The sequence below is a fragment of the Syntrophales bacterium genome, from assembly GCA_023229765.1.
Classification (GTDB): domain Bacteria; phylum Desulfobacterota; class Syntrophia; order Syntrophales; family UBA5619; genus DYTH01.
On record JALNYO010000011.1, the window covers coordinates 1 to 57,671 of the forward strand.

General features: G+C 53.5%; 53 protein-coding genes and 2 tRNA genes (1 of these 55 running past the window's edge). 20 read left to right on the top strand and 35 right to left on the bottom strand.

Features of this window, described 5'->3' with window-relative positions; genetic code table 11:
* The 9 genes from M0P74_07775 to M0P74_07815 form a co-directional block, all read right to left on the bottom strand.
* Positions 1-607, bottom strand: a 607-nt coding sequence (locus M0P74_07775) for a hypothetical protein (protein ID MCK9363481.1), incomplete at its 3' end; no start/stop codon positions are given.
* Between the two features lie 140 nt (positions 608-747).
* A complete protein-coding gene (locus M0P74_07780; protein MCK9363482.1) occupies positions 748-1,461 on the bottom strand; it encodes a DUF799 domain-containing protein in 714 nt (237 codons plus the stop codon).
* A complete protein-coding gene (locus M0P74_07785) occupies positions 1,461-1,892 on the bottom strand; it encodes a DUF4810 domain-containing protein (GenBank protein MCK9363483.1) in 432 nt (143 codons plus the stop codon). The genes M0P74_07780 and M0P74_07785 overlap by 1 nt, the downstream gene beginning before the upstream one ends.
* Positions 1,889-2,209, bottom strand: coding sequence for a hypothetical protein (locus tag M0P74_07790; protein ID MCK9363484.1), 321 nt, complete (start codon positions 2,207-2,209; stop codon positions 1,889-1,891). Before M0P74_07790 ends, M0P74_07785 begins: the two co-directional genes overlap by 4 nt.
* Positions 2,210-2,211: 2 nt before the next feature.
* Positions 2,212-3,201 carry a CsgG/HfaB family protein gene (locus tag M0P74_07795; protein MCK9363485.1) on the bottom strand — a complete coding sequence of 330 codons (990 nt, stop codon included), beginning with the start codon at positions 3,199-3,201 and terminating at the stop codon, positions 2,212-2,214.
* Positions 3,202-3,386: 185 nt separating this feature from the next.
* Positions 3,387-4,868 carry a fibronectin type III domain-containing protein gene (locus tag M0P74_07800; protein ID MCK9363486.1) on the bottom strand — a complete coding sequence of 494 codons (1,482 nt, stop codon included), beginning with the start codon at positions 4,866-4,868 and terminating at the stop codon, positions 3,387-3,389.
* Positions 4,869-4,982: 114 nt separating this feature from the next.
* Positions 4,983-6,311, bottom strand: coding sequence for a fibronectin type III domain-containing protein (locus M0P74_07805; protein MCK9363487.1), 1,329 nt, complete (start codon positions 6,309-6,311; stop codon positions 4,983-4,985).
* Positions 6,312-6,335: 24 nt separating this feature from the next.
* Positions 6,336-7,115 carry a carbon-nitrogen family hydrolase gene (locus M0P74_07810; protein MCK9363488.1) on the bottom strand — a complete coding sequence of 260 codons (780 nt, stop codon included), beginning with the start codon at positions 7,113-7,115 and terminating at the stop codon, positions 6,336-6,338.
* 123 nt (positions 7,116-7,238) lie between these two features.
* Positions 7,239-7,427, bottom strand: coding sequence for a DUF2892 domain-containing protein (locus tag M0P74_07815; GenBank protein MCK9363489.1), 189 nt, complete (start codon positions 7,425-7,427; stop codon positions 7,239-7,241).
* Positions 7,428-8,011: 584 nt separating this feature from the next.
* Between M0P74_07815 and M0P74_07820 the strand changes: the two genes are divergently transcribed.
* The 4 genes from M0P74_07820 (at position 8,012) to M0P74_07835 (ending at position 12,900) form a co-directional block, all read left to right on the top strand.
* Entirely contained in the window at positions 8,012-9,988 is a 1,977-nt protein-coding gene (locus M0P74_07820) for a cation:proton antiporter (GenBank protein ID MCK9363490.1), read from the top strand.
* Positions 9,989-10,123: 135 nt separating this feature from the next.
* On the top strand, positions 10,124-11,095 hold the full coding sequence (locus M0P74_07825; protein MCK9363491.1) for a TRAP transporter substrate-binding protein: 972 nt from the start codon (positions 10,124-10,126) through the stop codon (positions 11,093-11,095).
* Between the two features lie 18 nt (positions 11,096-11,113).
* The gene (locus M0P74_07830; protein MCK9363492.1) at positions 11,114-11,599 is read left to right on the top strand and encodes a TRAP transporter small permease subunit; all 486 of its coding nucleotides are present in this window, start codon (positions 11,114-11,116) and stop codon (positions 11,597-11,599) included.
* Positions 11,596-12,900, top strand: coding sequence for a TRAP transporter large permease (locus M0P74_07835; protein MCK9363493.1), 1,305 nt, complete (start codon positions 11,596-11,598; stop codon positions 12,898-12,900). Before M0P74_07830 ends, M0P74_07835 begins: the two co-directional genes overlap by 4 nt.
* A 9-nt stretch (positions 12,901-12,909) precedes the next feature.
* On the opposite strand, the gene M0P74_07840 is transcribed toward M0P74_07835, so the two are convergent.
* The 3 genes from M0P74_07840 to map form a co-directional block, all read right to left on the bottom strand.
* A complete protein-coding gene (locus tag M0P74_07840) occupies positions 12,910-14,142 on the bottom strand; it encodes a 2-hydroxyacyl-CoA dehydratase (GenBank protein MCK9363494.1) in 1,233 nt (410 codons plus the stop codon).
* A gap of 13 nt (positions 14,143-14,155) precedes the next feature.
* Positions 14,156-15,283 carry a 2-hydroxyacyl-CoA dehydratase family protein gene (locus tag M0P74_07845; GenBank protein ID MCK9363495.1) on the bottom strand — a complete coding sequence of 376 codons (1,128 nt, stop codon included), beginning with the start codon at positions 15,281-15,283 and terminating at the stop codon, positions 14,156-14,158.
* A gap of 79 nt (positions 15,284-15,362) precedes the next feature.
* Positions 15,363-16,118: a type I methionyl aminopeptidase gene (map, locus tag M0P74_07850; protein MCK9363496.1), complete on the bottom strand. Its 756-nt coding sequence runs from the start codon at positions 16,116-16,118 to the stop codon at positions 15,363-15,365.
* 195 nt (positions 16,119-16,313) lie between these two features.
* On the opposite strand from map, the gene M0P74_07855 reads away from it, so the two are divergent.
* The 6 genes from M0P74_07855 to M0P74_07880 all read left to right on the top strand — a co-directional run bounded on the left by M0P74_07855 (position 16,314) and on the right by M0P74_07880 (position 22,325).
* Complete coding sequence (locus tag M0P74_07855) at positions 16,314-17,555, top strand: ABC transporter permease (GenBank protein ID MCK9363497.1); 1,242 nt, start codon at positions 16,314-16,316, stop codon at positions 17,553-17,555.
* Positions 17,556-17,576: 21 nt separating this feature from the next.
* Complete coding sequence (locus M0P74_07860) at positions 17,577-18,371, top strand: ATP-binding cassette domain-containing protein (GenBank protein MCK9363498.1); 795 nt, start codon at positions 17,577-17,579, stop codon at positions 18,369-18,371.
* Positions 18,361-19,347: an MlaD family protein gene (locus tag M0P74_07865; protein MCK9363499.1), complete on the top strand. Its 987-nt coding sequence runs from the start codon at positions 18,361-18,363 to the stop codon at positions 19,345-19,347. Before M0P74_07860 ends, M0P74_07865 begins: the two co-directional genes overlap by 11 nt.
* 13 nt (positions 19,348-19,360) lie before the next feature.
* Complete coding sequence (locus tag M0P74_07870; GenBank protein ID MCK9363500.1) at positions 19,361-20,071, top strand: PqiC family protein; 711 nt, start codon at positions 19,361-19,363, stop codon at positions 20,069-20,071.
* Between the two features lie 287 nt (positions 20,072-20,358).
* On the top strand, positions 20,359-21,459 hold the full coding sequence (locus M0P74_07875) for an NADH:flavin oxidoreductase (GenBank protein MCK9363501.1): 1,101 nt from the start codon (positions 20,359-20,361) through the stop codon (positions 21,457-21,459).
* Positions 21,460-21,533: 74 nt separating this feature from the next.
* On the top strand, positions 21,534-22,325 hold the full coding sequence (locus M0P74_07880; GenBank protein ID MCK9363502.1) for a thioesterase family protein: 792 nt from the start codon (positions 21,534-21,536) through the stop codon (positions 22,323-22,325).
* 259 nt (positions 22,326-22,584) lie between these two features.
* Here M0P74_07880 and M0P74_07885 read toward each other — a convergent pair whose 3' ends face one another.
* From M0P74_07885 to pstC, 9 genes are all read right to left on the bottom strand, one after another.
* Positions 22,585-25,122, bottom strand: a complete 2,538-nt coding sequence (locus M0P74_07885; GenBank protein MCK9363503.1) for an RNA-binding transcriptional accessory protein — start codon at positions 25,120-25,122, stop codon at positions 22,585-22,587.
* Between the two features lie 200 nt (positions 25,123-25,322).
* Positions 25,323-26,147, bottom strand: a complete 825-nt coding sequence (locus M0P74_07890; GenBank protein MCK9363504.1) for a phosphate ABC transporter substrate-binding protein — start codon at positions 26,145-26,147, stop codon at positions 25,323-25,325.
* A gap of 142 nt (positions 26,148-26,289) precedes the next feature.
* Positions 26,290-26,973 carry a Crp/Fnr family transcriptional regulator gene (locus M0P74_07895; protein MCK9363505.1) on the bottom strand — a complete coding sequence of 228 codons (684 nt, stop codon included), beginning with the start codon at positions 26,971-26,973 and terminating at the stop codon, positions 26,290-26,292.
* Between the two features lie 156 nt (positions 26,974-27,129).
* On the bottom strand, positions 27,130-27,852 hold the full coding sequence (locus M0P74_07900; protein ID MCK9363506.1) for a winged helix-turn-helix domain-containing protein: 723 nt from the start codon (positions 27,850-27,852) through the stop codon (positions 27,130-27,132).
* 190 nt (positions 27,853-28,042) lie between these two features.
* Positions 28,043-29,818, bottom strand: coding sequence for an ATP-binding protein (locus M0P74_07905; GenBank protein MCK9363507.1), 1,776 nt, complete (start codon positions 29,816-29,818; stop codon positions 28,043-28,045).
* Positions 29,815-30,504, bottom strand: coding sequence for a phosphate signaling complex protein PhoU (phoU, locus tag M0P74_07910; GenBank protein ID MCK9363508.1), 690 nt, complete (start codon positions 30,502-30,504; stop codon positions 29,815-29,817). Before phoU ends, M0P74_07905 begins: the two co-directional genes overlap by 4 nt.
* Before the next feature lie 160 nt (positions 30,505-30,664).
* Entirely contained in the window at positions 30,665-31,426 is a 762-nt protein-coding gene (pstB, locus tag M0P74_07915) for a phosphate ABC transporter ATP-binding protein PstB (protein ID MCK9363509.1), read from the bottom strand.
* Between the two features lie 2 nt (positions 31,427-31,428).
* The gene (pstA, locus tag M0P74_07920; protein MCK9363510.1) at positions 31,429-32,328 is read right to left on the bottom strand and encodes a phosphate ABC transporter permease PstA; all 900 of its coding nucleotides are present in this window, start codon (positions 32,326-32,328) and stop codon (positions 31,429-31,431) included.
* Positions 32,325-33,212: a phosphate ABC transporter permease subunit PstC gene (gene pstC, locus M0P74_07925; protein ID MCK9363511.1), complete on the bottom strand. Its 888-nt coding sequence runs from the start codon at positions 33,210-33,212 to the stop codon at positions 32,325-32,327. Before pstC ends, pstA begins: the two co-directional genes overlap by 4 nt.
* Positions 33,213-33,491: 279 nt before the next feature.
* On the opposite strand from pstC, the gene M0P74_07930 reads away from it, so the two are divergent.
* Genes M0P74_07930 through M0P74_07940 form a run of 3 tightly spaced genes read left to right on the top strand, consistent with a single transcriptional unit; the run spans position 33,492 to position 35,565 of the window.
* Entirely contained in the window at positions 33,492-33,785 is a 294-nt protein-coding gene (locus M0P74_07930) for a hypothetical protein (protein ID MCK9363512.1), read from the top strand.
* Positions 33,786-33,799: 14 nt separating this feature from the next.
* Positions 33,800-34,636, top strand: coding sequence for an HDOD domain-containing protein (locus M0P74_07935; GenBank protein MCK9363513.1), 837 nt, complete (start codon positions 33,800-33,802; stop codon positions 34,634-34,636).
* 2 nt (positions 34,637-34,638) lie between these two features.
* Positions 34,639-35,565, top strand: coding sequence for a diguanylate cyclase (locus tag M0P74_07940; GenBank protein MCK9363514.1), 927 nt, complete (start codon positions 34,639-34,641; stop codon positions 35,563-35,565).
* Positions 35,566-35,588: 23 nt separating this feature from the next.
* Here M0P74_07940 and M0P74_07945 read toward each other — a convergent pair whose 3' ends face one another.
* The 3 genes from M0P74_07945 to M0P74_07955 all read right to left on the bottom strand — a co-directional run bounded on the left by M0P74_07945 (position 35,589) and on the right by M0P74_07955 (position 39,774).
* Positions 35,589-38,201, bottom strand: a complete 2,613-nt coding sequence (locus tag M0P74_07945; GenBank protein MCK9363515.1) for a PEP/pyruvate-binding domain-containing protein — start codon at positions 38,199-38,201, stop codon at positions 35,589-35,591.
* A gap of 87 nt (positions 38,202-38,288) precedes the next feature.
* On the bottom strand, positions 38,289-38,750 hold the full coding sequence (locus M0P74_07950) for a CBS domain-containing protein (GenBank protein ID MCK9363516.1): 462 nt from the start codon (positions 38,748-38,750) through the stop codon (positions 38,289-38,291).
* A 13-nt stretch (positions 38,751-38,763) separates the two neighbouring features.
* A complete protein-coding gene (locus M0P74_07955; protein ID MCK9363517.1) occupies positions 38,764-39,774 on the bottom strand; it encodes an NrpR regulatory domain-containing protein in 1,011 nt (336 codons plus the stop codon).
* A 533-nt stretch (positions 39,775-40,307) separates the two neighbouring features.
* Between M0P74_07955 and M0P74_07960 the strand changes: the two genes are divergently transcribed.
* Positions 40,308-41,555, top strand: coding sequence for a Glu/Leu/Phe/Val dehydrogenase (locus M0P74_07960; GenBank protein ID MCK9363518.1), 1,248 nt, complete (start codon positions 40,308-40,310; stop codon positions 41,553-41,555).
* Between the two features lie 71 nt (positions 41,556-41,626).
* Here M0P74_07960 and M0P74_07965 read toward each other — a convergent pair.
* From M0P74_07965 to serS, 10 genes are all read right to left on the bottom strand, one after another.
* Positions 41,627-41,721 (bottom strand) — tRNA-Ser (locus tag M0P74_07965).
* Positions 41,722-41,994: 273 nt separating this feature from the next.
* Positions 41,995-43,041, bottom strand: a complete 1,047-nt coding sequence (locus tag M0P74_07970; protein MCK9363519.1) for a Fic family protein — start codon at positions 43,039-43,041, stop codon at positions 41,995-41,997.
* A gap of 19 nt (positions 43,042-43,060) precedes the next feature.
* A complete protein-coding gene (locus M0P74_07975; GenBank protein ID MCK9363520.1) occupies positions 43,061-43,309 on the bottom strand; it encodes a hypothetical protein in 249 nt (82 codons plus the stop codon).
* Between the two features lie 77 nt (positions 43,310-43,386).
* Positions 43,387-43,554: a hypothetical protein gene (locus M0P74_07980; protein ID MCK9363521.1), complete on the bottom strand. Its 168-nt coding sequence runs from the start codon at positions 43,552-43,554 to the stop codon at positions 43,387-43,389.
* On the bottom strand, positions 43,542-43,775 hold the full coding sequence (locus M0P74_07985; protein ID MCK9363522.1) for a hypothetical protein: 234 nt from the start codon (positions 43,773-43,775) through the stop codon (positions 43,542-43,544). The genes M0P74_07980 and M0P74_07985 overlap by 13 nt, the downstream gene beginning before the upstream one ends.
* 28 nt (positions 43,776-43,803) lie before the next feature.
* The gene (locus tag M0P74_07990) at positions 43,804-47,148 is read right to left on the bottom strand and encodes a pentapeptide repeat-containing protein (protein ID MCK9363523.1); all 3,345 of its coding nucleotides are present in this window, start codon (positions 47,146-47,148) and stop codon (positions 43,804-43,806) included.
* A 209-nt stretch (positions 47,149-47,357) separates the two neighbouring features.
* Positions 47,358-47,525, bottom strand: coding sequence for a hypothetical protein (locus M0P74_07995; protein ID MCK9363524.1), 168 nt, complete (start codon positions 47,523-47,525; stop codon positions 47,358-47,360).
* Positions 47,526-47,590: 65 nt separating this feature from the next.
* Positions 47,591-47,836: a hypothetical protein gene (locus M0P74_08000; GenBank protein MCK9363525.1), complete on the bottom strand. Its 246-nt coding sequence runs from the start codon at positions 47,834-47,836 to the stop codon at positions 47,591-47,593.
* Positions 47,837-48,318: 482 nt separating this feature from the next.
* Positions 48,319-48,404, bottom strand: a tRNA-Ser gene (locus M0P74_08005).
* A 21-nt stretch (positions 48,405-48,425) separates the two neighbouring features.
* Positions 48,426-49,703 carry a serine--tRNA ligase gene (serS, locus tag M0P74_08010; GenBank protein ID MCK9363526.1) on the bottom strand — a complete coding sequence of 426 codons (1,278 nt, stop codon included), beginning with the start codon at positions 49,701-49,703 and terminating at the stop codon, positions 48,426-48,428.
* Positions 49,704-50,028: 325 nt separating this feature from the next.
* Between serS and rnhA the strand changes: the two genes are divergently transcribed.
* The 3 genes from rnhA (at position 50,029) to M0P74_08025 (ending at position 53,498) form a co-directional block, all read left to right on the top strand.
* The gene (gene rnhA / locus M0P74_08015; GenBank protein MCK9363527.1) at positions 50,029-50,805 is read left to right on the top strand and encodes a ribonuclease HI; all 777 of its coding nucleotides are present in this window, start codon (positions 50,029-50,031) and stop codon (positions 50,803-50,805) included.
* Between the two features lie 270 nt (positions 50,806-51,075).
* Positions 51,076-51,525, top strand: coding sequence for a nucleoside-diphosphate kinase (gene ndk / locus M0P74_08020; protein ID MCK9363528.1), 450 nt, complete (start codon positions 51,076-51,078; stop codon positions 51,523-51,525).
* The gene (locus tag M0P74_08025) at positions 51,522-53,498 is read left to right on the top strand and encodes a lytic transglycosylase domain-containing protein (protein MCK9363529.1); all 1,977 of its coding nucleotides are present in this window, start codon (positions 51,522-51,524) and stop codon (positions 53,496-53,498) included. The genes ndk and M0P74_08025 overlap by 4 nt, the downstream gene beginning before the upstream one ends.
* 9 nt (positions 53,499-53,507) lie before the next feature.
* Here M0P74_08025 and trxA read toward each other — a convergent pair whose 3' ends face one another.
* Positions 53,508-53,825 (bottom strand): thioredoxin, encoded by a 318-nt coding sequence (gene trxA / locus M0P74_08030; protein ID MCK9363530.1) that lies wholly within the window; start codon positions 53,823-53,825, stop codon positions 53,508-53,510.
* A gap of 462 nt (positions 53,826-54,287) precedes the next feature.
* Between trxA and M0P74_08035 the strand changes: the two genes are divergently transcribed.
* The 3 genes in view from M0P74_08035 to M0P74_08045 are tightly spaced (at most 16 nt apart) and all read left to right on the top strand, a layout consistent with a single transcriptional unit that may run on beyond the window.
* Entirely contained in the window at positions 54,288-55,262 is a 975-nt protein-coding gene (locus M0P74_08035; protein ID MCK9363531.1) for a TAXI family TRAP transporter solute-binding subunit, read from the top strand.
* A gap of 16 nt (positions 55,263-55,278) precedes the next feature.
* Positions 55,279-55,827, top strand: coding sequence for a DUF1850 domain-containing protein (locus M0P74_08040; protein MCK9363532.1), 549 nt, complete (start codon positions 55,279-55,281; stop codon positions 55,825-55,827).
* Positions 55,818-57,671, top strand: partial view of a TRAP transporter permease gene (locus tag M0P74_08045; protein MCK9363533.1) — the 5' portion only. Its footprint extends 159 nt past the window's final position; the window shows 1,854 of its 2,013 coding nt (coding positions 1-1,854); the start codon lies at positions 55,818-55,820; its stop codon lies off the right edge, out of view. Before M0P74_08040 ends, M0P74_08045 begins: the two co-directional genes overlap by 10 nt.

Here is a 57,671-nt window from a genome sequence, read left to right on the forward strand (position 1 = left end):
TATCGTTAGTCAGCGCCGCGATATGGATAAAGCCCAAGCCCTTTCGCTCCAGTGCTTCGCAAAGCAGCCGCACCACGTCGCGGCCCTCCACGCCAGCGTCAGTGAAGCCCTTTGTCCAGCCGATCAGTTCCCCCGAAACGATGGATAACTGCACCACCGGGAAAGAAAAGGTAAAGGCCAGATCGTGAAGATGGCGCGTGCTTGTTTCATGTTTTTGGAAGAAGGTTTTTACACAGTCGGCAATGAAATCAAACAGCGCCTTTCCCTCGCCTTCCATGAGAGCCTGGGGAATGACAAACCGTTCGGTCGCGCCCAGGGAGGCGCTTCTGTTGCCATTGAGCCCCACCGCCAGTACCCGGAGGTTGGTGCCGCCCAGATCAAGGGCAAGAAAGTCCCCCTTTTCCGCTCCGGTTGGCCGGCTCACAAAGGCGGGAATCATCTTGAGCGAGCTTTGTTCCCCCGCCAAACCCCGCTCCATCTCCCGGTGAAAATGGCCAATCAACTCCCGGATATCCGGAAGGTTGACTCGGAAGTCGTCCGCCAGGCTGGTCAGAAAGCGTTCAGTCTCAGTGGCAAGGAGTTTTTTTGTTAGCTTCGAATTTCTCATGAAATCAGCCCAGCCGTTATTCCGGCGGAATCCGGAAAACGAAGTTTAATGTTAATGGCTTGGACGTCAAGGACTGGAAGTTGGCCCTTGCCGGGATGAATATCTATTTTATTCCGCTGATGTTGTGGAAGGATCGCAAATTACTGCTGGGGTTGAGGTTGAATTTGCTCTATAAATTGATGTTCGCGATCTTTCCCATAGAGTTCATGATATTTTCCGTAAGGCATAGTATTGAGTGCCATATAATTTGCAGTGCGGGCGTGCGGGACATAGTCCGCCATAGCCGAGTTGACGGCCGCAACGACAGCTTTCACAAGAAGACCAGCTACGCCGCCGGGATTGCCGCCGGAAAGATCAACCACCACCGTGCCGGTATATCGCCAGAGGACGACATTGGACTTGGTTGATTTCAGCTCACAATCAATCGAGATGGTCAGGTTGGCCGCAAGAACCATGTAAGCAAGATTCCATTTCTTGATGGTGGTAAACAGAACCGCGTCCGCGCCGAAGTATTCCCGAAACTTCTGTAGAGGAACATCCTTTATCAATTCGGAGTCATAAATGCCTTCCATCTTGAGCAGCTCGGTTGTAATCTCGTAGGGAAAAACATAATATCCCCGGAAGGAAAGGGGCTCCTGAATAGTTGTAGCGTAATAATCCTTCGCTTCCGCCGCCGTGGACTCGTTCATGGGCGGCAGTATCAAAATTGAGGCCGGCGCCTCCTGATATAAAAGGGGAAATTTACCCCCTTTCGTGACCATTTTGGGGGCGCAGGCACTCAAAGAAACGCCCAGCAAAATCACAATTATCAGCAATAAGAATCTGTTTTTATTGATAATCATGCGACTGTCCATTATTTCTCCTGTTTATCGGGTGGGCCTGGCGCGACTTCCGGGTTTTTCCCCTGCTCGGAAGGAGCGGGCTTGGCTTTGTCGGCAAGTTTAACGGCGTTCTCCAACCGATCCATAAGGATTGCGGATTCAGGATATAGCTGCTTTTCCATGTTGAAATTTTGAATCGCCAGATCTTTTTTGTTTTGACGGAAATAGATGTAGCCCAGCTCCGCATGCACACCGGGGGGAATCCGCAAATTGTTCTTCCCCGATTCTGCGATAATGTTTTCAAGGGCTTGCTGATGCCCAAGGCTGGTCTGCTCGGAGGGATGTTTCTTGGACTGGTAAAGGGTATTGGAATAGTCTCCCCAGTAGTACATTTTTTGAGGAGTTGCGCACCCCAGAAGAAAGATCGCCGATAAAACGATGAATGCAAGTTTTAAATGATTCATGGTATTGGAATTTCCTTTGTTGCTCCATCGGCAATGATCACGACCCGATTGACGACTTCACTTCCCGCTTTCGTTACAATTATTGTGTGCTTCCCGGGGGCAATCTGGAAAAGGATGGTCTTGGCCGCTTCCCCCGTTTTCTGGAGTTCTGCGTCGATATTCAGGGTTATGGCGCCATCTATAACGGCCACAGCGCCCTCGATATTTCCTATAAAAGTGACATAGCTTCGCGGAGTCGGCTGGACAACGCCTTCGTAATATCCGCAACTAACGAGCGCAAGCAAAAGCAAACAGGAAAGAACCAGCTTTCGTGCCATGATCAATCGCCCTCCTTCGCTTCACCTATGAATAACATTTTGAAATCATTTTCATTTTTATAATCGGCAAGATTGCCATCGCCTTCAATAACCAGGGCCAGAGAAAGCTCATTTTCCGGCGTATCGCCCAGCGTGGCAGTTACTTTAATCTTTGCAAGTTTCGTTGCCGGCAGCGAAACCTCCATGTTTGTCTGGGGGTTCTTTACCTTCCGCCCTTCCCGATAAACCTGAAAAACGTCTCCCTCTTTGATGTTCTGCGACTTGCCGCCGGAAATGATCAGTTGCTTGCCCTCCTGCCCGAGGATGTATCCCCGCCAGGGTTTATCTAAGAGTTTCTCAATGATATTGGATGCCAAATTCGTAATCGCCGATTCCAGCGCTTTGTCATTTAACGTGGAGTCATAGCCGGCCCGGCCGCCAACGCCGAAAATCGTTCCGGCCTCGGCAAAGGCCGTTCCTTCGCCGTCCTCCGAGTAAATAATCAGACCAGTGGCAACTTCAATCATGCGCACATGCACCTTGGCAAAGGCCGTCTGCCTTTTTGTTCTGCTGAAGATGCCAACCTCGCCCGTATCTTTTCTGCCGAACTCCGTCACCGAGCCCACGATAATGTAATCAGCCATATTCCGGAGGGGAGCGGCGCTCCCTATGGCCAATTCCTTCTGAATTTTATCCAAATCGGCTCGTTCCAGAATGATGAATTTTTCGGTCTGCAATAATTTATTGGAGAGAATATCAACGGCCTGTTTTCCGATGCGATCCTTTTGATCATCAAGGAAGAAGCTCTGTCCGTATTTGGTCTCATTGGTGAAGCGGGCCACGGCGATTTTTCTCTTCAACCCTTTTCTTGCTGCTAAGTTCTGCGGCGTTTGGGTTTTACTGACTTGAGGCGCGGCATCAACCAGTCTGACGTCCGGTTTATCGATAGTCGCGCAGGCAGTTAGCAAGAAAAAAAAGGATAGGAAGCAGCTTGAGAAATATTGCTTTTTCATGGTCCCCCTCCCCCAAGATTATCAATGAATATGGATTGTTAGTTTTTTAGCAGCGGGGCCTTCCCCGCAACCGCAATTAAAAAAATTGGGTCATTTTGTCAAGAAAAATTTTTAATCACGCTGTAAATAGTTACCGATGGCTTGAGAAGCCTTCTACCATAACTAAGTATAAGCATACCAATGGCTTAAGGCCTCGCTCCCGTTAACCATTGCAGAATATAGATCACGTCATCCAGCCCCAGACGGTTGTCGCCGTTGGCGTCGCCGGGAAAATAATCAGGTGAAGATACAGCCATTTGCGGTATCGTCACGGGCAGATTCTGCACGGATAATGTGATATCCTTCGTTAGCGTCACCATATCCGGCGCAGAAATGACCAGTTTGTAGTCAGCGAACGGGACATTGGGCAGGATGAAGTTGCCGGTATAATCCGTCTGGGTCGAATAGGCGGTACCGAGGAGGGCTACGGTGGCATTCTGGACGGCAAGATTGCTGGAGCCAGCGATGTTCACGGAAACCCGTCCGGAAATCGTGCCGGTATCCGGCGGCGATGAGGGGGTGGCGCTTACTTCGGCAGAGTAGGCAGAGCCAGGACCAGCTCCCGAAAAGTAGGTCTGCACCCTGAAATAATAGCTTTGCCCGTTGGTCAAACCTGTGGCGGTATAACTCGGTCCGGATGGATATCCGCTACCGGATACGGCCGTCCCGCCGAGAGCGGTTGCAACGGCTACATAGTAGGCGGTGGCGCCCGCAACGGGATCCCATGTCACCGTTACCTGGGTATTTCCGGCGACAGCGGCAACGTTGGTCGGCGCCGATGTCTTCTTCACTGCCGGAGTGTTGCTGACTTCACCGGACCATCCCCCGGTCCCGTCGGCATTAACCGCCGCCACGGCATAATAGTACAATGTTCCATTGACGAGCCCCGTATCCGTAAAGAGCGTCCCCGTCGAAGTGGCAACGGGAGCAGCCGACCACGCGCTTCCCTCTGTCCTTCTGTAAACTTTATAGCTCGCCGCGCCGCTCACCGCGGTCCAAGTCAGGCTCAACTGGTTATTCCCGGAGGTTATGGCCAAGCCGGTCGGCGCCAGAGGAAGCTTCGTCAACGGTGTGGCGCTGACTTCGGCAGCATAGGCAGAGGCGGGACCATTTCCCGATGAATAGGTCGACACCCGGAAATAATAAATCCGCTCGTTGATCAAGCCCGTGATTTTGCAGCTCGATCCATAGCATGAATAGCTGTTCAATATTTTGGGCCCGCCCGGCGACTCTGCAACGATCACGTCATAACCGGTGGCTCCGAATACGGGTTTCCAAGTCACCGTCGCCTGGGTGCTTCCGGCAACAACGGCAACATTGGTTGGAGCCAATGTCTTCTTCGCCGAGGGCGCAGGTGTGTAATAGTCTACACTGTACGTTGCCCCGGTTCCTCCGGCATTGACCGCCGCCACGGCATAATAATAGTACAATGTTCCATTGACGAGCCCCGTATCCGTAAAGAGCGTCCCCGTCACAGTCGCGAAGAGGGCAGGCGGCCCTGCGCTCCCCTTTGTCCTTCGGTAAATATTATAGCCCGTGGCGCCGCTCACCGCAGGCCAGGTCAGGCTCAACTGGGTATTGCCGGCAACCCAGTTCAGGCTGGTCGGAGCCAGAGGAAGCGTTGACAAGGGTGTGGCACTGAACTCCGCAGATGCGGCTCCCAAAAAATTGGTGGTCTGCACCCTGAAATAGTAGAGTTGATCATTGGTCAAGCCGGAGAATTGACAACTCGTTCCGTAGGATTAGTAGCATCCGCTGCCCTTCCCGCCCGAAGACAGCGACGCGGTCGCCGAATAGTAATAGGCGCCGACAACGGGCACCCAGGTCACCGTCGCCTGGGTGTTGCCGACCATGACGTCCGCAATCTCCGGCGCCGGCAGTTGAAGTTCTGGTGTTACCGCTACTTCATTGGAACGGGCGATGGTGGCGTTGGCATTGTGGGTATCCACCACGTAGTAATAGGTTGTCCCGTTTTCAAGGTTGCTGTCGCTGTAGGATGTGCCTGAAATCGGGTTGCTTTCATAGGGAGGATCGGGATCGTCCTTTGTCGTACTCCTGAGAACCGTATAGGATTGGGCGCCAATAGCCCCTTCCCAGACGATATTGGCAAAATGGTCAGCGGCTTGATGCAAGGAAAGAAGGGCGGCATGGGGTTTTTCTGTCGCAGATACCGGGGCGCTTGCCTGCGCCGAGAAAGCGCCTGCACCCTGGGCGTTCGCTGCTGCGACCACATAATAGTAGGTGGTTCCATTTGCGAGATCCGTATCCTCGTATGCGGTTGTGTTGGGTTGCGCCACTAAAGTATAAGGCCCGCCATCCTTTACTCCGCGATAGACGGCATAGGCAGTAGCGCCTTCGGAAGGGCTCCAGGAGAGGTCTGCCCAGGTGCTGCCGGGGCTGGCGCTAAAATTTGTCGGCGCCGCCGGCAGCAGCGCCGAGGGTGTCGCGCCCACTTCCTCGGAATAGGCGCCCAAATTCGTGCTCGTAATCGAGATCATGGTCTGGATGACATAAAAGTACTGGACGACGTTGGACAACCCTTTGTCGGTAAAACTCGGCCCGGTCGCGACCGGCGTAAGCAACGTATAAGGCCCCCCTGGGGATGTTCCGCGCAGCACCTGATAGGAGACGGCCGAGGTTACGGGATTCCAGGTCAGCGAAACCTCGCCGTTGCCGGGCAGGGCGGTTACGCCGTCCGGCGCCTTGAGCACCGTCGTTCCGGGCGTAACATCAATCGGGGCCGAATAGGGGCTCTGACCGTTGGCGTTCAGCGCCGTTACAACGTAGTAATAGCGAGTGCCATTGGAAAGGCTCCTGTTCATATAACCCGTGCCCTGGGTCTGGGCGACAAAGCTGTACGGCCCCCCGCTGACGGCCCCCCGGTAGAGGACATAATCCGTTACCCCGGAAACCGCCGTCCAGTTCAGGCTGGCCTCGCCGTTTCCAGCAATGGCCGTAAGTCCAGCCGGAGCTGCGGGAACCGCTCCCTGAGCAGGCAGGCTTAATGAAAGGAAAATGAGGGGGAAAATAAAAAACGCCGTCGTAATTTTTTTAAAACCTTTTGCATCCATGTCTTTCTCTCTCCATAGGTGTTTTCAGTAACATGCGGGTCGCCTGTCCTGAAAAACAGGGACGCGCTTGCGGACGTTTTCTACGGAGGAGGGAGCGATATCGGCGATAAGCAGTTCCTCTTTCGTTTTAGAGCCTTCGACAATGATTTCTCCCCGCGGATCGACCGCCAGGGAATGGCCGAAGAAGACGTTGTCCGGATCTCTGCCAACCCGGTTAACGGCGATAACGAAGACCTGATTCTCGATCGCCCGGGCGATGTTCAGTATCCGCCAGTGATTCCCCCGGACTGACGGCCATTCGGCGCAAACGAATAGAATCCGGGCGCCCTGCAGGGCCAGAGCGCGCGACAATTCGGGAAAGCGCAGGTCATAGCAGATGATCAGTCCCGCCGTTGTCGAAGCTATCGGAAAGACGCACCTTTCGTTGCCCGGAGACAGATAGAGGTCCTCGTCCATCAGGCCGATCAGATGAATCTTGCGGTATCTGCCGACTATCCGGCCGTCTTTTCCGATCGCGCATGCGGTATTGTAAATCTTGCCTTCGCACAGCTCCGGAATGGACCCGGCGATGATAGCCACGTTGTTTTCCCGGGCTATCCGACAGAGCATTTCTATCGTCTTGCCCGCCAACGACTCGGCCATGTTTGCAATTTTATTAAGTTTGTATCCGGTCGTCCATAATTCCGGAAAGACGAACAGCTCCGCGTTCCGGGCCAGTCCCTCAGCGATAAAGGCGCGGGCCTTCGCATGATTGGTCTCAATGTCGCCATAGGCAACATCCATCTGCACAAGGGCAACTCTCACTGCAAACTCACCATTTAAGCGGAAAGGAAATGCTTCCTGATTCGGTAAAATTTATAGCCGCTGCCCGGAAAGCAAGTAGGAGACATGGTTTTGTCGTTTTGCTCGTTGGCCACGGGGCATCGGTTATTTTGCTTTTTTTACTGTAGATATGCCGAGTAAACTGTACGCCCCGCAATAATTAAACAGCCCGGTCAGCAGGGGAATAAGGCCGACAGCTCCCCACCAGCTCTTATAAAGAAAGCCGATCACAATAATCACCACTCCCAAAATAATTCTGATCCATTTATCAATCCCGCCCACATTTGCTTTCATAACTGCCTCCTTTTCCGAGATTATATTGCCCGCGGGCGCCGCCGGAAAGCGGTGAACCGCCCGTCGGGAAGAAACGCCGCGCCGCTGGGAAGTCTTCCGGGAAGCGCGTCGCCGATATCATTATTCCTTTGAGGTAATTGCAAAACCATTTGTCATTCCCGAATGTCGCTATCGGGAATATGGTTTTTCAGGCAGTTAGAACCAGATTATGAACATTAAACTTCGTTTTCCCGCTCAGAATCGTTGCGGGAATGACAAGAATGGGGAGTTTTGCAATTGCCTCCTTTGCCTGATTTTCTTTTATACAGTTGCTGGTGATAATACAATCAGAAAAATTTGCCTGAAATTGCGTGCATAAATTCGCTGTTTATGATGGGCTGCCCGTCTGACAACCCATCCTCCGGACGCGACAAAGCGCGTCCCCCCAAATTGTATGAACATTAAGCTTCGCTTTCAGCCTTCTTTACCACGGGAGAAAGCATGAAGCCTGTTGCTTTCCCGCGGATGGCTGTGGTAGAGAACAGGCGTTAGTAAAATCTAACGAACGCGTTATCGGCAACTCCGACATCCGCCCAAAGTGAAAAATGCACTCATTTATCCTGAATGAAATCTTGGTCATAATCCTCCTCTCCGTCGTCGTGCTTTATCTGTGTCATCGCCTGCGTCTGCCGCTCATCGTCGGCTTCCTGTTGACCGGGGTGATTGCCGGGCCGCACGGCTTCGGGCTGGTCCGGGAGATAGCGGCGGTCAAGACGCTTGCCGAAATCGGCGTGGTGTTGCTGATGTTTACGATTGGCATGGAATTTTCACTGCGGAGCCTTTTGCGGATCAGAAAAACCGTCCTGCTCGGGGGGTCGCTGCAGCTTGCCCTGACGATTCTGGCCGGTTTCGGAGTGGCAAGATTTTTCGGCTTCGCTGCCAAAGAGGCGATTTTTGCCGGGTTTCTCCTTTCCCTGAGCAGCACGGCAATCGTCCTGAAAACCCTCCAGGATCGCGCTGAGATGGAATCCCCGCACGGCAACACGGCGCTGGGCATCCTTATCTTCCAGGATATGGCGGCGATTCCGATGATGCTGCTGGTTCCGCTGCTGGCAGGTTCTTTTCAGGGCGGTGGCGCGCCGCTGCTGCTTTTGGCAAAGGCCGTCGGGATTGTCCTGCTCGTCCCGGTCATGTCCAAATGGGTCGCGCCCCGGATATTTTTCAGCATCGCCAAGACCAAAAGCCGAGAACTCTTTCTGATCACCACGATCGCTCTGTTCATGGCGGTAGCCTGGCTGACCTACACGGCGGGGCTCTCGCTCGCGCTGGGCTCTTTTCTCGCGGGGCTGATAATCTCCGAATCGGAGTACAGCCATCAGGCGCTGGGCGATATCCTGCCCTTTCGCGACGTCTTCACCAGCTTCTTTTTCGTCTCGATCGGCATGCTGCTCGACGTCGGCTTTTTCCTGAGGCATCCCGTTTCGTTGACGCTGGCGGCGTTCGCCATTTTGGCAATAAAAGCTACTACTGCGAGCATTGCGGCGTTCTTTTCCGGCCTGCCGCTGCGAACCGCCCTGGTCGCGGGCATGGCGCTTGCCCAAGTCGGAGAATTTTCCTTTATCCTGTCAGAAACGGGCGTGCCCTTTGGCCTCGTTGCCGGCGATATCTACCAGGCGTTCTTGGCGGTTTCGATACTGACGATGATGGCGACCCCCTCCCTGATCGCCCTGGCGCCTGCCGTGGCCCGTGCCATAGTTAAACAGCCGCTGCCCCGCCGCCTGAAACAGGGAATGGCCCCCAAAAAACAGGAGGCGCCGTCCAAGCTGGAAAATCACCTGCTCATCGTCGGGTTTGGCCTGAACGGAAAAAACCTCGCCCGCGCCGCCCGAATTGCCGGCATTCCGTATATGATTCTGGAAATGAACCCCGCCTTTGTCCGCAGTGAAAAGGCGAAGGGGGAACCGATTTATTTTGGAGACGCAACGCAGGAGGCAATCCTGCTGCACGCAAATATCCGGCAGGCCCGCAGCCTGGTCGTGGTTATCAACGACCGGGCTGCGGTGCGAAGAGTCACCGAGCTCGCCCGCCGCCTGAATCCGGAAATGTACATTCTGGTACGAACAAGATATATATCTGAAATCAATGATCTTTTGAAAATAGGGGCCAATGAAGTGATCCCCGAAGAGTTTGAAACCTCCGTCGAAATCTTCAGCCGGGTGCTCACCAAATATTTTGTCCCTAAGGATGACATTGAAAAACTGATCACGGAGATTCGTGCGGACGGATATGAAATGCTCCGTTCCCTTTCCCACAACGCCCAGCCGTCCTGCACGATGGACGGCTGCCTGCCGGATTTGGAGATATCCTCATTCCGGATCGCGGAAGGCGCCTCCATCATCGGGCAAACCCTTCAGGAAACGGCACTGCGGAAAAAATACGGCGTGACGCTGCTGGTCGTCAACCGTTCTTCCCAGATAATCTCCAATCCTTCCGCTGACTTTGAATTCGCCGCGGGCGATGTCCTCTTTCTGGTCGGAGAAGCAAAAAAGATTCAGGAAATAAGGGAAGCATTAAACAGTTGAAAGAGAACCAGTGAGGGGATAGCCGGTTTGCCGCCTCAATATTCTTGACAGACAAAATAAAGTCTGCCTATACGAACCTCCCTCGTCTTGCGTGGGGGTTTTACACCATAACAATGACTTATAGAGGAGGAATTGATGAAAAGCGCTATCGTTACGCTGCTTTGCTTAGGCTGCCTGATTGGTGTTTTTGCCGGACAGGGTGAAGCCCAGACCGTGATCAACATTGCCACGGTCACCAACCCGGCCTTTGTCCACAACTATGCGGCGAAGTGGTTTGAGGAAGAATTGGAGAAGGCCCTTCCTGGCAAGTACAAGGTTGTGCTCCACCACTCCGGGGCGCTGGGCTCTGAAACCCAGGTACTTCAGCAGATCCAATTGGGCACTACGCAAATGTCTGTCTGCACGACCGGGCCAGTCGAGACTTTTGTTCCCGAAATCAAGGCCCTGGAGATGCCCTTTGTGTTTACATCCTATCAGGCCGCCGATAGCGCCTTGGACGGGCCAATCGGCAAGTACCTCACCGGACGGTTTGAAAAGGCGGGGTTTTTCCCGCTGCATTTTCTCGACAATGGCTTTCGCAATGTCACCAATTCCCGACGTCCGGTCAAAACACCCGCTGATTTGAAAGGGTTGAAAATCCGCACGATGGAATCGCCGACCCATCTGGCCATCTGGAGGGCGATCGGTGCAAACCCGACTCCGATGGCCTGGCCGATCTTTACAGCCTTGCAGCAGGGAGTCATTGACGGACAGGAAAATCCCATTGCCGTTATCCACGCCGCCAAGCTGATCGAAGCCGGGCAGAAATATCTGACTATTACCCGCCATGTTTATTCGGCGTTGGTGTTTGTTGCGAACAAAAATTTTATGGACAGTCTGCCGGCGGCTGACCGGAAAATCGTGATGGCCGCCGCCCGCACGGCAAGCCTGAAGGGGCGTGCCTTTATCCGCGAAAATGAGGCCAAGCAGTTGGCCGAACTGAAGGCGGCAGGAATGCAGGTCGAGGAGAAACCGGATATCGCGGCCTTCCGCAAGGCAACGGCGCCGGTAATCGATGCAACGACCGGCGAGACGAAAAAACTGATCCAGGAAATACGTAAAATTTAAAAGTAGTTGAATATATAAATGGGTATTGCCGACTTCATAAATGTAACCAGCCGTGCGCTCAACAGGGCAGTCGAAAGGGTGCTGATGCTGCTCGGCGTTGCCATCGGGATGATTCTTTTTTGCCAGGTATTTTTTCGCTACCTGGGCGCCTCGCTGGGTTGGTCGGAGGAGGTAAGCCGGCATTTGCTGGTCGCCATTACCTTTTTGGGGGGGACATCTGCCTATAAACACTCTAATTTCATTGGTCTTTCCGGGATAGGTGGGCTGCTGGGAACGAAACTCCAGGGATTCATTGCCGGGGCGCTCCAGGCGCTGACGCTTACATGCTTCGGCGTCATCGCCTGGTTCGGCATCGCCTGCACACTTAATGCAAGCGCGCAGACCACATCCTCCCTGCAGATTCCGATGTCCATACCGTTTGCCGTCATTCCCCTTGCCGCAATAATCCTGGTAATCCATGTGCTGGCAGATATGACCAACCCCGCCCGGCGGAGTCTCCCATGATCGTTGCGCTGCTCTTTGCCCTGCTTTTTTTTCTCATCCTCATTGGGTTGCCGATAGCTCTGTCGATCGGAATTCCGGCGATCGCCATAATGCTGACGCCGGGGGTATTCCCTCAAGGCGTCACTACCTCGGCGTTGGGACAAACCATTATCCAGTTGCTCTTCTCTGGGGTGGATTCCTTTGATCTTCTGGCGATCCCGCTGTTTATGATGGCCGGCGCCATCATGGAAAAAGGCGGCATTTCAAGGCAACTGATTGATTTTTCCGATAGCCTTGTTGGGTGGGTTCCAGGCGGGCTTGCGTGCGCCTGCATTGTCGCCTCCATGTTTTTTGCGGGAATTTCCGGTTCCGCGGCTGCCGATACGGCGGCTATCGGCGCAGTTATTATCCCGGCAATGATCAAGCAGGGCTACCCCCCCGCGCTTGCCGGCGCAGTGGTCGCTGCGGGCGGTTCCATCGGGGTGATCATCCCCCCATCCATTCCGATGGTTATCTACGGTTTTCTGACCAATGAGTCGATTGCCAAACTCTTTGCCGGCGGTCTGATCGTGGGAATACTGTTCGGTCTGTCGTTCATGGCGGTGATAATCTGGCTCTCCCTGAGACACAACTACGGGACTTGGCGGCCCTTTTCCATCCGCGGGGTCTGGAAAAGCTTCAGAGAGGCCAAATGGGCACTGGGGGCGCCGGTAATTGTGCTCGGGGGAATACTCACCGGCGTCGTCACCGTTACTGAAGCGGCAGCGCTTGCCTTGTTCTATGCCCTGCTTGTCAGCCTGGCTTTCAATCGGGAGATAAAATGGCGGGATTTGCCGCCGCTGATTGTGCGCTCTCAGATCACGGCGGCGACAATCCTCTTTATCATTTCCATGGCCAGGGTCTTCACGTGGCTTGTCGCTATGCAGCAGACAAGCCAACATCTCGGAGCCGCAATCCTTGGTATGGGTCTGCCGCCGTGGGGGGTGCTAATACTGGTAATGGCAGGGCTGCTTCTGGTAGGGTGCGTCGTGGAAACGACGGCAGCGCTGATCCTGCTGGTTCCTGTCCTTGCCCCTCTCATGACGCAGATGGGGATCGACCCTGTACAATTCGGGGTACTGGTGGTGATAAATCTGGCAATAGGAATGCTTACCCCGCCGGTAGGAATTTGTCTTTTTGTAAGCTGCGGGATCTCCGGAGTTTCCCTGGGGGACATCTCGCGGGCGGCAGCGCCCTTTATATTTGCCGCCTTAACGGTGCTGCTGATTGCCAGTGCGTGGCCCCCCCTGACTGTCTGGCTGCCCTCACTGCTTTACAGGTAGAGGGAAACTTTATTTCTTTCCTTGTAAAACCTCGATGAAGGCCTCGATCCGCGTTTCCACCTGGCTCTCGGAAAAATTCCGCTCATCCACCATGTCCGCCTCAATCATCAAGGTGGGAATACCCATTTTCTCGCCTACGATCCGCTGGATATCGTACTGGCCGAAGGAGTAGGGCTTGCAGCTCCGGTTGGAATGCATGACGATTCCATCCACATTGTATTTTTCGGCCATCGCGATTACCTGCTCCGCCATCTGATCAACGCCGATATTCAGATATATCCGGCTGTAGCCTTCGGCCATTGTATCAATAAAATCGTCTTCTTTTATATACTTCATCGAGCCGCACCAAGCGGTGGTGTAGGTATCTGCGACCAGACACGCGCCGGCAGAGGCGAATTTTTCAGAAAGCCATTTCATCCGGTACCAGATCGGGAGGTTATCCCAGAGGAGGCGGTATTGTTCGTCGGCTACCGCGCCGATCTGCTGCGCTACGCGCTCCTGCATCTCCTCAAGCAGGATTTTGTAGTAATCTACCGTCTGCCTTGTTCCCCGAAGCGTTACGATCAGGGCCAGATGAAAAAAGGCGTCAAAGGCGCTCAGAGGCGACGGACGATTCACCGCCGTATCGAGCACGGCCTGCCAGAGGCGCTGCCCCTCCAGTGAGAGCTTTCCCACCTCCCGCATCCGGTCGTAATTGAATTTTTTCGCGGTCGCATTTTCCAAAAACTCTATATATTCAAGTATCTGACGTTTTACATATTTCTTTGCCTCTGCGGAGAAGCCGACATGGGTAAAGGGGGTATCGAGGATAAACAGCGGAATATTGAAATAGCGGGCCTGCACCTCATACCACTTCAGAACAGTGCCGCAGATGTTGTTGCAGCAAACCAGCATATCCGGCTTGGGCAGTCCGCCGATCGGCCCGCCATTGACCGGGGCGCAACCGATATCGGAACGGGCGTAGGAACACAGATCGCTTGAATAGCCCATCTCCTCCGCCTTCCGGCAGAGATCAACGCCCATCTTACTGGCCCCGATCATCGCCCCGTGGTTCTCCGGATAAACCGGAATGATGTCCATCGCGATCAGCGGCTCCACCGGGCCGCCGCTTGTGATCCAGGCGACCTTTTTGCCGGTCTGTCCGGCGGTTTTCGCGTCGATGTAGTAGGAGGTCATGATCTCCTTCATCTTCGCCGCCGCCTTGATCTTTCTTCTCTCTTTGCCCTCGTCTTTCTCCGCCACTTCGTCTCTCCCGCTAAATCATTTCGATGAACGCCTCAATCCTTGTTTGCAACTGCCCGCCCGCCTGAAGTGGGTCATCCACCTCGACCATCAAACTGGGAATGCCTGCTTTTTCCAATACTTGTTGCAGATAAGGATAATCGAAGGCATGGGGATCGCAGAATTTCAGAAAAAAGAAAATCACCCCCTGCGCCCGTTTTTCCAAAACCATCTCCACCAGACGCTCCCCCCGATCGGCTATTCCCGCATGCTTTGCCGGGCAGACAATTCTCTTCAGGTACCTGTCGGCGATCGCCATGAGCGGGTCCGGATTGTCCTCATCGACAAGACCGTTAAAATAGCGGAACCCGGTACAGAGGTCGTCGCCTGCAACAGCGCCGCCGGCTTCCTCAATGATATTGTATATATCCGGATAATTGCATACGCCCCCTTCCAGAAAAATCCGCTTTGGCGGGGGGGCGCCAGCGTCGGGGGCCTCACGGCTGCCAGAGGATAGTTGAACCACGGTACCCTCAACAAGGTCCGCGAGCCGTGCCTTGTCCATCATCATCGCCGCACGGTTAAGTATATATAATTCTTCTCCATTTATAATGGAAGGATTCTCATTGATCAGTTCGTAGATTCGGGTGAACGCCTTGCGGATCCGGTTCATAGCGCTGATCGCTTTACGCAGGTCATTATCTGCAATCTCCACCCCGAGTTTTGCCCCCAAATCCTCCCTAAAGGTTTGCAAAACATCCCGGAAATATCTGCGGGCGCTTTCGGTATTCAGTTTCGCCGGCAGAATCAGATCCAAATGAAAAACACCGCCCCTGTTGATCCGGCAGATATCCGAGAGCCGCTGCATCGTATCGCAAGTATGCGCAAAAACAATCCCTTCCAAAAAATCGAGCCTTTCGGACAGTGCGTCTTCCAGCACTCCCCTGGCCAGAGAACAGCAATAGGACTGAAGATGAGCGTCGGCCAGGCGCGACTTCTGACCGGAGCCGAAAAGACGAAACGGGTGCGCCCCGGCGGCAATTATTATCTCTTCCGGCGTATATGAACATAAAGTGCCGACAATCTTCTTTTCAGCTTTCAGTTTTTCGGCATAACCATATGGGTCTTTTGCAATAAGGGGAAGCTCTTCGCTTAGCTTCATCAATGCCTCCTTCAGAGCCTATTAACATTGCGCCGCGTTGCGGCTCGTTCATTGGTTGTTGACATTGCACCGGCTATCTTTACATTTTTGTAAGAATTTCAACGCCCTGTTCGGTAACAAGCACGGTATGCTCAAACTGGGCGCTCAGACTGCCGTCTTTTGTCGTCACCGTCCAGCCGTCTTCCCGGGAGGTGACAACCTCGTAAGATTTCCCCATATTGATCATCGGTTCGACAGTAAAGGTCATCCCCGGCCGCAGCCGCACCGCATCTTCCTTGGTGTAGTGATGATGCACATAGGGCTCTTCGTGAAAATCCCTGCCAATGCCATGACCGCCATAATCGCGGACGATGCTGTAGCCGAACTTGGAGATATATTTTTCAATCGCCCGGCCGACCTCGTAGAGAAACTTCCCTGGCTTGATCTCGTCTATTCCCCGATACATGGCATTCTCCGTGCGGGAAACAAGATTCTTCGCCTCTTCCCCCCCGTCGCCGACCACATAGGTTCGTGAAGAGTCCCCGAAATAGCCGTCGAGAATGACGGTAACATCGACATTAACGATATCCCCGTTCTTAAGTATCTCTTTTTCAGAGGGAATTCCATGACATACCACATTGTTGACTGAGGTGCAGATGCTCTTCGGAAAACCGTGATAATTCAGCGGCGCGGAAATCGCCCCGTGTTTTTGCGTATATTCCTCGCAAAGGTCATTCAGAAATAACGTGTTTACTCCATCTTTAATAAATGATTCTATATACTTGAGAATCTGGGCGGTCAGTTTCCCGGCCTTCCGCATTTTTTCGATTTCATCCCTGTTTTTAAGAATAATCATAAGCCCGCTCTTTATCCGATCGTTGAAAATGCATGCAAGTTGCTGTTTATTATGTATTTTACGTAAAATAAAGCCAGGACTGTTGCAACCCCCAGTCCCGCCGTTTTTGTAAACCATTTCCCGGAATATTAGTCAAGCCGTTTTAGCGGGCGGCAAGATCGGCAAGAAGGTCTTGATTGCGTGGCTGTTTTTTGATTGACAGACAATTTCAATTTACCTATAGTCGGCCGCGAAGGGGCTTTAATTGTCAAGAAACATTCCCGCTTAATGCTCAATCATCCGGCTGCCATGAAAAACCGTCAGAAACAGCAGGCTCCGCATCAAATATCGCATCTGTTTGCCGACTCCCGGCTCGTCGTCCATTTGTCGGGGGAATTTGGGCTCAAAAACCTGTCTGTCTTTTCCGGTGAGATAAACAATCTGCTGGAAGGTACAGATGAAATTCAGGAAATAGAATTCGATTTTTCCCGCGTTTCTTATTTTGACAGCGCTGCCGCGCTGGCAATTTTAACTATTCGGAAAGATTCCGCGACAAGGGGCGTCAATGTCCGACTGGTCAATTTCCATGAGAAAATAGAGAGGATTTTCGGCGTAATTGACCATAGCGTCTTGACTACCCCCCCCCTGAAGACAAGGGATAAAAGCGAAGGAATGATCACCCTGATCGGTGAAAATATTCTCGAATTAGTTCAGGATATCCAAGATTTCATTACCTTTTTTGGAGCATTGCTGGTTGCCGTGACTAATGCCGCTTTTCATCCCCGCTCCGTGCGCGCCAAAGACGTCCTGTTTTATATGACGCAGGCCGGCGTCAACGGTCTGCCGATTGTCGGTTTGATCAACCTGCTGATCGGGCTCATCATTGCTTTCATGTCTTTCCTGCAACTGCGTCTGTTCGGCGCCAATGTTTACGTTCCGGCGCTTGTCAGTTTCGCAATGGTAAAGGAGCTGGGGCCGATCATGACGGCAATCCTGGTGGCTGGTCGTTCCGGCTCCGCGTTTGCCGCCGAAATCGGGACAATGGTCGTCAATGAAGAGGTGGACGCCCTGAAAACAATGGGTTTCGATCCAGTGGCATTCCTGGCCGTTCCAAAAGTTTTCGCCTTGATGATCGTGGTTCCCATCCTGACCCTGTATGCCGATCTTTTCGGCATCATCGGCGGCTTGACCGTCGGCGTCATCGGCCTTGACATGTCGTTTAATACGTATATTACACAATCACTGAATGCCGTCGGCGTTTTTGACGTCGTCACCAGCCTGATCAAGGCGGCGGTTTTCGCGGCGCTGATTGCCGGGATAGGCTGTCAGCGGGGGTTTCTGGCCCGTTCCGGCGCGCAGGATGTCGGCAAGTCCACAACCTCCGCGGTCGTTGCCGCCATCTTTATGATTGTGGTCACTGATTCGTTTTTTGCCATTGTGCTGTACTATCTAAGATAATTGTTTGCGGAAGGAGCCGCCTTGCTCTCTACGGAAAACAGCTCAATAATTACGGTGGAAAATCTGACCGCCCGGTTCGGCGACAACGTCGTCTTTTCCGACATCGGCTTTCAGATAAAACACGGTGAAGTGCTTATTATTGCAGGAGAAAGCGGTTGCGGCAAATCCACGCTGCTGAAAATAATGATCGGACTGCACAGGCCCGCTTCGGGAAGGATTCTTTTTCGAGGCGCCGACATCAGGGGCGCGGATGAAAAGGAATTAAATCTCTACCGGCGCAATATAGGCGTCCTTTTCCAGTCTTCCGCCCTGTTCAGCTCAATGACAATCAGCGAAAACATCGCCCTTCCTCTCAGGGAATACACCGAACTTGATTCGGCGACCATTGACCAGTTGGTCCGAATGAAGCTGGGGATGGTAAATCTGGCAGGCTACGAAAACCATTATCCGGCGGAACTCTCGGGCGGGATGAAAAAACGCGCCGGCATTGCCAGGGCCATGGCGCTGGATCCGACCGTGCTCTTTTTTGACGAACTGTCGGCGGGCCTGGACCCGGTTACCGCTGCCGAACTCGATGATTTGATTATTAAAACCAATGAAGCGCTGGGTACGACAATGGTTATCGTCACCCACGAATTGGAATCCATCTTCAAAATTTCCCACCGCATCATCATGCTGAGCAAGGCGGCGGGAGGCATCATCGCGGAGGGAAGCCCTGCCGAAATGAAAGCTCACTCAACAGACCCCCGGGTCCGTAATTTCTTTTGGAGACGGGCCTCGGAAGCGGCGATTCAGGAAGGTTCTTATGGCCAGTAACAAAACAAAATTCATCACCGGGCTTTTCGTTTTGAGCGGTTTATTGCTCGGCGCAATTGCCATCATCTGGCTCGGCGCGTCGGATATATTCCTGAAGGGTGCGCTTTATAATGTCTATTTTGACGAATCGGTGCAAGGGCTGCAGGTGGATTCGACCGTCAAATACCGGGGTGTGGAAATCGGCAAGGTGGAAAGCATAAAAGTCGCACCCGACAACAAGCTGATCGAAGTCGTCATGAAGATTGATTTATCCAGCGATTTACAGAAAAACACCTATGCCCAGTTGCGGACGGCGGGCATTACCGGCATCGTCTTTATTGAACTGGATCGGATCAGTCCGGATATCGTGGTTGACTTCCGGGATGTTCCCTTCAGTTCCAACTATCCCGTCATTCCGTCGCGCCGTTCCGAAACCAGTCGCTTGCTGTCCGATGCCAACACCATCCTGAAAAACGTCAAAGCCATTGACTTTAAAGGTGTATCTGAGCAAATAAAGAATTCCGCCCGCTCCCTTGAGGTTTTCATGACAGACAGGCGTCTGACCAGAATAATCGCCAATCTGGAATCCGCCTCCCTCAACCTTGACCGCTCCGCAGCCGGGATAAAAGAAAAAATTGACACATTCGAGACGGAGAGCGTCCGGAAGGATATCGCCGCCACCCTTGCTGAGACACACGTTCTGATCAAAAGCACCCGGCAGGAAATCTCCGCCACCCTTGCCGAGACGCGTGGGCTGATTATAAGTGCCCGGCAGGAGATCGAGGCAATGCAGCTTCCCCGGCAGGCGGCAAAAGCGGGGGAGGTGATCGAGGCGCTCGATAAAAGTTCCAGGTCGGTCGCCCTGAAACTGCAGGATTCGGCGGAAAACCTGCGGACCGCCTCCGAATCCTTGAAGAACCTCGCGGAGAGTCTGAAAAACAACCCATCGGAACTGATTTTCAGCCGCCCGGCGCCGCCGCGAAAACCGCTGGAATAAAGGAGGAGATGCAATGGAGCAATACTTGCCGTTTCGCAAACGCCGGCCCCATATTATGAACACGAAGCTTTGCTTTATGAACACTAAGCTTCGCTTTTTCCGGGGATGTTTCCTGCTTTTGGCCTCCCTGTACATTGCCGGATGCGTCGGCGCCGGCAAGCCGCCGTTGCCGATAGACCGGTATCTGATCGCTTATCCTGCGCCTGTCTTTGAAAAACTCCCCCGGATTGAAGATACGTTCAGGGTGGATCGCTTCGCCATTGCCAATGCGTACAACAGCGAGGCGATGATTTTCCGCAGTGACAACGTCAAGTTTGATTCCTTGAATTATAACAGGTGGGCGGTGAACCCGGCCGACATGGTAACAGACAACCTGTTGCGCGACTTGCAGGAAAGCGGTCTTTTCCGCGCCGTGTTTTCACGATACGCGCTGGATGAAGGCCGTTATGTCCTGCAGGGGGGAATTCAGGAGTTTTTCCTCCGGATGGATAAAACCGGCAATGCCGCTGTTATCAAACTGGAAATTACGCTCAAGGATATAACGCAGCGGGAGGCGACCAGGAGAATTCTGTTTCAGAAAAAATATCAGGAGGAAGAACTGCCGGCGAACCAGACGCCGGAAGGCTATGCCAGGGCAATCAGCCGCGCCATGGAGAGACTTTCCCGAAAAATCATCGGCGATATTTATAAAACCCTTGCGCCTGCTCCGGCAGGCACGAGATAAAGGTTTTGGGGCTTTCGGCGACCACCCCGGACGTGGCGGCCCCCTGAAAAAGAAACAATTATAAATCAGCAATTTATGCACGAATTTTCAGATGAAATAATTACCGAAAAGTAATCCTCCGAAAACGTAAAACCCGTTGACACAAGATTCAATTTTTCGTATCGTTCCCAGAATAAAAAAACCGGCAGTTATGTATGCCCGCTATAACATCACGTAATTGAGCACTTGAAAAACGCATCATCTGTCATTGCGAGCAAAGCGAAGCAATCTCTTAAAGGGAGAAGAAAATGTCAAAAATATTTGAAAAAATAGGCATAAATAAGATGATCATTGAAAATCGCTTTGTCCGCTCCGCGACCTGGGAAGGATTGGCGGAAAAGGATGGCAGCGTCACACCGGCCCTGATCGACCGTTTGGTTGCCCTGGCCCGGGGAGGCGTTGGTCTGATCATCACCGGCTATGCGTTTATCCATAAAAACGGCCAGAGCGGGCCGTGGCAGCTCGGCGTTGACCGGGACGAACTGCTGCCCGGTTTGACCAGACTGGCGGCAGCGGTTCATGAAAACAACGGCCGGATAGTTCTGCAATTGGCCCACGGAGGCTTCTTTGCGATGAAAAAGCTGACGGGAGAGGCGCCCCTCGCCCCCTCCCTCCTTCCCGAAATGGCCAAATCGCCCCGCCGCGAAATGACCATTCCGGATATCCGGGAATTGGTCGGCGTCTTTGCCGCAGCGGCCGGAAGGGCAAAAGCCGCCGGTTTCGACGGGGTGCAGATCCATGCCGCCCACGGCTATCTGCTGAGTCAGTTCCTCTCGCCAGCTTTTAACCGGCGTACCGATGAATACGGGGGAAGTATTGAAAATCGCGCCCGTTTTCTTGTCGAAGCGCTCCGCGCGATCCGGTTGTCCGTCGGCCCCGACTACCCGGTGCTGGTCAAGATGAACTGCCGTGATTTCATCGAAGATGGCCTTATCCTCGAAGATTCGCTGGCGGTCGCCTCCCTGCTTGTCAAGGAAGGAATCGATGCAATCGAACTGAGCGGCGGTTTTCTGAACGGCGGAAAGCTCAGCCCCAGCAGAATGGGGATCAATGCGGAGGAAAAGGAGGCATACTTCCAAGGGGAGGCGAAGGCTTTCAAGGCAAATATCTCCGTTCCCCTGATCCTCATCGGCGGAACCCGCTCGTTCGGGGTCGCCGAAAGGCTGGTTGCCGAAGGCATCGCCGATTGCGTCTCGCTCTGCCGCCCGCTTATTCGCGAGCCGGACCTGATAAACCGCTGGAAATCCGGGAACTTTGCAAGAGCCGCGTGCATCTCGTGCAACCGCTGCTTCGGCCCGGGGCTGACCGGCCAGGGGATTTATTGCGTGGATGAGAAGAGGCCGGCCTGATTGCCGCGCTTTGCTCACAATGACAAATTGATGTTTTTCGACTTCTTACGAAGCGAAGAAGGATAGGAGCTATTGTGTATATTTTTGACCGTGATCTTGTTATGGAAAATAGCGAAAAATGCGCTTATGAAGGGATTGTCAGCCGAAACTGGTCTATCAATGGAAATCCCAATGGCGGCTATCTGATGGCCTTTCTGGCCTCGGCCATGCAAAAACAAAGTGATAAAAAATGGCCGGTAATTGTCACCGCCAACTTTCTCACTAAATGCGAGGCGGGGCAGAAGTCCGGAGTAACGGTGGAGGCAATTTCTGCGGGGAAACAGTTGAACCGATATCAGGCCAGCCTGACTCAAAATGGCATTGAAATAACCCGCTGCTGGGCGACGTTTATGGATGAAGTCAACTGTGACAAGAGTGCCAACAGGTATGAAAAAGAAGCCCCGTTAATGCCCGTGCGGGAAGAGTGCGTCTGTTTACCGCTAATTCCGGAATTTACGCTGTTCGAACACATGGATGTTCTGCTGACGCCTTCGTGCGCCGGATGGCTCAAAGGGAATTTATCGCCAATATCTGAGCAGAAGGGCTGGATAAAATTTAAGGATGACAGGCCCTGTGATGCCCTGTCGCTTCTTTTGACAGCCGATTCATTTCCGCCGCCCATTCTCGCCAGCCAAGGTGTGGTGGCATGGGTTCCTACCATCGAATACTCGGTCAGCGTCAGAGATCTCCCGGATACACCGTGGATCAAAGCGATCTTCCGCTCACACTACATGACCTGCGACATTATTGAAGAAGATGGTGAAATCTGGGATGAAAATGGAAAGCTTCTGGCAATATCGCGCCAGATTGCCCAGTTCAGAAGATAAAGACTTCAACATAGCCAGAGATCTTCTCCGTGGCTTCCAATTTGAGCCGATGGAAGGACGGGCAATAGCCTTACAATTCACCCGACGCTCGTTCCTCGCGCCGGTGATCTTTGCGTTAGCCAGGGGGGTGAAAAAACATGCTGACCGGATAGAATATCCGACGGCAAGATGATTTTTCACACCATGAAGAGCAAAAAATTGATAATAATCCATATCTTCTATTGTAGAAGGGCGTATGCTGGAATCAAGAAGGGACATATCATCCTTTTTTGCCAAAAATCGCCGCAAACGGATTATTGAACGGTACCTTTTCCTCCCGTTTTTCCCGCGGCGGTTTTTTATCGCCATTTTTATCGTGGGCAAAGTGCGGACGGGACTTCTGCTCGTCTCTTCTTTCGTTATTTTCCGTTTTTTGCCGGGGCGTCCCTCCTGCGTTATCGGCTTCCTTTCCCTTGCGCACGAAGGGTTTCCCCGTAAGAGCAGCATCGCCGTCTTTGCGCCGCGCCGCGTCCCCCGCGTTAGCGCCCTCCTTCGTATTTCGCCCGGACGGCTTTCCGGAAACGGCGGCATCCGGTTTTTTTCGCTCAGGCCGATTTTTCGCGGCGGCTTCGGGATTTTTCTTCAGGGTCAGCGAAATGCGTTTGCGCTCCAGATCGACCGCAAGGACGGCAACCTCAAGCATCTGGCCTACTTTCAACACCGTTGACGGATCTTTTACAAACCGGTCGGCAAGCTGGCTGGTGTGAATCAGACCGTCCTGATGAACGCCGATATCGACAAACGCGCCGAAGGCGGTAAGATTCGTCACGATCCCAGGCAGCTTCATCCCCGGCACAAGGTTTTCCATCTTCTCGATCCCCTCGGCAAAATGAAACTCTTCGCGTTTAGTGCGGGGATCGCGGCCCGGTTTCGCGAGTTCCAGCATGATGTCGTTCAATGTCGGGAGGCCGATATCGTCGGAAACATACAGATTTACATCTATTTTTTGCCGCAGCGCTTCGTCGCGCATCAAATCGCTCACCGCGCAGTCCAGATCGGCCGCCATTTTTTCGACAACGGAATAGCTTTCCGGATGGACGGCGCTGGCATCAAGCGGGTTTTCGCCGTCGCGAATCCTCAAAAATCCGGCCGCCTGGACAAAGGCCTTCGCGCCGAGCCGAGGAACATCCAGCAGGGACTGCCGGAAGGAAAAAGGGCCGTGTTCGTCGCGCCAGGCAACGATATTTGCCGCGAGCGCCGGGCCCAGCCCCGACACATAGCCCAACAAGGCGGCGGAGGCCGTATTCAATTCCACCCCGACGGCGTTGACGCAGCTCATCACGGTATCGTCGAGGCTCCTTTTGAGCTCCGCCTGATCGACGTCATGCTGATACTGGCCCACCCCGATCGCCTTCGCGTCGATCTTCACCAGTTCCGCAAGCGGATCGGCCAGTCTGCGCCCGATCGAAACCGCTCCCCGCACCGTAACATCCTCGTTGGGGAATTCCTCCCGGGCGATTTTGGAGGCGGAATAGACGGAGGCGCCGCTTTCATTCACCATAAAAATTTGAATCGTGTCGGGCAGGTTCAGCTCCCGCAGGAATGTCTCCGTTTCCCGGCCCGCCGTGCCGTTGCCGATGGCAATCGCCTCGATGCGGAAGCGCCGGCAAAGGGATTGCACCGTCTCGCTGGAAACTTTTCGCATGTTTTCCGAGAGGTGGGGCAAGATGACGTCGTGATGCAGCAGCTTCCCCTGGGCGTCGAGGCAGACGACCTTACAGCCGGTGCGAAAGCCGGGATCGATCGCCAGCATCCGCTTTTGGCCGAGCGGCGGGGCAAGCAGAAGCTGACGAAGATTATCGGCAAAAACACGGATTGCCTCCGCATCCGCCCGTTTTTTGGTGACGGTGCGAAGCTCTGTTTCCATAGCATTCGCCAAAAGGCGACGGTAGCTGTCTTCAACCGCCAGACGCACCTGCTCGGACGCGGCCCCCGCCCCGGTCACAAACATGGCAACAAGCAGCGCAATCGCCTCCGCCTCCGGCGGGGTGACGCGCATCGTCAAAAACCCCTCCTTTTCCCCGCGCCGCATCGCAAGAATCCGGTGCGACGGCGCCTTCGCCGCCGACTCCTCCCAGTCGAAATAGTCCCGGTAACGGTTCCCTTCTGTCTCCTTGCCCCCGATGACCCGTGACTGGAAAACGGCTTTCTCCGTAAAATACGCCCGTATCCGCGCCCGCGCCTTTTCGTCTTCATTAACCATCTCGGCGATGATGTCCCGCGCCCCCGCCAGGGCCTCTTCCCCAGTTGTGACCCCTTTTCCCGGATCAACATAGGGCGCCGCTTCCGCAAGCGGGTCGCAATCACCCTGGGCAAAGATAAGTTCGGCGAGCGGCGCCAGCCCCTTTTCCCGGGCGACCATCGCCCGCGTCCGCCTTTTGGGACGAAACGGCAGGTAGATATCCTCAAGGACGGAGAGGGTTTCCGCCGCGGCAATGCGGGCTGACAGATCGTCGGTCAGGAGTTCCCGCTCGGCCAGCGACTTGAGAACTGCCCCGCGTCTTTTCTCCAGTTCGGCAAGCTGTTCGAGCCGGTCGCGGATGTCGGCAATCTGCACCTCGTCGAGGGCGCCAGTCGCCTCCTTGCGGTAACGGGCAATAAACGGAACCGTTGCCCCTTCTGCAAGCAGTTTAGCGGTGGCCGCCACCTGGCTTTGCTGAATATTCAGCTCGGCTGCCACTTTCGGGTAGTGGGTTTCAGGAACGTCAGGATTAATGTCAATCTGCTGGGAAGCGCTATTTTGAGCTGTCTCCGTCATATCTGCAATCCCTTTCTCTGGATATCATTGACGGGCCTCATATCATAAAAACATCTATTTGCGAAAGGGTTCGTAAAAAATCTCAACGCCAATGGTTTTGTCCAAAATCCAGAGATTGTCGTCCCTCGATTTTAACGCAAAAAAGGGCCGGTCCGTTGGAACCTGCCCTTTTCCTCTTAATGACTGGTAAACGTTTTTCTTTATTTTTTTACCGACAGAGGCACGAACCCAATCTTTTGCACAAGTTTCTGTCCTTCGGCGCTGCGGACGAAGTTGATGTATGAGGCCGTTTCACCCTGGGGCTTACCGCTTGTGTACATGTAAAGGGCGCGGGCAACCGGATACTCCTTGGATATTGCAGTCTTCGCGGACGCCTCTATGCCGTTTACCTTCAGCGCCTTCACCGATTTGTCTATATAGCCCAAACCGATATAGCCGATCGCGTATTTGTTTTTGGAGATGGCCTGGACAATGGCGCCGTTCGAAGCCTGAAGCTGGGCGCGGGGGGAAACCCTCGCCTTCTTCAGCACGAGTTCGGCCCAGGTCTCGAAAGTCCCGGAGCTGCTGTCGCGGGAAACAACGACAATTGCAAGATCATCGCCGCCGACCTCTTTCCAGTTGGTGATCTTTCCCTGATAAATCTGGCTAAGCTGGTCAGTGCTAAGGTTGCCAACCTTGTTCTTTGGGTTTACGACCGGAACAATCGCGTCGATGGCAACAATGTTCTGATAAGCCTCGATCCCTTTCGCCCGTCCCAGATCAATCTCCTTCTTTTTTACCTCGCGGGACATGGTGGCGATATCCGCCGTTTTGTCGATCAGCGCCTTGATTCCCTCCCCGGAACCGCCCCCGGAAAGAGAGATGCTGCTCCCCGGATTTTTTTTCATGAACGCCTCGAGCGTCGTCTGGGCGATCGGAAGCACCGTAGTGGAACCCTTTATCACAATTTTTTCCGCAAACGCCGCCCCGGCGCTCGCCGTCAGAATCGCCGCCGCAACCGCCAACTGCTTTATGAACATTTTCATAATTTTCCTCCTATATTATTTAAGTTGGGGCGAATATAGCTTTATTGTATTACAGGATGATGACGTCAGAATGAAGATTGCGTGAAAAAATTTAAAGACCTGCCGGCAATTCTTGCTGCCTCGTCAATCAGGAAAGGTCATTTTATAATAACTTCTTACGCAATTTGTTGACGTCGAGAATCATGATCTTTTTTTCGGCTATTTCGATCAGCCCCTGCTCGCGGAGGTTGCGCAGCTCTTTGTTGACGCTTTCCCGGGACGCTCCGATCATCCCCGCGATGGTCGTCTGAGTGATGTTCAGCCGAATAACGCCGCCCTCTACTTCCTGAGAGCCGTTATTGCCGACAATTTCCAATAGCTTCTTCACAAGCCGGGAGGAAACATTCAGGAAAAAGATATCTTCGAGGAAATCGTCCGCCTTGCGCAGGCGCTTCGAGAGTGTCGAAAGTATTGTTTTTACAGCTCTCTCGTTATTGGCAACACAGGAGAAAAAATCCTCTCTGGTCAGAAAGTAGAGGGAAGTATCCTCGGCGGCGATAGCGTCGGCGGAACGCGGCAGGCCATCGAGCAAGGCCATCTCGCCGCAGAAATCACCGGCGGCAAGAACAGCCAGGATGACCTCGTCTCCATCTATCGACTGGCGCACAATCTTTACCTTTCCGGAGATGATCATATACAGGGTGTTTCCCTCTTCCTCCTTGCGGCAGAGGACTTCCCCCTTATGGAGCGTCTGCCTCCGGAGAAGTGCCGCCAGACGCCCGGTATCCTCGGCGCGCAGCGCCCGAAACAGCGGAACCTGCCTCAAAAGTATTTCCGGGTTTGTCATTAATTGACCTCCTTAATTTCTGAACACTCTCTTTCTTGCTGTGAACTACAGCCGGCGCAACCTGCCGGATAAGCTCATATACATCATGCAGACAGCCATTACCTATCACTTTTTCGCCAATAAAAATAGCTTTATGAAATTCGACTCTGAACCCGATTAAGATTCGGCAAACTTGTACCCGATGCCGCGCACGGTCAGGATGTAGCGGGGATTTTCCTTATCCGGTTCAATTACGCTGCGCAGACGGCTTATGTGAACATCAACGGTGCGGGGTTCGACAAACGCTTCATCGCCCCAGACGCGGTCGAGCAACTGGTCGCGGCTGTAAACACGGCCGGGGTGGAAGATAAAAAAATGCAGGAGTTTGAACTCCCGGGAACTGAGTTCGACCGGTTTGCCGTCAAGAGTCACCCTGTACGACCCTAAATCCATCTGGATTCCCCCGCAGGCAAGCAGTTCCCGCTGGTCGTCATCCGCTTTAGCAACATCAAGCTGCGCTTTCCGTTCGGACCGCCGCAAGACGGAGCGCACCCGCGCGATCATTTCCCGGACATGAAACGGCTTGGTGATGTAGTCATCGGCGCCGATCTCGAGCCCCAGTATCTTGTCGAGCGGGTCCGCTTTCGCCGTCAGCATGATTATGGGGATATCCGCCGTTTCGGCGTTTCCGCGCACCACCCGGCAGACATCCATCCCATTCATTTCCGGCATCATCAAATCGAGAATAACCAGATCCGGCTTTTTCGCCCTGATCAGCTCCAGCGCTTTGCGCCCGTTTCCGGCTTTTATGACGGAAAATCCTTCCTGTTCCAGATTGAAGGAAACCAGCTCCACAATGTCCTGCTCATCATCGGCAACAACGATTTGCTTTTTAGTCATGAGCGTTTCTCCGTTTGTAACTATTCAGCACTAAAAAAGATTGTCATTCCCGAAGGGGTAATCGGGAAAGCGGAGTTTAATGTTCATAAGCCAGCCTTAAAAACTTCGAAAATCATATATCCCCGATAGAAGCACTCGGGGATGACAGCATTATTCACAATCCCGATAGAAGCACCCGGGGATGACAGCATTATTCATTGTTATGCTGAATGGTTGCCTCCGTTTTTCTGAAAACCGGGAAAGAAAGCGAAACCGTCGTCCCTTTGCCCAGAGCGCTCTGTATGTTCATCCGGCCGCCGTGGGCCTTCATCAGATGCTTGACGATCGACAACCCAAGCCCGGTGCCGCCCAGTTTTCGGGAGCGCGTCTTGTCCGCCCGGTAAAAACGCTCGCCCAGTCGGGGAAGCTCCGCTTCCGGAATCCCCGGGCCGGTATCGGCGACGTTCAGCGCCAGAAAATCATCGCCCTCCGGCAGCGCCGTCAGGGAAATAATCCCGCCCTCCGGGGTAAATTTTAGCGCGTTATCTATTATGTTGATGAGTATCTGCGTCAGCCGGTCCCGATCGGCAAATATCAAAGGAAGGTCTTGCGGAATATCCCTCCGCATTGCCAAGCCCTTTTGCTCGGCCCTCCCCCCAGTAACAAGCAGCGCCTTTTCAACCGCCTCTGCCAGGGACAACCCTTCGCGCTGCAGACGCGCTTCCCCCAGTTCGAGAACGGAGAGGGTCGTAAGGTCATCCACCAGACGGTTAAGACGCTCGGCGTTTTCCCTGATCGTGTCTATGAATCTACCGGCCATTTCCCGATTTTCCAGCGCCCCCTGCCGGAGCGTCTCCGCAAACCCGATGATTGCCGTAAGCGGGGTGCGTATTTCGTGGGTTACATTCGCGACAAAGTCGGTGCGAATCCGTTCGAGACCCTTGAGACGGGTTACGTCATGAAACGCGAGGAGCATTTTTTGCTCTCCGCCCGTTTCGCTGTTCATCGCCGCAATCGTTACACTCATCACGACCGGATGTTCATCGCCAATGGCGATCTCCTCGCAGACGCTCTCCCCAGTTTCCCGAAAGCGCTTCAACGCATCATGAAGCCCGGCATTGCGCAAGACCTCTATCAGCGTTTTACCGATCGCCTCTTCCTGCGGCCGGGTGATCATCATCTCCATGCTGCGGTTCAGCGATTCGATCCTGCCTTCGGCATCGAGCAGCATGACCCCTTCTTCCATCCCTGCAAATACCGCTTCGAGCTTGTGCCGCGCCTCTTCGGCCCGCTTGATCCTCTCTCGCAGATATTCCACCATCTCTTTAATGTTTCCGGCAAGTTCTCCAATTTCATCCGGCGCTTTCACCAGCAGCGAACCGGAAAAATCGCCGGTGCGAACGCGGCCGGTAAAGAGGATCAATCTCCGGATCGGGGAAAGCAGTCGGACGGTAAGATATGCGGAAGTCAGAAGGTATATGATAATAATCGCGAGCAGGATCCCCAGAAACATCCGCCCCTTTGCGTCGGCAAGGAGGGCCACTTCGGTCACCGGACGGGCCAGACGCACATAGCCGGGGGTTCCCGAAGCAAGCGGAACAGCAACATAGAACATCTTCTCTTTGAGGGTGCTGCTGTAACGGGAGGCTTCTCCCTTGCCCCTCAAGCGGGCCTCCTGAATCTCGGAACGGTTCAGGTGGCTCTCCATTTCCCGGGGGGACGACAGCGTATCGACAAGAACTTTTCCCGCGGCGTCGATCAGGGTCAGACGCGCGCGCGCCAGGCGGGAGAGCTTTTCAGCGTTTGCCATGATCTCCGCAACCGGCATGGCGGCGATGATGCCCGCCTCCGCCGTCAGCTCTTCCTCGAACCGGACAAGCAGCTCCTTTTTGAGTTCGCTTTGCAGCCAGATGCTGGCGGTGGCGAACACCCCTATTCCAACGATAAGAAACGAAATCAGAAACTTACTGGAGAGATGACTCTTCATTTTTCCCCACTGGGAGACGGTTCGTGGCGGATGATTTTTCCCGTTATCATGTAAATTACCATATCCGCAATCCCCTCGGCATGATCGGCGATCCGTTCGAGGGTTTTCGAGATTTGCATGATATAGAGACTGACCTTGATGTTGCCGGGATCGGCAAGCATGTAAGTCACCAGTTCCCGAAAGATCTGTTCGTTGAGGTTGTCGATAACCGCATCCTCCGCCCGGACGCTCCTCGCCAGCTCAACGTCCTGCCGCACCATCGCGTCGAGGCTGTTTCTTATCATCTCCCGGCTTATTTCCCCCATCCGGGGCAGATCGACGTACGGCTTAAGCTGAGGGAAATCATTAAGAATAATCGCCTTCTCGGCGATGTTGACCACCATATCGCCGATCCGCTCCAGATGGCCGGTGATCTTGATCGCCGTCGTAATAAAGCGCAGGTCGCGCGCTGTCGGCTGTCGCAGGGCAAGAATGCGGATGCACCGCTCCTCCAGTTCGATATCAAGGCGGTCGATCTGGTCATCGCCTTTGATAATCTCCCGCGCTACGGCCGTATCTCGCTCCAGGAGCGCCTTGATCGCCAACTCCAGCGCCTTTTCCGTTTTTGCGCCGAGGTACAGCAGTCCGTCCCGAATTGCCTGCAACTCCCGTTCATATTCCCGGCTGGTATGCCGCGTCTCTTCCATTTTTTCTCCGATCTTTTTCCTGCTCTGAGAGCTTTGAATTTCTCCCGAAATGTTGTTAATTGTCATTCCCGTGAAAACGGGAATATGGTCTTTTCTGGAACTTATAGATTCCCGCCTGCGCGGGAATGACAAAAGGGTATAGATTTTCAAAGCTCTCGCTCTATCCAAAACGCCCGGTAATGTAGTCTTCCGTCTGCTTCACATCCGGGGTGGTGAATATCTTTTCAGTTTTGCCGAATTCTATCAGTTTGCCTATGTAAAAGAAACCGGTAAATTCCGAAACTCGGGCCGCCTGCTGCATATTGTGGGTAACGATGATGATCGTGTAGTGTTCCTTCAGTTCATCGATCAGCTCCTCGATCTTGGCGGTCGAGATCGGGTCCAGCGCCGACGTCGGCTCGTCCATCAACAACACCTCCGGCTTCATCGCGAGCGCCCGGGCGATGCAGAGACGCTGCTGCTGGCCGCCGGAGAGGGTCATCGCCGACTTCCCCAGGATGTCCTTAACCTCGTCCCATAAAACGGCCTGTTTCAGGCTTTCCTCCACGAGGGTTTCTATTGAATCCCTATCCGTTATTCCCGCCAGTTTCGGCGCGAAGGCGATGTTGTCAAAAATAGACTTCGGAAAGGGGTTCGGCTTCTGAAAAACCATGCCGATCTGCTGGCGGATCTGTACCGGATCAACCTCCGGGGCGTAGATGTTTTTCCCCTCGAACAGGATTTCCCCTTCGACACGGGTTCCGTCGATCAGGTCGTTCATCCGGTTGAAAAGCCGAAGCAGGGTTGACTTCCCGCAGCCGGAAGGCCCGATCAGGGCAGTCACCTTGTTCCTTTCAAAATCTATCGTGATATCCGACAGCGCCTTGAAGGATCCGTAGAAAAAATCAACGTTTTTTGCCTTGACAATCAGCTTTTCTTCCAAGCTTACCACCTTTTCTTTCTGCGAATAACGCTGCGGATGACGATCGCCACAAGATCTATTCCCAGAACCAGTGCAATCAGCACCAGCGCCGTCCCGTACTGCAGCGGCCTGGTCTGTTCTATGTTGGCGCCGGCGGTTGCCAGCACGTAGATATGATACGGCAGCGCCATCACCTCGTCAAAAATGGATTTCGGCAGCGCCGCGGTATAAAAGGCCGCCGCCGTAAACATAATCGGCGCCGTTTCCCCGGCCGCGCGGCCGACGCCGAGAATTGACCCGGTCAGAATGCCGGGAACCGCGGACGGCAGGACAATCCTCGCAATAGTTCGCCATTTGGAGACCCCCAGGGCCAGTGATGCCTCCCGGAAGGTCTGGGGGACCGCTTTCAGCGCCTCCTCCGACGCCCCGATAATGGTCGGCAGAATCAGGATGCCGAGGGTCAGGGAGCCTGCGAGGATGCTGGAGCCGAAATGGAGAAAGACGACAAAAAAACCGAGGCCGAAGAGCCCGAAAACAACGGACGGCACCCCGGCCAGACAATTGACGCCGATCCGGATGATCCGGATAAAGGCGCCCTGTTTGGCATATTCAATCAGGTAAATGGCAGATACGACTCCCAGCGGCAGGGCGACGGCAATTGCCCCGAAGGTCAGATACAAGGTGCCCACGAGCGCCGGCATGATCCCGCCTTTCGTCATCGAATCGGTGGGGGGCAGCGTCAGAAAATCCCAGGAGATCGCCCGAAAACCATTGACAAACAGAAAGGCAAGGATCCCCAGAAGCGCCAGCGTTATAGTAAAAGCCGCGAGCCGCACGAGGCCAAAAAAAAGGGCCTGCCGCAGATATCGCGCTTTATGAACGGTACGCCTCACTTTTACTTCCTGCGGATTCTCACTGTTCACAACGTGCCCGACCCCTCTTCCTTAAAGCGGTTCGAGATATGATCGGCAATCAGGTTAAAAACAAGGGTGACGACAAAAAGCACAATCCCGGTAGCGAAAAGGGCATGATAGTGGCCGCTTTGGAAAGGCGCCTCTCCCATCTCCGCGGCGATGCTCGCCGGCATCGGCCGCACGGAATCGAAAATGCTTCTCGGCAGCGCCGCAGCGCCTCCGGCGACCATCAAGACCACCATCGTCTCCCCGATCGCCCGCCCCATTCCCAGGATCACCGCCGTGGAGATTCCGGAAAGCGCCGACGGAACAACCACCCTTGTGATCGTCTCATATTTTGTTGCCCCGAGGGCGTAGGCTGCCTCCTTGAAATCGCGCGGAACCGCATGGAGGGCGTCTTCGGAAATGCTGGAGATCGTCGGGATCGCCATCAACGCGAGCATCAGCGAGGCATTCACAATATTGAGCCCCGTCGGCAGATCAAACGTCTGCTGCATCCACGGCGCCAGGATAACCATCCCGAAAAAACCGAGAACCACAGAGGGGAGACCGGCCAGCAGTTCGATAACGGCTTTAAGCGCCTCCTTGATTTGCCGCGGGGCCATTTCCGCTATGTAAATCGCGGAAAGAATCCCGAACGGAACGGCCAGCAGGCACGAAAAAAATGTAACAATAACCGAACCCACGATCAGGGGCCAGATCCCGTACGCCGGCGGCTCATCGGTCGGATACCAGAGGGGGCCAAACAGAAAATCCTGCAAGGACGTCAGATGGAAGAGCGGGAGTCCTTCCCGAAAGAGGAAATAGACAATCAGCGCCAGCATCAAAAGCGAAAGCATTGCAAAAAAGGCAAAAACATTTTTGATGATGATCTCTTTAAGCTTTCTGTTCATTATACGCCCCGCTTTTCTCCTGACGGCGCCTCTTGTAAAGTGCGCTTTTTATTAGCGCGGGTATTATAGCTGCGCTTTGTTGCAATATTATGACAGATTCATGAATATTGCATTAAATAAACGCTTCCCCCGACTCTTCCCCGGCGCCGCGGCATTCACCGCTCAACCTCCTTGCAAAAGCAGATGCCGCTGTGGGAAAAATATTGATTATTTTTAAACAATATCTTATGTGTCGAACGTTAAAAAGTTTTTACAGCGCCAACTGAAAAAAGGAGGCTTATGCCAAAAATTTCTACCGACAAGATAACGCCTGGCATGATTTTAACAAAACCGATACAGGGAAGCAACGGGATGATTTTGCTCACCGAGGGGACAGAACTTAACGAAAAGTGGATAGATCGTCTTGCAACAATGAGGATTGACGGCGTGTGGGTAGGCGCCGCCGAGCCGCTTATGCCCATCTCTGAGGCCCTCGCCGCTCTCGATGCACGATTTGAAGCAGTTCTGAAAGAGCCCTATATGGAAACATTAAAAAATATGGTACGGATCCATATCGAGAAACTATATGCATGAAGGGTTAAGGTATTTTGGAAATAATCGATATTACCAAGCAAAGAACGCGAATAGAGAACATCGTAGCGCTGCCGACGGTGCCGGGTTCACTGAAAAGAATTTCACAAATCCTTGAAAAACCGCACGTTACCCTGGATGAGATTGGCCACTTCATCTCCGCGGACCCGGCTCTGACCGCCCGGGTGTTGAGGATGGTAAATTCGGCCATTTACGGCTTCCCGGGACGCATTTCCTCTGTTTCGCACGCGGTTATGCTGCTGGGACTCAACGTGATTAAGGGAATGCTGCTGGGGATTTCGGTTTTTGACATCATGCAGAAATTAATGGACGGCCTGTGGGAACATTCCCTCGGCTGCGCCGTTATCGCCCGGACTATCGCTGAGAAAAAGGGGATAAGCGATCCGGAAGAGGTGGCAATAGCCGCTCTCATCCACGACATCGGCAAGGTCATTCTGATCATGGAGTTTCAGCAGGCATATGAAGGAGTGATGAAAGATGCAGCGGATAGGCGCGTTTCCGTAAGCGAGGCGGAAATAGCGGTTTTTCGGGAAACCCATGCGGCGGTCGGCATGTGGCTTTCCCAAAAATGGCGCTTTCCGCCCAAACTCGTCGAAGTGATCGGCTTCCACCACACCCCTCAGCTCGCCCAAATCGCCCCGCTGGAAACGGCCATTGTCCATTTTGCGGATGTCTTGATCAGGGCTCGCGGATTCGGCTTTGCCGGCGACCAGTTCGCCGCGGCAGTCCATCCGGCCGCCTTTGAGCTCCTCGCCCTTACCGGGGATGATATCTCGGAACTGTTGAATACTCTGGAAAAATCTCAAGATGAAGCGGAAGGATTTACCCTGTAGCTATGAAGACGGTACTAATCGTTTCCGATGAATTTGCCTTTAGAACTATTGCCGAGCGCATTCTTGCACCCTTTTTCCATGTCCTTGCCTTCAACAGAATGGCTTCCGCACTTGATTTCATCTTCAATGAGATCCCCGACATAGTGATCGTGGAGATCGTCAGCGGGGATGAAGCGACTGTGCAGAGGCTCAGCAACGTGAAGGAAGATCCACTGTTCAGCCAGATACCGGTTATTGCCGTCTTCAGGGAGGAACCTCTTGCCGAGGCGTGGGAAAGTCTCCTCGTTGAGGATTATCTAAGGAAGGACGATCTCGGGCGGGATCTGCTCTTGCGGGTCAATTTGGCAGTGACCCGTTACACCCGCGTTGTTGAAGTCAATCCGCTGACCCGGCTTCCGGGAAATATCTCCATCAACCGACAGATACAAAGGCGTTTGGACAAAGGAGAGGGCTTTGCCTTTGCGTACGCTGATCTTTCGGAATTCAAGCCGTTCAACGACAGGTATGGCTTTTCCCGGGGCGACGAGGTGCTCAAAATAACCGGGCGCCTCATTCTCAATATCGTCAAAAGCAAACAGCCGGCGGGAAGCTTCGTGGGACATATCGGCGGGGATGATTTTGTTTTTATTATGGAAAAAAGTCTTATCCAGGAGGCTTGCCGCGATGTTATCAAAGCCTTTGATAATATAATTCTCACCTTTTATGACCCCCAGGACAGGGAAAATAACGGCATCGAGTCGGTAGATCGCCGGGGCGTCTTGATGTCTTTTCCGTTCATCAGCCTTGCTATCGGCGTTACCGATACGGCAGGACGGAGCTTTACTCACTTCGGACAGGTGACAGGCGCCGCTTCCGAGATGAAGAACCTGGCGAAGAAAAAGCGGGACAGCTCCTTTAGCGTCGATAAACGCATCGTCCAACCGCTTTGAGGTTGAAAGGCGGGGCAAACGTTTCATTCAAGATAACAGACCGCCATACGGCTGTGCGGATCGGCAACAACCTTGGCGCTCATGCCGCCGGTGGCAGCCGGCAAATCAAAAACGCTGACTATTTCAAGATAGCGATTCGTTTCGGGAATAAGCTCGGTCAGGGCATTCGGAAGGTCGGCGAAGAGTTGCCTATTGAAGGAAGCCTCCGGATAACTTGGGTAAACCGGCATATAGATAATGTTCGCTTCTACAAGGTCCAAAAAGAAGTGAGTCCCGAAGGAAACATCCGGGAGCTGTCCCGTTTCCTCCCACGCCATTTCCACCAGCACCTTGGTATTATTGATGTCGGCATAGGTTACATTGACTCCCAGATCGATATTGCTGCTTCCCCACCGCCCCGGTCCTATCATGATGATGCCCCCGGTTTTTACGGAGGGGTGTTCATTGATCTTCCCGACCAGACGGCCGATTGTTTTCTTCAGTTCCAGCGAAGCAGACGCGTACCGGGCCGGATCTATAAACAGGATATAGCGAAGCGGAGGCGTAGCGCCGCCGCTTATCGTCCGGTTTGACCGGAAAAAAACTAATTCGGGGGCAAGCGCTGCGGGCAGTTTAATTGGGACTGAATCCCCGGGCAGAACCATCGGCCGGCATTGCAGCAGATTGATCCGGATCATCCCTTCGACATTCACCGCTGCGGTAAACTCCGTGTCTATCGGTTGTCCGTAAGCCTTTTCGAGAAGGGTAAGCATCGAACGGATGATTCGGATAAAATCGGTCTGCTGCAATAGATGGTTAAAGGTGAGTACAAGCGGCTCCTTAGTCGTTTCGAGACGGCCGGTCCAAGGGTCTGCCGGATATCCGTCCTTCATCAGGGAAACAAAAAGATGCAGGCTTGGATAGTCCCGGTCAGATAAAAGCTCCTCGACGGATTGACTCGTCAGTTCGTTTCGTTGCAAATCGATCAGATCAACATGCCCCTGTGAATACTTGGCGATCTGCGCGCCTGTTTCAGGGCGCAGATTGGGATGGCTAACCGCAACGATCCGGGGATAGTCGTCGCCGACACGGTCCACCGCCCGCGTTCCCAGGCCGAAAACAAGGCGAACCATCCCCTGTTTGGCATCTATGCGGTCCGTCCAGGCATAGAGATTCCGCGAAAAAGCAACACCGGCAAGACTCGGGAAAAAGCTCTGGCGATAAGGCGCCCCGGAAACACGCTGCACGAGAATCGCCATCTGCTCGTCGCTTTCGCCAAGCCCGCGAGCACGGCGATAGGCAAGGGCGTTCGGATTAAGGGCGCTGGCGTAAACCAGCTTTACAGCTCTCACGAAAGCATCCAGTCGTTCCTCGGGCGTCCCCTGGTTGGCACAGTACTCGCTGCGGTATTTCCCGGCAAACGCGTTTCCGAAACTATCCTCAAGCAGAGAGCTGGAACGGACAATTATCGGCGCCTGACCAAAATAGGCGATCATGTCCCGAAACTGCTCCATAATCTCCGACGGAAAACGACCGTCGAGAAACCGCTTCTCCGTCCCGGCAAATTCCTCGGGAGAAATATGAGCCGAGCGTGATAGGTCGAGACGAAGGCGGAACAGATCATTGTTTACCAGAAAGGTAAAAAATACGTCCGATCCGATATAGAAAGAGTCGTGCTCTTCAAGTATCTTTGTAAAGTCGACTTCAGTCGGGTCCGAAACGATGATGCGACGTGCCAGGAGCATGCCGGCGGCTTTTCCCCCGATCCGCCCCGAGCCAATGAGACGTTCCCGGATGGCGAAGAGATCGTCGAGGGTTATGTAGGAGTCCACCAGGCGGTTAAACTCGGGATGGGTTCCTATCATCATCCGTGCAAACTCCTGTTTGAGAGCGGATACTTCCGGCTCATTTTCATCGAAATCGGCATCTGACTCATGGTACTGCAAAAGACGGCGATAGACGCTTTCCCACGGAGCGATTGACCGGTCGCGCAGATGAAATGGCTTTCTGTCGGCAACGGTCGCTACAGCCGCCGCATCGCCGCTTACGAAGATCGGCGTCCATATTTTGCCCACCATCTCATGAGGGAGAAACATATGGGGGGACTGGCGTTCCCAGACCTTGAGCGGGTGGAAATACATCCTCCCGTCAACACTGTAAACGTCGAGCAGCAGCTGTGTGGTGTCCCTGATACGGGCAACGGCACTGCTGCCGTGACGGCCGCGGGTAAGGGCGAAGTAGGCAACCGTATCAAGTTCAAACAGAAAAGGGCAAGTAACCTGGAAAAAGTTGGCAACGAGTTCGTCGGTCGCCCATTCTACGACCAGTGCCGACAGGTTGTCGAAAACATAGAATGCCTCCCTTCCCGCCTTCGCGATGATCTTGTGGACGGCGCTGCTGAAAAAGTCAAACCCGCGCTGGGGATCGACCGTAATCGTCCGCAGACCCTCGATATCCGGCAGTACCGGCGGGTGCGGAGCAAAGCGCAGATAAATGCACCGCCGCCCCTCCGCTATCGCCTGTCGGGCAAACGGCTCGGTAAAATGAGTGTAATCATCAATGTTCTCAACCCGCCAGACAACGTTGTCGCCAAGCCTTAGTCCCTGAACTACCTGGTCGAGGGCGGGCAAACCGCTCGACACGGTTTTAGTTTCCATGATGCAAGCATCCTTTCAGCGCCTTATCTCTAATATTCCATCTTTTGCGCATTTATCTGCTCTGAGACGCTTATCTTAAATTGTCTTCTATTTGCCGCTGTCAGGGATAAGAGTGCGAATGATATCCTCCTTGCCGATGACGCCCACCAGAAAACCATTTTCCAGAACCGGCAGCGTGTGAATGTTGTTTTTTACCATCAAGGTGGCAATTTCTTCCAGGCTCGTTTCCGTATCGACCGTTACCGGATCGGCAGTCATGGCCTCGGATACAGTTACTGCCGCCATCTTCTGCACCTCTTTTTCAATCTGCTTCGGGGAACTTATCGGTATTGTTCCCCCGAGGAGAACAAAGAAGGAGGGAAGAGGGATCTTCCCCTGCTGAACCATCAAATCCGATTGACAGATGATTCCCTTCAGGAACCCCTCTCTATCGATGACGGGCAGGCCATTAATGTGTTTTTCCAGAAGCAGGGCGGCGGCCTTGGTTATTTCAGTATCGGGATAAACGGTAATTACCCGCTCTGTCATTATATCCTTTGCCTTTATCATATCTTTTCCTCCTTTATTTTAGGTAATCCCTGATGCGGCTTTCCATCTCTTCGTACCTGAAGAGCCGGTTGAAATCGATAAGGCCTGCCATCGCCCTTGAATAGGCGCGAACCCCGGTTTCTTCGAGAATAGACACGGGATTCAGCCCCCCGATAATGATTGCCCCGATGCGGCCCTCCGCTACGGGAATGTCAAGAACAGCTTGACCGGGCTTGCCAATTTTTACCAGCCCCCCGAGTCCGATCCTTCCCAGCTTCTCCGTAAGCTGCTCCACCGCTTCGAGGCTTTCCGCGGGGAACTCCCGGAAGCTGGCCCCAATCCTGCCGTTTCCCGTCTGCACAACATCAAGGTAATTTGTCATGCCGCTTCTGATGAAAATCTCCAGAGGATCGATGCTTGTTCCATCGTACATGATGATTTCAACAAAGCGGGCCGGTTTTTTGTCCACCATTTCCAGGAGACCGCCGAATCGCGATGTGACCGGAATGCCGTGCTTCAGCATAACTCCATTGAGGGTAATGGAACAGACGGTTCCTATCCCGATCATTCCTTCGGGGATTTTGATGTACCCACAGCTTTCGCCGGGGCCCAAAAACGTCAGAAGCTGTCCCATGGCATAACCGTTTTCGTAAACTTTTGAGATCATAGGTATATTTTTGGCCAGCAGGCCTGGCTCCACCACGGTTACATTGATCAGAACGGATCCGGCGGCAGTGTTCAGATTGAAATCCATCCGGTACGTCAATTGGTCGATCTTGGAGGACAAAAATCCGACACGCTCGATAATCCGAAAGGATTGGAGTTCTTCCATACCGCGAACGGTGATGGCGTGCCCCCTTTTGCCGTTACTGTCGGCCAGGCCCTCAGCAACCATCTTCTGCAAATAGAGACGCACCGTCCTTTCGCTGATCTCATGGCCGAGAGATGCCAGTTCCTCGGCAACCCGGGAACTGCTGAGCGGGTCTTTCGCGTTTTTCATAACATTCAAGATTAGAATTTCTTTTCTTTTTTTCTTGTCTTCCATAGTCTTTTCCTTCTTATTGAGCTTATTGTGGCGCAGGTAAGCATATATGACAATGGTATGTCAACTTGATAGTTTGGAATAAACGCGCTCCTGATCCCCGGAATAGCTCTCAATTATTCGCTGGAAAGTATTTAACCCATCCGGCAATAATTGGTAGCACAACCGGCATAATTGCCGATAATGCTGAGCATGTAAATTAAAGTCAAGCATTTTTATTTTCGCGATGTTTTATGTTACCATTCTATAATACAATACATTTACTAAAAAAACTTGACAGGGAACAAAGAGCTTGGTAAGGACTCCGCGAATTGAGGGCGTGCTTATACGGCAATGGTATTCCGATGTGACGGTAATGTGTGGCCGATGAATAAATATCTCCGGCGTAATGGCTATCGATTAAAATTGAGGCGAAAATAGTCCACATCGGTAGCTTATGCCGGATGAATCTATGAGTGAATATCAGTAGTTCCATAATGATTGAGCGTTCTTAACAAACAAGGGAAGTAGTAAATTTATCAAAGGAGGTAAGAAAAATGGCAAAAGAAAATCCGTTTGTGGTTGCGCAGCAGCAGCTTGATCAGTGCGCGAAGATACTAAACCTCGATCCCGGAGTGCAGGCAGTTCTCAGGGTTCCTTCACGAGAGCTCCACGTGTCGATCCCGGTGCGTATGGACGACGGCTCTCTAAAGGTTTTCCAGGGGTTCCGCATCCAGTACAATGACGCGAAGGGGCCGTGCAAGGGGGGAATCCGCTTTCATCCCGAGGAAACCGTCGATACCGTCCGCGCCCTCGCCGCTTGGATGACCTGGAAATGTTCACTGCTCGATCTGCCGCTTGGCGGCGGTAAGGGCGGGATAATCTGCAATCCCAAAGAACTGTCGCAGGGAGAGCTGGAGAGGCTCAGCCGTGCCTATATCAATAAGGTAGCGGCAATCATTGGCCCAGACAAGGATGTCCCGGCGCCGGATGTTTACACTACCCCCCAGATCATGGCCTGGATGATGGACGAATATTCCAAAATGTCCGGGAAAAATCAGTTTGGCCTGCTTACCGGGAAACCACTGGCAATCGGCGGTTCCAAGGGACGAGGCGATGCCACGGCCAGGGGAGGCCTCGTCACGGTTCGCGAGGCGGCAAAAGAACTGGGCATTGACCTTTCCAAGGCAACAATCGCCGTCCAGGGGTTCGGCAATGCCGGATACTACGCTGCCTACCTTGCCGAAAAGATTTACGGGGCCAAGGTTGTCGCCGTTGGCGATTCGAAGGGATGCATCCTGTCCGATGACGGCCTCGACGCGCAGAAGGTGGCAAGTCACAAGGCGCGCACATCCACTGTCTGCGATTTCCCAGGCGCTAAATCAATCAGCGACGAGGAACTGCTCTCCCTTGATGTTGACATTCTCTTTCCGGCCGCCCTTGACGGGGTAATTACCGGCGCCAACGCCTCCACTGTCCGCGCCAAAATTGTTGCCGAGCTTGCCAACGGGCCTACAACGCCGGAGGCTGATGAGATTCTTTACAAAAACGGCGTCCACCTGATTCCCGACTTCCTCTGCAATGCCGGCGGGGTTACGGTATCCTACTTCGAGATGGTACAGAATTTCTACATGTACTACTGGGAGGAGGAAGAGGTACATAAACGCCTCGACCAGAAGATGACGACCGCCTATCACTCGGTTCTCGACACCTCTAAAAAGTACAATGTAAACATGCGGCAGGCTGCATACGTTGTCGCCGTCGAACGGGTAGTGGAAGCGATGAAGGTTCGCGGCTGGGTGTAACATCAGTTCTTACAGCAAAAAAAAGGGGAGACGGAATGTCTCCCTTTTTTTATTTTCCGCTCGGTAAAAAATGGCGGAGAGAGCGGGATTTGAACCCGCGGTACACCTTTAAGGGGCGTACAATCGCTTAGCAGGCGATCGCTTTCGGCCACTCAGCCATCTCTCCGTGATCTTTCTATGTCTTCTTGCCGATGCTGAAATCGGACTTTTATAACTGGCGGAGGGAGCAGGATTGGAATTAACAATCCAACTATCTAATATCAAAATAATTAATTAGATGTAAATTTATTCGATACCCCCAAAACAAAAAACCACCGCCGTTTTTTCGATGCGCAAGTTACCATCACCCGTGACAAGATGCAAGCCCATATTTAGGGATACGGTAAATCGCCCAGATCACAAAATCGACAACCAAATCGACAACCAAATCGACAACCGGTTATCGCATCACATAATAGCTGGCTCTGGCCTGACCTTCGCGTTTGACAATTTCCAGATCAACCAGCTTGCCGATTTCCTTGAGAGCCGCCTGCCTGCTTGTTTTAAACATTGCTGCCACGTCGCCGCTATTCATTTTGCCGTGCTTATTGATGTATTCCACAATCCGCATTTGTTTTTCCGTCAGGGCGATCTGGCCTTTATTTTTCGTCTTGACGCGCTCCGTGCTCAAACGAACAACGCGTTCGCGCACGGCATCAATACTGACCGCTACACCTTCCACAAAATATTCCAGCCAGCCGGTCAGATCGCGCTTTTGTGGATGAACGGCCCGCAATGCCTTGTAATATTCTGTCCTATCCATATCGTAGTAGTCGTCCAGACAGAAAAACCGTTTGGTATCAAAACCGCGTAAGCGGAGAATCAGGGCCGCGATGACGCGGGCTGTTCTGCCGTTGCCGTCAACAAACGGATGAATCCGGACAAATTCATAATGGGCAATACCCGCCATAATAACCGGATCAAGCCCGCGGGCCTTATCTGAATTAAACCATTGCACGTAATCCTGCATCAGTTGGGGGATTTCTATGTTGGCGGGCGGCCGGAAAGATATTTCACCGGTCAGCCGGTTGCCCACCACCACATATTTATTGGTCTCACTGCGGTAAGCGCCGCAATCCCGAGGGTCGTCAATAGTGTTGACCGTCAGCAGTTTCTGGATATTTTTTATGTTCACTTCCGAAATTTCACCATTTGTGGACAGGGTATCTAATTTTTCCAATACACTAATATAATTAAGAACTTCTTCCTTGTCTTTTCGCTTGGCCATAATTTTGCGCCCGGAGGCAAGATCGCTTACCTGCTCCAAAGACAGGTTGTTTCCCTCAATGCTGGTCGAGGAATGTGCGCTGCGAACAATGGCCTCCCGGCGCAGGGATATTTCCCACCGGGGAATCAGCGGTGAACCGAGGATAACCTCCCTTGCCGCGGCTATCCGGGTTAAAAGACCAATCATCTGATCCGAGTATTTGTATTTCGGTTTAAACATAAGGATCGCCTTTCCCCCTTTATTCGTCATCGCCATTTTCAACGTTGGTGTTTCCCATGCGGTACTTGATGTCGTAGTTGATGATGAAGTCCAATTCCTCGTCGGTGAAGCCGTAGTGCTGTGCAAGAACTTTGTCGATTTCATCTATGACTGGTTTTGAAAGACGTGGAGCAAATACTTGGCAAGCGTCCGATGAATCCGTCTTACGAAGTATTTGCAGTCGCGGTAGAAGGCAGCCGCCAGCAATGGACAACTCCAGTGACGGCATGATCTTTGACAGTCTGTATAGGGGAAATGGTTTTAAAAAGCAAGGTGCAGTGAGGCGAGGAACGCTATAGGCGCATCTCAGGCATTTTCCGTAAGCAGCAGGCCGCGCTTATCCTTGGGGAGCGGTTTCCAGACATCGGGCAGCAACTCCCGCAGACGACTGACCGGATGGCTCATAATCCTCCGCAGCATGTCGCAGACGCCACGGTACAGATAGATGCGGGTGGCCGCCGTCAGACCGAACATCGCAAGCCACCGTTCAGCGTTTCAACGACCAGGCGCAAGGTGAAAGGATCGAAGCCCCGTTCAACCTCAACGTAGAGGTTATTGCCAAAGCGGAGATGGACGCCGGCGGACGCGGGGGCCACAAGCCTGGCTGTCTTCAATTCCAGGAAGCCGCCGGTTACGGCCTCCCGCTCTTTGAGCCTACGCCTTATGGTATAAAAAAATAGACGCCTGCACGTCATTCAGAACAGGCGTCTATATGGTTGGAAGCTATATCGAAGGAGTTGAAGGTCTTCTCCGGCCGCTACGTATTCCCAAGGTCAGAAGGGCACAGACGAAAAGAAGCGCAAGTGCCACTGGGATAAATCCAACTTGGAGGCTGAGCCAGGCGATTCCGATTGCAGGTAAAAGCAATATCCTCACAGCTGCACTCAACACACTGTGCCGGGAAATAACGTCGGCGATCGGCGGCGATACTCGGTAGTACCATTCGACAAAGGAACTGCCGGTAGATGAAACCAGTAGCACCCTGTCCCTGAAAGTTCTGAGGATGTTCACGAAGGGATGGAGGTACGAGCCGTAAGCGGCGGTGGCAATGAAGCAACCGCTTTTCCCGCCGCTATCTGTTGTCGATACAACTCCCGGTCCTCCGGGATCCCTGATGATGCCAAAGGCGGGATTCTTGTCCCACTCGTCGTTGTCATAAAGGGTCAGGATGCCGTTTCCCAGCGCATCGACCTTGAAGTTTGGATATTCCTTGAGGGTACCGTCCGTGCCTACCTTGTACCATTTGGTATCGGCGGCAAAGGGTGCGGGAGGAATGATCACCACGTCGGTGCGGTTCGTGTTGTTGGCGATACTGACGGAAAAATCAAAGAGGCCGAGGGGAAGGCTGATGTTCGAAGGGGCAATGGTAACATCGGGTTTCAGGTTGCCGCCCTTGTCCATAGAGTATCCGGAATCGGTCAGGGGGCGTATCGTTTCCATGAGGTTGGCATCCGATGCGGCTATGATGACCGCGGCGCCCTGGCCGCCCTTGGAGCCTACGACACGCACGACATTCGTATTCATCGTGGCAAGAGTCTTGCTGTTCTGATCCTTTATTGCCCCGGCTGCCCCCCTTATGGCCGTGAGTGTGCCCTGTTGGGATAAAAGATCCTTGCCTGCGGCGATGAGCGTGCTGAGTTTGGTATCGGCGAGGGGGATGTTACGTCCCTGCGCATCTTTCAGCCCCTGAGCGATAAGAGGATTCCCGAAGTCATCTTCATCCAGCGGTTTGGCAGGGGTGGTGAACGAAATAGGACCCACTGCATCCATGACCTCGTCTGTCGTGGAGACGTCGAGTACATAGTACTGGTAGTTTCCCTCGTAATGGAGCACACCTTCGATCACCTTGACACTCAGGCCGGTGGTCTCTATGGCAAGAAGGGGCTTCTCGCCTTCGTAAAGAACGAAGTATCTTGTTTTCAGGACTAAGGGTTGCGGGGACGTTGTGACGAGAGACTTCACCGCGGCAAAGGCGGACTTCACGGCGCCGGCGAAGAACTTTGCCGCAGAGGCCGTTTCCCCGGGCAGGGAGAGTTCCGGCGTGAGCGAATCAAATGCTATAGTGCCGGTGGACGAGGATGGCTTAACGCTCTTTAGGCATCTGCCGATAGAACCCCAAGTGCATGAGGATCCATCCACCCATGTTGCCCAAGTAACGTTTCCCCCTCTCAGGTCTATCCCGGTCACGTCTGCTCTAAGCAGATTTGCCCCGGTCAAATTCGCGTCCTTCAAGTTTGTCTTAGAGAGGTTTGCTCCCTGTAAGTTAGCATTGCTAAGGTTTGTTCCCTGCAGGTTTGTTCCCTGCAGGTTTGTTCCTTGCAGGTTTGCCCCTGCCAAGCTTGCTCCTTGCAGGTTCGCCCCTGATATGTTAGCCCCATGCAAGTCAGTCCCCCATAGATTTGCCCCACTAAGATTTACCCCTCCTAGGTTTGCCCCGCTCAGGTCTGCCCCACTGAGGTTCACTCCGGACATGTCTGCCAAGGGAAGATTTGCTCCAGCCAACTTAGTCCCTGCAAGGGATGAGCCCGGAAATAAGACCTCGCCGTAAGATGATAGCCCGGTCAAGTCTGCTCCAGTAAAGTCTGTAGTCCCCCAATAAGTTCGATCACTGGCAAGTTTTATACCGTTCAGATTTGCATTCCTCAAATCTGAATCATTCAACCCCAGATCAAGGGTTAGACCTGCAAAATTTACCCCACTCAGATTTGACTTCCAAAATCGCAAAAATCCGACGATAGTAGCACCTGTCAGCCTTGCGCCTGATAGGTTCACTCCTTCATAGCCATTGGTGCCGTCCATTTCTAATACTGTCCCACTAAGGTCAGCGTTAGCTAGATTTATGCCATCTAGTTCTGCATGTTTCAGGTTTGCCTGAGACAGGTTTGCATAGGGCATATAGGCCCATTTCATGTTCGCACTCGTGAGAATTGCTTTGCTCAGATTGGTGTAGCTCAAGTTTGCTTCTTGTAAGTTTGAGGCGTCCAGGTTCGCTCCGGGTAGGTATGCCTGGGTTAGATTGGCCTTGTACATTGACGCTCTTTGTAGGTTTGTGTTAGCCAGGAATGCCTCGTGGAGATCTGCCCCGTTTAGAATGGCCCCGCCCAAGTCTGCCTGCGTCAGGTCAGCGGCATATAGGTTAGCCCCCTCGAGGCTTGCGGATATAAGTTTTGCCCCCTTCAGGTTTGCCCGGGAAAGGATCGTCCCGGCCAAGTCTGCCCCGCTCAGGTCCGCCCCGGCCAGATTTGCCCCGGCCAGGTTTGCTCCAGCCAGGTGGCCGTTCGGACATTGATTCGTGCTCAGGAGCCTGTCCACGTCCGCCTGCCTAAACACCCCGGTACATGCTCCGATGGACCCGTTGCCGCAAATCACTCCGTCGGTCCACATGGCGCCGGCCAGTTGAGCATTGTCAAGGACTGCTCCCGTTAGATTTGCTGCAGTCAGGTTCGCCGCATACAGGTAAGCACCGCTCAGATTGGCGCCACTGGCATCTGCCCCGCTCAGATTCGCCCATCTGAGGTCCGCCTCTCTTAGATCGGCGCCTCTCAGGTCGGCACTGCCCAACTTAGTTCCGAACAGTTTTGCGCCCCTGAGCCCTGTCTTGTTCAGGTTTGCGCGACTCAGGTCGGCATTGGAAAGGTCTGCTGCGCCTAAGTTGACCCCGGCCAGGTTCAGATCAGGCAGATTTATCCCGGATAGGTTTACCCCTGTCAGCTTTACCTGGAACAGTTTTGCCCCGTTCAATTTCGCTCCGCTCAGGTTGGCTGAGGTCAGGTTTGTGTTGGTAAGGTTGGCATTCGTCAGGTTCGCTCCGCTCAGGTTGGCGCCACTCAGGTTAGCCCCGCTAAAGTCCGCCGCTGCAAACGCTCCCCCGCTTAGATTAGCCCCACTCAGGTCGCAGGGTGTGTCAAGATAACCCACACTGCATTCCCCTTTATCGTTCAGGTAGTCCAGATCATCCTGCACATACGCACGCGCCTCTCCAGGTACCAATCCAGAAAAAATAACCAAGACGCACAATACAAACAGCACTAAACCTCCCGACGTTCCCCGGCTAAACTCTCTTTGCATCTCCATGTCTCCTTCTGTCTGTAAAACCTGTTTTGGCCTAATACCGTAACCGTCCGATGAACCCGCCTTGCGAAGTGTTTGCAGTCGCGGTAGAAGACGGCCGCCAGCGATAGACAACTCCAGTGACGGCATGATCTTTGACAGCCTGTATAGGGGAAATGGTTTTAAAAAGCAAGGTGCAGTGAGGCGAGGAACGCTATAGGCGCATCTCAGGCATTTTCCGTAAGCAGCAGGCCGCGCTTATCCTTGGAGAGCGGTTTCCAGACATCGGGCAGCAACTCCCGCAGACGACTGACCGGATGGCTCATAATCCTCCGCAGCATGTCGCAGACGCCACGGTACAGATAGATGCGGGTGGCCGCCGTCAGGCCGAACATCGCAAGCCACCGTTCAACGTTTCAACGACCAGGCGCAAGGTGAAAGGATCGAAGCCCCGTTCAACCTAAACGTAGAGGTTATTGCCAAAGCGGAGATGGATGCCGGAGGACGCGGGGGGCACAAGCCTGGCTGTCTTCAATTCCAGGAAGCCGCCGGTTACGGCCTCCCGCTCTTTGAGCCTACGCCTTATGGTATAAAAAGATGTTGTCGGAATCTGGTTCTCCCGGCAATAGGCGGCGATGGTCATCCCGCTTGTCCGCTGGCCCTCGATGATCTCCCGCCACTGGGCGTGCCGTTCTTCTTTTGTCATATCTCTCTCCCGGTCTTGAATTTTATCGCTATCGGGAGGCACAACCCAAATCAGATTGTATGAGGTAATTGCAAAACTCCCAATTCTGTCATTCCGGCGACGCTTCTGGGCGGGAAAGCGAAGCTTAATGTTCATAATCAAGCTTGTAACTGCCTAAAATTATGGATGCCTGATAAAAGTATTGTGTACATTAAGCTCCGCTTTCGGGCATGACAAAACGTTTTACAATTGCCTCTCTTTCTTTTGAGGTTTCACGGTTCGTACTTTGACTTCAGAAAGGGGCGCGATTCTTTTTGGCAGAAATGCGTCCTCCCTGTTTTTGGGGCTTTTCATTTTCTTTGGGGGCCTTTTGTCGGGCAATCGGCCCCCAAAACTGCCGGATTTCGATAGACTTTATGGTACGCCTTTGGACAAACGACAAGAAAAAACCCGCTATTTCTAACGGGTTTTTATCTTTCTTTGGACTTCCTTGGATTATGTACTGGCGGAGGGAGCAGGATTCGAACCCGCGAACCTTTCGGTCAACGGTTTTCAAGACCGCCGCCATAGACCACTCGGCCATCCCTCCATGTATTTCTTATCTTTAAAACTATTTGTTCTTTATAACGCCAACCCCGCCCATATATGCCCTGAGGGCCTCCGGGATTAGCACACTGCCGTCGGCCTGCTGGTAATTCTCCAGGATGGCCACAACGGTTCTGCCCACGGCCAGTCCGGAACCATTCAAGGTGTGGAGCAACTCCGCCTTGCCGGTTTCTGCCCGCCGGAAGCGGATTGAGGCCCGGCGCGCCTGAAAATCCTCGAAATTGCTGCAAGAGGATATTTCCCGGTAGGATTCCTGCCCGGGAAGCCACGCCTCTATATCATAGGTCTTGGCGGCTGAAAAGCCCAAATCGCCGGTGCAAAGATTGATCACCCGGTAGGGGATATTCAGCCTTTTTAATACCTCTTCGGCGTTTAATGTCAGTTTTTCCAGCTCATTGTACGAATCTTCCGGTTTCGAGAACTTCACCAGTTCGACCTTGTTGAACTGGTGCTGACGGATCAGCCCCCGCGTATCCTTGCCGTAAGAGCCGGCCTCCGCGCGGAAGCAGGGCGTATAGGCCACATAACAAATCGGGAGCGCCGCCTCTTCAAGAATTTCCCCCCGGTGGATATTGGTGACGGGAACCTCCGCCGTCGGGATCAGAAAATAGTCAAGCCCTTCCAGCTTGAAGAGGTCTTCCTCAAACTTGGGGAGCTGTCCAGTGGCCGTCATGCTTTCCCGATTGACGATAAACGGGGGGAGCATCTCGGTGTAACCGTGCTCTTGCGTGTGGAGATCGAGCATGAAGTTGATTAGCGCCCGCTCCAGCCTTGCCCCCAACCCCCGGTACAGGGTAAAGCGCGCCCCGGTAAGCTTCGCCCCCATGGCAAAATCGAGTATTTTGAGGTTTTCCCCGATTTCCCAGTGTGGAAGAGGCGCGAAAGAAAATTGCGGTTTCTCGCCCCAGAAGCGAACGACCGGGTTGTCATTGGAGTCCTTCCCGCAAACAACCGATTCGTGGGGGATATTCGGAATCGTCATGACAATGCGGTCGAGATCCTCGTCCGTTTTTTTGAGGTCGTCATCAAGGAGCTTGATCCGCGCCGAAACATCCCCCATCCGGGCAATTATTTCTGTCGCGTCCTCGCCATTTTTCTTCTTTTCGCCAACCTGCCGGGAAACGGCATTGCGCTCGCCGCGCAACTGCTCTACCTCTTGCAGCAGTTCCCGCCGGTGGGCATCCAGGAAGGAGAACCGCTCAAAGTTCATCCCCTGTCCCCGCTCGCGCATCTTTGCGGCAACAAACTCCATATTTTGTCTGAGGTATTTTATGTCCAGCATGCCCCCACCCTTCCCTTTGCAAGAGGAGGTTCTCCTATCACCTTGAACAGTTGAAGTCAATCGTTTAATAGCCGCTCCGGCAGTGATGGGGATAGATTCTATGATTGGGAGGCTTTTTTTTTGCGAACAGTTCTGGAAAAATATGGAGGATTGTATTAAAGGAGGCACGATGGTGAAAACAAATATCTCCACTTGCATATAAACCCCCATGCCCGTGGGGCACAACGAAGCATGAAAATCCCCCCCATCCCCCCTTTGGTAAAGGGGGGATGGGGGGATTTGAATACAAAGTCGTGTGGGTTGGATAAGTTTCAGGTAATGCCGGATGGGAAGTAAAAAGAAATACTATGCCGTTGTTCGTGGTTTTTGCCCCGGCATTTATAACTCATGGTATGGCCCCGGCGGGGCAGAGGAACAGGTAAGGGGATATGCAAACGCCCTTTTCCAGGGATTCGGCAGCCGGGAAGAGGCGGAAGTATGGCAAAAAAAGGGGACGCCGGCCAGGCGAACTGAAGCAGCTATTGCCACAAAACCTGTCATGACAGGTAAAGGCAGGCGAACTGAAACGGCGGATACGAACACTGCGCCTGAAATTGTTGCACCTGTTAAGGCGCCAGCGCAAAAAATCATCATTTACACCGACGGCGGGTGCAAGCGGAATCCGGGACCGGGCGGATACGGGGCGGTGGTGATGGACGGGAGCAGCCGCAGGGAGCTGACGCAGGGATTTCGGCTGACGACGAACAACCGCATGGAGCTTATGGCCTGCATCGCCGCGTTGCAATCACTGACCGATTCAGCCGCCGTTGTTCTCCACAGCGATTCTCAGTATGTGGTAAACGGGATCGAAAAGGGTTGGGCAAAAAAGTGGCGGGCAAAAGGCTGGATGCGCACAAAAGAGGAGGCGGCTGTCAACGCCGATCTCTGGGCGGCGCTACTGGAGCTCTGCGATCGCCATCGGGTGCAGTTTGTCTGGGTGCGCGGCCATGCCGGAACAAGGGAAAATGAGCGTTGCGACAGGTTGGCGACTCAAGCCGCCCTGGGCCGGGACCTGCTTGAAGACACAGGTTATCTCTGCCAGGGGCAACGGCCTGCGGAGTAACTGTCAGCCGCATGCAATTGCCAGGTTCATCTGTCCCGGCACGGACGGAAACCATTTTTTGTTGCGGCAAGAGGACCTTTGAATTTCTCTACAAATGTTCTTTATTGTCATTCCCGTGAAGACGGGAAAGCGAAGCTTAATGTTCATAATCCAGTATTTTCAAGGTCTTCTGGATTCCCGCCTGCGCGGGAATGACAGCGTGGGGGGCATTTTTCAAAGTCTCGCAAGGTTTAATGTAATTTTTTCCAATAAAAAAACTGGAGGTTAAAAATGGAACGTTCTTTAGTTTTGGTAAAACCGGATGGCGTGCAGCGCGGTCTTACAGGCGAGGTCATCAGCCGCCTGGAAAGACGCGGGCTGCTTCTTGTGGGCGCAAAGTTCATGCAGGTAAGCCGGGAACTTGCCGAGGAGCATTATGCCATTCACAGGGGAAAGCCCTTTTATGAGGGACTGATCGCCTATATAACTGCCTCGCCGGTGCTGGCGATGGTCTGGGAAGGGCCGAACGCGATTGCGGCAATCCGGCAGACGATGGGGGCCACCCGTCCTCTGGAGGCGGCGCCGGGGACGATCCGCCATGACTTTGCGCTGGAGGTCGGCCGCAATCTTACCCACGCCTCCGACAGCCCGGAAAACGGCGCAACGGAGGCGGCTTTGTGGTTTAAACAAGACGAACTTGTTTCCTGGCGCCGCGCCGTGGATCCATGGATATTTGAATGACGGCAATCCTGCGGGCAACAGTATCGGTTATTTTGGTCTTGCTGCTGCCGTTTGCGGCGGTGGCAGCGGGAGAAAAGAGCGGCGACGAAGCGGTACTCGCCGCTTACCGGGCCTTTTTGGCCCGCGATGGGGTTGTTATAGCCGGTCAAATCGAAAAAACAAGGAACCATGTCCTTGCAGCATACGTTCGCTACTGGGCAATCAGCCTGCGGCTCAAAGATGTTGAACCTGAAGAAATTAATGACTTTTTTGACAAATACGCAGGAACCGTGCTCGCCGAGCGGCTGCGGCAGGAGTGGCTGCATGAACTGGGCAAACAAGGCAGGTGGGAGCAGTTCCGACTGCAATTCCCGCTTTTGCCGAGGGCCGATTCCGAAAACAAATGCTACGCCCTCCAGGAAAGTCTGCAGCGGCAGGGGATAAACGATCGCCTAACTGCTGACTTCAAAGGCTTCTGGAATGCCCCGCGCTCCTTGCCGGAGGGATGCCTGCCGGTCGCCGCGGCATTGGTCAACGCCGGCCGCCTCTCCGCCCCGGACATCGAGGCGCGGCTGCGGCGGCTGCTGATGGAGAATCTTGTTTCAGCTGCGCGGCGTACCAGGGAGCTGGCGTTCGCAGATGATCTGCCGGGCGCAAAACAGATTGAGGAGGCTTTTCGATACCCGGCCTCTTTCCTGGCGCAGGATGAAGCAATTCTCAAAACTGCGAAAGGTGCGGAACTCGCCTTTTTTGCCCTTTTGTCTCTGGCCCGCAGCGACTTGCCGGGCGCCGCAACCCTGCTGGAAGACAAGCTCAAAACAATCCTTTCCCTGCAGGATCAGCAGCGCTTATGGGCGTATCTCGCCACGCGAGGCGCCCGCCGTCACCTTCCGGAATCACTGGAGTGGTTCAAAAAGGGCGAGAAGGAAGCGCTTGCCGGGGAACAGCTTGTCTGGCGAACGCGCATCGCGCTAAGACAGGAAAACTGGCCTGAGGTAAAAAGCGCGATAGAGGGCATGACCGCCTCGCTGCGCAACGAATCAGCCTGGACATACTGGATGGGACGGTCGCTTGGCATGACTGGAAACAACGAAGCAGGCCGGGATCTTTTCAAGAAGATTTCCGGTCGTTATGATTTCTATGGACTGTTGGCCGCCGAGGAATTGGGGATTCCGTTGCCGATGCCCCCCCAGGCGGCAGAGTCAACCAGGGAAGAGCTATCGCAGGTTGCCGGACGCCCCGCCCTTCAGAGGGCGCTTGCCCTCTACCGGCTCAATTTACGAACGGAAGCAGCCAGGGAGTGGCGGTGGGGTTTGCGTTCGCTGAGAGATCGACAATTGCTGGCGGCGGCAGAGCTGGCAAGAATAAACGGCGTTTGGGATCGCTCGGCCAATACGGCGGAGCTGACGTCTTCCGAACACAATTTTGCGCTGCGCTATCCGACGCCTTACAAAGATATCCTCATAAAGAATGCCCGCAATTGTAATCTCGAAGAGGCAGTGGTGCTGGGGCTTGCACGACAGGAAAGCCTCTTTGCTGCCGAAGCCAGGTCGCCGGCCGGGGCAATGGGGCTGATGCAGTTGATGCCGGAAACAGCGCGCATCACCGCCCGCAAAATCGGTATGGCTGGGTTCAATAACGCGATGTTGACAAGGCCGGAGGTAAATATCGAGTTGGGGACGTCCTATCTGCGCGGCATAATGAAACGGTTTTCCGCAAATTATGCGTTTGCCGCGGCCGCTTACAACGCCGGACCACGCCGCGCCGAGAAGTGGCGAAACGCCAAACCGCTGGAAGGGGCGATCTACGTCGAATCAATCCCGTTTACGGAAACGCGCCTTTACGTAAAGAAGGTTCTGGCCAACGCCGTTTACTACTCGCTCCTTTACGGACTCAAACCGTTAGCTCTCAAGCAGATGCTCGGCACAATCGGGGGCAGTGCGGAAAGCGAGGCTTCTTCACCGAACCAAGGCGAGCAGGGTTATGATTACTGATATGGAGTTTTACATTTGTTCGTCGAGCATTGCCTTGATTTTCGCCTCCGGAACGGCGCCGATGACCTGATTTGCCTTTTCGCCGCCCTTGAAAACCATCAAGGTTGGAATGCTGCGGATGCCGTATTTGATCGCGGTTTCCGGCGCCTCGTCAACGTTGATCTTGCAGAAGCCGGCCTTTCCCGCATATTCTTCAGCCAGTTTTTCGACAACGGGGGAAATCTTCTTGCAGGGACCGCACCAGGGCGCCCAGAAATCAACAAGCGTCGGCAGTTCTGCCTTGATAACCACATCTTGAAAATTGTTATCTGTAACCTCGTGAACCATCAGTCTTGAACCTCCTTCTTGCCGAATAATAATCCTTCGTTCCGGTTTTACACTGCGAACCGCAGTGTTGGTTCATCCCCCTCAGGAAGAATGACAGGGCGCAGAAAAGGACGATGACGCCCCCGCTGCACTGCCGCTTCCTGAACATGAAAAAGCTGACAACTGGATATCTGTTTTTTCGTGCCCGCATTCCGGACAAACAACATGATACTTGTCATCGCTGCGAATGCACAGATATTCGAATATCTTTCCGCATTTTCTACATTTAAACTCATGTATCGGCACTGCCTTCACCTCCTGAACGTAATAAAAAAAACCATCAGAACCACTTCTGTCACATGTTCGAATATATTGACGGAAGCTCGCAATGTCAACACACAATCCTCTTGACACACCTGACGCTTGTCCCTATACTCGCATCCGTCTCAGACGCATTTCTTAATAAAAAAGGAGGAAAAAGCTATGGAAAAAGGGAAAAAGGGCTTTGTAAAAAAGTTGGCGAGCGTGTGTGCGGCTGTTTTGCTGGCAGCCGGAACGGCGGCAACGGTTGGCGCCGCTGATAAGAATATGGTGCTTGCCACCGGTGGCACAGCCGGGACTTATTACCCGTTTGGCGGCGCTCTGGCCAAAATATGGAATTCCAAAGTTCCAGGGATGAACATTACCGCCCAGGCAACCGGAGCTTCCGTAGAAAATGTGCGTCTTGTGAATCGCAATGAAGCGGAACTGGCTATCGTCCAGAGCGATACAGTCGATTTTGCCTTCAACGCCAAAGAGGCGTTCAAGGAGAAACTGACCAAGATGGCTGCCTTGGCCGTTCTCTATCCGGAAGTGATCCAGGTGGTAGTAAGGGGAGACAGCAAGATCGATAGTTTCGATGATCTGAAGGGGATGAAGATCGGAGTCGGCGCTCCCGGAAGCGGCACCGAAGCCAATTTCCGTCAGCTCTGCGACATCTATGGCCTGAAGAAAGAGGATGTGAAGGCGCAGTATCTTTCGTTCGCCGAAAGCGCCGAGCAGTTCAAGGACAAACACATCGACGCGTTCATCGTCACGGCGGGCATTCCCAACGCCGCGATCATGGATATTGGCGCCCAGCACAGCGTGAAGATCATTAACATCGCCGACGACAAGGCCGCCCTCATCGTCAAGAAATATCCCTTCCTCAGCTCCTTCACCATCCCGGCCAACACATATAAAAACCAGACCGGTCCGGTGAAGACTGTAGCAGTAAACGCGGTTCTCATCGCCAGCACCGATTTGAAAGCTAATTTGGTATACAACCTGGTGAAATCGATGTTCGAAAACCAGAGTGAACTCGCCATGTCCCATGCAAAGGGGAAGGAACTGAGTTTGAAAACCGCGTCTTCCGGCGTTTCCATTCCCTTTCATCCGGGTGCGATCAAGTACTACAAAGAAAAAGGAATGATGAAATGATCGGGGAAAGACGGGAATGGAACAGCCCCATCTTCTCCGTATTTTCATCAAAGGTTTGAAAAGAATCATGCCGGGGGCGTTAATTGCTGTAGCAGTCCTCGGCATGCTGTTTTTTTTTATGATACCCACGCAAATCGTTCTGGTCGTCAAAACTGTCAAGCAGGATCAAACAGTTCTCTGTGCCCGCATGACCGACGCAGAGGAATGGGCGGTTTTCTATATTCATTCGGTCAACAAACGTCCGGTTTACGATTATCTGCGAATTGAAGGAACAAAACTCCGGATTGTCCGTTCCCGTTACGACGCCTTCGGAGCCGGGATGCCGGAGGTTTCTTCGCCTGAAAACCCCCTCCGGGTTGGCCCGGATGGCTGGCTCGAATACACGGTCAATCGTCTGGTTCCCGATGTTGCCATTTTTGTGGGGCGGGTGGCCGGGCATGTGCTGCATCTGAAAGGGCGGGATATTCCCTTCGTCTCGCTGGCAAAACCGGGGCAGGCCCTCCGTTTTTCCGTGGAAAAGCAGTCATTATATCAAACACTCAGAGGAAGGTGTTTATGGAAATGAGCAGTGAACTGAAGCAGGCCAATGACCAGAAAGTTTCAGAACATACCGGCAGCACTGGAGAAATGGTTTCCGAAGTTTCACAGGAAGAGCTGGAGAAGCTGCTCCAAAAGGTTGACAAGGAATCAACATTCCGGAAGTTTGCCGGATTCGACCACTGGCTGGTTTTCTGGATAGCCGTTGCGTTCGCCTGTTTCCATGTGTATACGGCAATGTTCGGGATGCTTCCGGCCCAGATGCAGCGGTCGGTGCACCTATCTTTTGCCTTCGCCCTCGTCTTTCTTCTCTTCCCCATGACCACGAAAAAGACCCTCAATAAACTCCAGTGGTACAATTATCTCTTTGCAGCCTTCGCGGTTTATGTGGGCGCCTACATAACCATCAACTACACCCGCATCATGGAAGCCGGAGGCGACTATACTCAAATGGACTACATCGTCGGCGCCTGCGGGGTGCTCCTCACCCTGGAAGCGGCGCGCCGCGTTGTGGGGTTGCCGATCGTTATCATTGCCTCGATATTTCTTTTGTACTCGTATTTTGGCCCCTATTTCCCCGGATTTCTCGCCCATCGCGGTTACTCCATTCGGCGGATAGTGTCGCACATGTATTTCACGACGGAGGGAATCCTCGGCATCCCTCTCGGGGTATCCGCCACGTTCATTTTTCTCTTCATCCTCTTTGGCGCCTTTCTTGAAAAAACCGGGGTCGGCAGGCTTTTCATCGACATCGCCGACTCTATCGCCGGCTGGGCGTCAGGAGGGCCTGCGAAGGTCGCGGTAATCACCAGCGCTTTGGAGGGCACCGTCTCCGGAAGCTCCGTCGCCAATACGGTCGGATCCGGAAGTTTTACCATCCCGATGATGAAAAAACTCGGATACCGGCCGGAATTTGCAGGCGCCGTCGAGGCAGCAGCATCGACGGGCGGTCAGATCATGCCCCCCATCATGGGCGCCGCGGCCTTTCTGATAGCGGAGTTCACCAACACCCCCTATGTCGTTATAGCCAAAGCTGCCGCCATTCCGGCCTGTTTGTACTTCCTCGGTATCTTTATCGAGGTGCATTTCGAGGCTAAGCGGTGCGGTCTCAAAGGATTGAGCCGCGACCAGTTGCCTAAATTTTTCCATGTCCTGAAAGAAAGGGGGCATCTTTTTGTCCCGTTGCTTGCCATTATCTACGTCCTGACCGAAGGATATACCCCGACCTTTGCAGCCCTTGTCGGTCTGGGGCTGTCAATCCTGGCAGGGCTGATCAAAAAAGCCACCCGCATGAGTCTTTGGGATATTGTCACCGCCATGCAGACGGGGGCAAGAGGGGCAGTCGGCGTCGCCATTGCCTGCGCCACGGCGGGGATCATCGTCGGCGTCGTCACCTTGACCGGAATCGGCCTAAAAATGGGCAACGGCATAGTGGACATTGCCGGAGGAAATCTGTTTTTCACTCTTTTCTTCACGATGATTACATCGCTGATTCTTGGCATGGGCGTCCCGACTACGGCAAACTACGTCATCACCTCCACGATTGCCGCTCCCGCTCTCGTCATGCTGGGAGTGCCGCTCCTGGCGGCGCATCTGTTCGTCTTTTACTTTGGAATCGTGGCGGACATAACCCCCCCCGTGGCGCTGGCCGCCTACGCCGGTGCGGGCATCGCCAAAGCGGACCCTTTCTGGACAGGGGTCACAGCCACCAAGCTTGCAATCGGCGCCTTTATCATCCCGTATATCTTCGTTTACAATCCGGCGATGATTCTGATAGGCACAACTCCGCTGCTCCTTGTACGCAACCTGATCACCGCCTGCGGAGGAATGTTTGGCGTCGGCGTCGCAATGATCGGATTCTGTTTCACAAAT

Bases quoted from the DNA above. Each gene is read 5' to 3' on its own strand.
- M0P74_07795 (MCK9363485.1), bottom strand. From the start codon at position 3,201: ATGAAAAAGCAATATTTCTCAAGCTGCTTCCTATCCTTTTTTTTCTTG.
- pstC (MCK9363511.1), bottom strand. From the start codon at position 33,212: ATGAACAGAAAGCTTAAAGAGATCATCATCAAAAATGTTTTTGCCTTT.
- M0P74_07940 (MCK9363514.1), top strand. From the start codon at position 34,639: ATGAAGACGGTACTAATCGTTTCCGATGAATTTGCCTTTAGAACTATT.
- M0P74_07955 (MCK9363517.1), bottom strand. From the start codon at position 39,774: ATGGAAGACAAGAAAAAAAGAAAAGAAATTCTAATCTTGAATGTTATG.
- M0P74_07865 (MCK9363499.1), top strand. From the start codon at position 18,361: ATGGCCAGTAACAAAACAAAATTCATCACCGGGCTTTTCGTTTTGAGC.
- M0P74_07950 (MCK9363516.1), bottom strand. From the start codon at position 38,750: ATGATAAAGGCAAAGGATATAATGACAGAGCGGGTAATTACCGTTTAT.
- phoU (MCK9363508.1), bottom strand. From the start codon at position 30,504: ATGGAAGAGACGCGGCATACCAGCCGGGAATATGAACGGGAGTTGCAG.
- M0P74_07845 (MCK9363495.1), bottom strand. From the start codon at position 15,283: ATGAAGCTAAGCGAAGAGCTTCCCCTTATTGCAAAAGACCCATATGGT.
- M0P74_07895 (MCK9363505.1), bottom strand. From the start codon at position 26,973: ATGACAAACCCGGAAATACTTTTGAGGCAGGTTCCGCTGTTTCGGGCG.
- M0P74_07990 (MCK9363523.1), bottom strand. From the start codon at position 47,148: ATGCAAAGAGAGTTTAGCCGGGGAACGTCGGGAGGTTTAGTGCTGTTT.
- M0P74_07785 (MCK9363483.1), bottom strand. From the start codon at position 1,892: ATGAATCATTTAAAACTTGCATTCATCGTTTTATCGGCGATCTTTCTT.
- M0P74_07830 (MCK9363492.1), top strand. From the start codon at position 11,114: ATGGGTATTGCCGACTTCATAAATGTAACCAGCCGTGCGCTCAACAGG.
- M0P74_07930 (MCK9363512.1), top strand. From the start codon at position 33,492: ATGCCAAAAATTTCTACCGACAAGATAACGCCTGGCATGATTTTAACA.
- M0P74_07900 (MCK9363506.1), bottom strand. From the start codon at position 27,852: ATGACTAAAAAGCAAATCGTTGTTGCCGATGATGAGCAGGACATTGTG.
- M0P74_07885 (MCK9363503.1), bottom strand. From the start codon at position 25,122: ATGACGGAGACAGCTCAAAATAGCGCTTCCCAGCAGATTGACATTAAT.
- M0P74_07825 (MCK9363491.1), top strand. From the start codon at position 10,124: ATGAAAAGCGCTATCGTTACGCTGCTTTGCTTAGGCTGCCTGATTGGT.
- M0P74_07985 (MCK9363522.1), bottom strand. From the start codon at position 43,775: ATGACGTGCAGGCGTCTATTTTTTTATACCATAAGGCGTAGGCTCAAA.
- M0P74_07875 (MCK9363501.1), top strand. From the start codon at position 20,359: ATGTCAAAAATATTTGAAAAAATAGGCATAAATAAGATGATCATTGAA.
- M0P74_07835 (MCK9363493.1), top strand. From the start codon at position 11,596: ATGATCGTTGCGCTGCTCTTTGCCCTGCTTTTTTTTCTCATCCTCATT.
- M0P74_07820 (MCK9363490.1), top strand. From the start codon at position 8,012: ATGCACTCATTTATCCTGAATGAAATCTTGGTCATAATCCTCCTCTCC.
- M0P74_07970 (MCK9363519.1), bottom strand. From the start codon at position 43,041: ATGTTTAAACCGAAATACAAATACTCGGATCAGATGATTGGTCTTTTA.
- rnhA (MCK9363527.1), top strand. From the start codon at position 50,029: ATGGGAAGTAAAAAGAAATACTATGCCGTTGTTCGTGGTTTTTGCCCC.
- map (MCK9363496.1), bottom strand. From the start codon at position 16,118: ATGATTATTCTTAAAAACAGGGATGAAATCGAAAAAATGCGGAAGGCC.
- M0P74_08040 (MCK9363532.1), top strand. From the start codon at position 55,279: ATGGAACAGCCCCATCTTCTCCGTATTTTCATCAAAGGTTTGAAAAGA.
- M0P74_07780 (MCK9363482.1), bottom strand. From the start codon at position 1,461: ATGGACAGTCGCATGATTATCAATAAAAACAGATTCTTATTGCTGATA.
- M0P74_07945 (MCK9363515.1), bottom strand. From the start codon at position 38,201: ATGGAAACTAAAACCGTGTCGAGCGGTTTGCCCGCCCTCGACCAGGTA.
- M0P74_08000 (MCK9363525.1), bottom strand. From the start codon at position 47,836: ATGACAAAAGAAGAACGGCACGCCCAGTGGCGGGAGATCATCGAGGGC.
- M0P74_07905 (MCK9363507.1), bottom strand. From the start codon at position 29,818: ATGAAGAGTCATCTCTCCAGTAAGTTTCTGATTTCGTTTCTTATCGTT.
- M0P74_08035 (MCK9363531.1), top strand. From the start codon at position 54,288: ATGGAAAAAGGGAAAAAGGGCTTTGTAAAAAAGTTGGCGAGCGTGTGT.
- M0P74_07980 (MCK9363521.1), bottom strand. From the start codon at position 43,554: ATGTTCGGTCTGACGGCGGCCACCCGCATCTATCTGTACCGTGGCGTC.
- M0P74_07890 (MCK9363504.1), bottom strand. From the start codon at position 26,147: ATGAAAATGTTCATAAAGCAGTTGGCGGTTGCGGCGGCGATTCTGACG.
- ndk (MCK9363528.1), top strand. From the start codon at position 51,076: ATGGAACGTTCTTTAGTTTTGGTAAAACCGGATGGCGTGCAGCGCGGT.
- M0P74_07975 (MCK9363520.1), bottom strand. From the start codon at position 43,309: ATGCCGTCACTGGAGTTGTCCATTGCTGGCGGCTGCCTTCTACCGCGA.
- M0P74_07815 (MCK9363489.1), bottom strand. From the start codon at position 7,427: ATGAAAGCAAATGTGGGCGGGATTGATAAATGGATCAGAATTATTTTG.
- M0P74_07995 (MCK9363524.1), bottom strand. From the start codon at position 47,525: ATGTTCGGCCTGACGGCGGCCACCCGCATCTATCTGTACCGTGGCGTC.
- M0P74_07870 (MCK9363500.1), top strand. From the start codon at position 19,361: ATGGAGCAATACTTGCCGTTTCGCAAACGCCGGCCCCATATTATGAAC.
- M0P74_07960 (MCK9363518.1), top strand. From the start codon at position 40,308: ATGGCAAAAGAAAATCCGTTTGTGGTTGCGCAGCAGCAGCTTGATCAG.
- M0P74_08025 (MCK9363529.1), top strand. From the start codon at position 51,522: ATGACGGCAATCCTGCGGGCAACAGTATCGGTTATTTTGGTCTTGCTG.
- M0P74_07805 (MCK9363487.1), bottom strand. From the start codon at position 6,311: ATGGATGCAAAAGGTTTTAAAAAAATTACGACGGCGTTTTTTATTTTC.
- serS (MCK9363526.1), bottom strand. From the start codon at position 49,703: ATGCTGGACATAAAATACCTCAGACAAAATATGGAGTTTGTTGCCGCA.
- M0P74_07790 (MCK9363484.1), bottom strand. From the start codon at position 2,209: ATGGCACGAAAGCTGGTTCTTTCCTGTTTGCTTTTGCTTGCGCTCGTT.
- trxA (MCK9363530.1), bottom strand. From the start codon at position 53,825: ATGGTTCACGAGGTTACAGATAACAATTTTCAAGATGTGGTTATCAAG.